Here is a 56,689-nt window from a genome sequence, read left to right as displayed (position 1 = left end):
GAAGTCCGGCGGCTGCGCGGGGCAGGTGCACCAATCAATATCGTTCCTGCGACAGTCTCCCAGACAAGCCGCATTCTGGCCCGGTGGCTTGCCGATCCTGAGTTCACCGATAGCGATGGGCACCCCCGGCCGCTACCCCGCATTGCGGAGCCATCGCAGCCCTCGTTCGAGCGCCTTGTTGATTCGGTCACCCGCGATGTGCGGCCGCGTGCCGTGCTCGACGAGTGGCTCGACCGAAAGCTCGTCGTCATCGACGACCAGGACCGGGCTGTTCTGGTCGAGGCGGCCTACGTGCCGCGTGCCGGGGATGATCAGCAGCTCTATTACTTCGGGCGCAACCTGCACGATCACATCGCCGCCGCAGTTGCGAATGTGGAGGCGCAATCGCCACAATTCCTTGAGCGTGCCGTGCATTACGACGGCCTGACGAAGGATGTGGCTGAGCAACTCCAGCAACGCTCCCGCGAGCTTGCGATGCAAGCTCTTCAGAAGTTGAACCGCGAAGCACACGCTGCCAGCAATGGAGTGACACCCGGCGCGTGGCGGTGGAACTTCGGCGTCTATGTGTATTGCGAAGAGGTTGCACCGCCGACGGTCGCGCGTACCTCCACGACCAGCAACGACGAGGAGCCCAGGACGTGAGGGATCGTGCCACTTGGATAGCACGCACCCCTGCGTGCTGGCTGGCCGCGCTAGCACTGCTCCTTTTCCCCTTGGAAGTGGCGCGGAGTCAGAACCCACAGGATCGCGGTATCGGTGGCACGGGAGTGGTTCCGAGCGAACCCGAAAGCGATCGAGGTATCGGCGGCACCGGCGTGATCGGCACGATCCGTGGGTTCGGAAGCATCATCGTCAACGGCATGCATGTGACCTACGCGCCGGACGTGCCGGTACGGATTGACGGGCAAATCCGGAAGGTCTCCGACCTCAAGATCGGTCAGGTGGTGCAGGTTGTCGCCGAAACTCAGAACGGTGTGCTGCGAACAAAGCAAATCGACGTGACCAGTGAGGTCGTGGGTACGATCGAAGCGACGGCCGGCAAGACATTGCGTGTGCTCGGCCAAACTGTTTCCGTCGAGAAGCTCAACGGCAGGCAGTTGTGGGGGCGCGGAGAGCGTGTTGCGGTGTTCGGTCTGCGGCGGCCGGACGGAACTATCGTCGCAAGCCTCATCGAGCCCAGGTCCGGCGGCCCCGATAAGGTCGTCGGCAATGTGACCAAGCTTCGTAATGGTAGCCTCATGATCGGGCGGTTGAGGCTCAACAGAGCAGCCCCGGCGCTCGCTGGCACCCGGTCTATCCTGGAGGGCACATATAAGAAAGAAGTTCTCGACGTGGCCAGAGCTGTCAGGGAGCGCGATCTCTTGGGCACCGAGGTCCGGCGCTTCTCCATCGAGGCATACGTCGAGCGGACACGGAGCGGACTGCGCCTTAGTTCAGGCATTGAGGTGGCTGGAAGAGTATCTGCGGCGCTTCCGGCCGGATCCTATGCGGCTGCCGTGGTGACCGTCGTGACCGATCTGAGAGGACGTCTGGGCCTTGCGCGAGTCTCGCTCGAGGGCCGGCCATTGAGGTCGAACACGTCCTCACAAGCCCCGGACACCGGCACTGATCCCGGCACAGCCGCGGGCGCACAAAAACGGAACCCCTCACCGCCTGGCCAGGATCTCGGTCCTGCCCAGTCCCCATCAAGCGGCTCTCGGCCTGACCGGGCTCGCGGGCGCAGTGATCGTGGCGGGGCAAACGGTAATGCCGGACATTCGCAGGCCGGCTCAACCGGTGGAGGCAGCGAAAACAACGGTGGCGGCGGAAATTCTGGCGGCAATGGCGGCGGAAACGGCGGCGGAAACGGTGGAGGCAGCGGCGGCGGAAACGGTGGTGGTAACGGTGGCGGAAATGGTGGCGGCCATGGCGGTGGCAATGGTGGAGGCAACGGTGGTGGGAACTCCGGCGGCGGAAACGGAGGTGGGAACTCCGGCGGCAACGGTGGTGGCAACGGCGGCGGCGAGGGAAGGCGTTAACGGCGATCGTCTATTCTGAGAAGGAGTTGCCACGAGGCAGCTTGAGGGAGAGGGAAGTTGGCTCGCTGCGAACCCGCTCTCCTGAGTAAGCGCCAAATGGAAAGTCAGCTTGTGGCAGATAGTATTGATTTGGTCGGGCGTTGATTGAGCCGCGTTGGCCTGATTCCATTCTCCTGTCGCTTTGCGGAGGGCAGGACGATGATGGGCATGCAAGTGGCTCCGGCGCAGCTCTTCTACGACTTCTGCCTTGATGATCATGTGCCTACGGATCATCTGCTGCGCCGCATCGACCGCTTCCTTGACCTGGAGAGCGTCCGCACGGCCCTGAAGCCGTTCTACAGCCCCATCGGCCGGCCCTCTGTCGATCCCGAGCTGATGATGCGCATGCTGATCGTCGGCTACTGCATGGGCTTGCGCTCCGAGCGGCGCCCGTGCGAGGAAGTCCACCTCAACCTGGCCTACCGCTGGTTCTGCCGTCTCGGGTTGGAGGGCAAGGTGCCGGACCACTCCACCTTCTCACGCAACCGTCACGGCCGCTTCCGCCAGAGCGACATCCTGCGCCACCTGTTCGAGACCGTCGTCGAGCGCTGCCTGGCGGAGGGGCTGGTGGGAGGCGAAGGCTTTGCGGTCGATGCCACCTGATTGCGGCTGGTGTCAACAAGCAGCGTTCTATCCCAGGAGTTCTTCCACGAGCGCGGCGAGGTCCGGGATCGATCGTTCGAGAGTCAGGCGTTCCGGGCCTCCGGACTGAACCTGGTCGTGAGCGCCATTGTTCACTGGAATACAGTCTATCTTGGACGGGCTGTGGATCACCTTCGCCATCAGGGGCGGAATATCCGCGTGAGGTGCTCAAACACGTGTCGCCTCCGGGTTGGGAGCATATCAACCTCACCAGCACCTATGCTTGGGGCGAGCAGCCTGTGCTCGTGGACGGCTTGCCGCCCTTTCGGCCGCCCAAGCCACTGGCACGCGCAGCATAACCGCTCGTAAAACACCATCACACAGTAGGCAGTAAGTTCCCTTTTGGTTCTAGCTTAGCGCTCAATCAGGAACACATCTTGCGCTGACCCCAAGAAGCACTGGCGATCGGCACCAAGGATCTCGACCGCCTGATCCTCGCCCGCGAGCTGATGCAGCGGGTGACCAAGGAGTGCCGCTCCAACTCCAGGCTGCCGGAGCTGGTCGACCTGTTTCTGTCGCGTCCGCTGGTGACGGTGCCGCTCGGCGCCAAGCTGCTGAAGGTCACCCCCAAGGCCATTGATCTGATGCTGACGCAGCTCGGCGGCGCCCGCCCACGCGAGCTCACCGGCCGCACCCGGTACAGAGCGTGGGGCATCGTCTGCGGGCTGTCAGGGGAAAGAGTGGTCGCAGCCGCCGACCAAAGGGCAAGTCATGGGCGAAAAGCCGACATTCCGTCGCTGAGTGTAACATTGCTCTGTTCGCCTTGTATTTTAGCTTTCGCCACTTTTCTGGGCAGACCCGTTATTCACTTCCGCCTTCTATCGGCCACCCTCCTCAGGCCGGTGTCTCTCCGCCAACTCTGGCACGGTTCTTGCGTAGGAACCCCACGTTGCACCTGAAACGGGCATGCAGGGAGAGGGACCTATGTCGATTTTGAACATGACGCGCAGAAATCTGCTGGCACTTACGGCGGCGGCTCTGGTTTCCGGCGCCACGGCAGGAGCCGCAAGAGCAGAGGAAACGATCAAGGTTGGGATTCTCCATTCACTGTCGGGCACCATGGCAATCAGCGAGACCACGCTGAAAGATGCCATGCTGATGCTCATCGAGGAGCAGAACAAAAAGGGCGGTCTTCTAGGCAAGAAGCTCGAAGCTGTTGTGGTCGATCCAGCTTCGAACTGGCCGCTCTTCGCAGAAAAAGCCCGCGAGCTGATCAGCAAGGACAAGGTCGCGGCTGTGTTCGGATGCTGGACATCCGTGTCGCGCAAGTCCGTTCTTCCCGTGTTCAAGGAGCTGAACAGCATCCTGTTCTACCCCGTCCAATATGAGGGCGAGGAGAGCGAGCGGAACGTGTTCTACACAGGCGCTGCGCCCAACCAGCAGGCGATCCCGGCTGTCGATTACCTCACCAAGGAAGAGAAGGTCGAGCGTTGGGTGCTTGCCGGCACCGACTACGTCTATCCGCGCACGACCAACAAGATTCTTGAGGCTTACCTGAAGTCCAAGGGCGTGAAGTCCGAGGACATCATGATTAACTACACGCCCTTCGGGCATTCCGACTGGCAGACTATTGTGGCCGACATCAAGAAGTTCGGATCCACCGGCAAGAAGACAGCTGTCGTCTCCACGATCAACGGCGATGCCAACGTGCCGTTCTATAAGGAGCTCGCGAACCAGGGCGTGAAGGCCACGGATATTCCGGTTGTCGCCTTCTCGGTGGGTGAAGAGGAGCTGGCCGGCATCGACACGAAACCTCTCGTTGGCCACCTGGCCGCTTGGAACTACTTCCAGTCCGTCGATACACCTGACAACAAGGCTTTCATCGAGAAGTGGAAGGCTTTTACCAAGAACGACAAGCGCGTCACCAACGACCCGATGGAAGCGCACGTGATCGGTTTCAACATGTGGGTGAAAGCGGTCGAGAAGGCCGGCACGACCGATCCTGACAAGGTAATCGACTCCATCGTCGGCGTGCAGGTCCCGAACCTTACCGGCGGCGTGTCCGAGATGCTACCGAACCACCACATTACGAAGCCGGTGCTCATCGGCGAGATCAAGGAGGACGGCCAGTTCGAGACCGTTTCGCAAACCGATGCTCTCGTTCCAGGTGATGCCTGGTCCAAGTATCTCGATGGCTCGAAGGACCTAATTGCCGACTGGAAGACCCTCAAGTGCGGCAATTACAACACCGTCACCAAGAAGTGCGGCGCCTGAGCGATTGATCGATGAGGGCAGCCGCTGCGGTTGCCCTCGACCTCTCTCCAAGCGGCGTTTTTCATGACCACTTTGCGCACGATTTTCTGGGCTCTCGTCCTGCTGGCGGGCATGACCTCGGTTGCAATGGCCGGACCTTACGAGGACGCATTGCCGAGATTTGCAGCCGACAGCTATGCCGATACTGAAGCGGCTATTGCGGCTGTCACGAGCAGCGGCCATTCCTTGTCTCTTCGCGTTATCGAGGCGTTGAGGGATGGGCAGCTTCTCGTGGGGGCAGGGCAGGTTGTTATCCGTGATATATCCGGCCCCCTTGTCGATGCAGCGAAGGGGCAGCCGTCGGGCGCGAATGCGGGCAGCCTCAAGCCGGTCCGGGTCAACAACCGGGTCCGCCGCGCCATCGAAGCCGCGCTCGGGAATCTGACGCTCCTCAGCACGGATCCTGGAACGCGGCTCGAAGCGGCGCGTGCCGTTTTCCGCTCTCGCGATGCTGCTGCCTTGCCGACGCTCGACAAGGCGATTGCGCAGGAGACTTCCCCGAATGTGAGAAAAGCCCTCCGGACGGCGCGGGCGGCCATTCTACTGAACAAGGCCGATGCATCCTCCGCCGACCGCCTTGGCGCCGTTGCAACCTTGAAGGAGCGCGGCGATCAGGAGGCGCTCGCTCTTCTGTCCAGCCTGCCGTCGGGAACACCGTCGGATATTGCAGAGGCTGCCGGAAAGGCGACAGACAGCATTCGCGCCCGGCTGGCGCTTTGGAGTGCCGTTCAGAACATCTGGTACGGGATCTCCCTCGGGTCGGTTCTGCTTCTCGCTGCCATCGGGCTCGCCATCACGTTCGGCACGATGGGCGTCATCAACATGGCCCATGGCGAGATGGTCATGCTTGGAGCCTACACGACATTCGTGGTGCAGGAGCTCATTCGCACCTATGCGCCCGGCCTGTTCGAGGCTTCGCTTTTCATCGCGCTGCCGCTCGCTTTCCTCGTTGCAGGCGTGACAGGTATCCTGATCGAGCGGCTTGTCATCCGCTTCCTCTATGGCCGGTCCTTGGAAACCCTGTTGGCGACCTGGGGCTTGTCCCTCATCCTGCAGCAGGCCGTTCGCACACTGTTCGGGCCGACGAACCGCGAGGTGGGAACTCCGGCCTGGATGAGCGGGGCGCTGGAGATCGGTGGCTTAAGTCTTACCTACAACCGCATCGCTATCGTGGTCTTCGCCATTTTGGTCTTCGCCGTCCTGCAACTTGTGTTGCGATATACTTCCCTGGGGCTCCATGTCCGAGCCGTCACGCAGAATCGGCGCATGGCGGGATCGATGGGCATCAAGACCAGCCGCGTCGACGCGTTGGCCTTCGGCCTTGGATCAGGTGTGGCGGGCATTGCGGGAGTCGCGCTTTCCCAGATCGACAATGTCAGCCCGAATCTCGGGCAGGGCTACATCATCGACAGCTTCATGGTCGTCGTGTTCGGCGGTGTTGGAAATCTCTGGGGCACACTCGTCGGCGCGATGACGCTGGGCATCGCAAACAAGCTCCTCGAACCCTATGCGGGCGCGGTGCTCGGCAAAATCGTCCTTCTCGTCGGCATCATCTTTTTCATTCAACGTCGTCCGCGCGGCCTCTTCGCGCTGAAAGGCAGAGCGGTCGAGGCATGAAGACACAAACCCTGCTTGATCGGCAAAGCACTGTCGTCCTGTCGCTTCTCACCGTAGCCGCCATCGTGGTGCCTGCTATGAACGGACTGGCGGCGCCAGGATCGGCTCTGCATTTGTCGGACCATCTTGTGCCTCTGCTCGGCAAATACGTGTGCTTTGCCCTGCTGGCTCTCTCCGTCGATCTGATCTGGGGCTTCTGCGGCATTCTCTCTCTCGGCCACGGAGCCTTCTTCGCACTCGGAGGCTATGCCATGGGCATGTACCTTATGCGTCAGATCGGCCCGCGCGGAGTCTACGCCGATCCGGTCCTGCCCGACTTCATGGTGTTCCTGAACTGGAAGGAGCTGCCCTGGTTCTGGCACGGCTTCGAGTGGTTTCCGTTTGCGGCCCTGATGGCGCTGATCGTGCCGGGCGCTCTCTCATTTATCTTCGGATGGCTCGCGTTCCGCTCCCGTGTGACCGGCGTCTACCTTTCCATCATCACGCAAGCCATGACTTTTGCTTTGATGCTGGCGTTCTTTCGCAACGACATGGGCTTTGGCGGCAATAACGGGCTGACCGACTTCAAGGACATTCTGGGATTTCCGCTTCAATCGGCTTCGACCCGCATCGTCCTGTTCGTGCTCTCCGTGGTCGCGCTGGCCTGCGGCTATCTGCTGTGTCGTTGGGTCGTGAATTCGAAGTTCGGCAAGGTGCTCGTGGCCGTGCGGGATGCTGAAAGCCGCACAAGGTTCCTCGGCTATCGGGTCGAGCACTACAAGCTCGCCGTTTTCACGCTTTCGGCCATGCTGGCAGGCATTGCCGGTGCGCTCTACGTACCGCAGGTCGGGATCATCAATCCGGGCGAGTTCGCTCCGGCTAACTCCATCGAAGTCGTGATCTGGGTGGCCGTCGGTGGACGCGGGACGCTCGCCGGAGCCATTCTCGGAGCGCTGCTGGTCAATGCCGGAAAGACCTGGTTCACGGGTGTCCTGCCAGAGTTCTGGCTCTTCGCCCTCGGTGGTCTTTTCGTCTTCGTAACGCTCTTCATGCCCCACGGCATCTTTGGGGCTGCGAGGGATCTTGGGAAGCAAGTGAGCCGGCGGCTCGCCTCCCGCCGGCCCCCTGAATCTCTCTCACAGGCGGCGGAGTGAGCCATGGCAGCACCCATAACCCCAGCGCTTCTCTATCTCGATAACGTTACGGTCTCGTTCGATGGTTTCCGGGCCCTGAATGCACTGTCGCTCGCTATCGATCACACGGAGATGCGCGCCATCATCGGCCCAAATGGGGCCGGTAAGACGACCATGATGGACGTGATCACCGGCAAGACGAGACCCAATGAAGGAACAGCCCTTTTCAATGGATCCCATGACCTGACCTACCTCGATGAGGCCGCCATCGCGGAACTCGGCATTGGCCGGAAGTTCCAGACGCCGACCGTGTTCGAGATGCACAGCGTGGAGGATAATCTGCTTCTGGCTCTCAAGCAGAAACGTAGCCCCCTCGCCACCTTGCTGTCGCGCCGCACGGCGCAGGAGCGGGAGAGAATTGATGCCCTTCTGGAGCGCGTGCGCCTCACGCACCAGCGGCATCGCAGGGCCGGGGAGCTGTCCCACGGCCAGAAGCAATGGCTGGAGATCGGCATGCTGCTGGCGCAACAGCCCAAGCTCCTGCTGATCGACGAACCGGCCGCCGGGATGACGGATCAGGAAACGGCCGACACGGCCGATCTCCTGCGAGATATCGCAAAAACGCAGGCCGTGGTCGTGGTGGAGCACGACATGACCTTCGTGCGGGATCTCGGTGTGAAGGTTACATGCCTGCATGAAGGGTCCGTTTTGGCCGAGGGGTCTTTGGATGCGGTGAGCGCCAACGAGCGCGTGATCGAGGTTTACCTGGGCCGATGACGATGCTCACAGTCGAAAACCTGTCCTTGCACTATGGCGCGGCTCAAGCCTTGCACGGTGTCTCCCTGACAGCCTCTGTCGGCGAGGTGACCTGCGTGCTCGGCCGCAATGGCGTGGGGAAGACATCGCTTCTCCGTGCCATTACGGGGCAGAGGCCGATTTCCGGTGGGGTGATCCGCCTCGAGGGACAGGATGTCTCGCGCCTGAAGCCGTTCGAGCGCGCGACGCGCGGGATCGCGTATGTCCCTCAGGGAAGGGAGATCTTTCCCCTGCTCACCGTGAAGGAAAATCTGGAGACCGGCTTTGCACCGCTCAAGCGCGGCGAGAAAACGATACCGGACGAGGTCTTTGAACTCTTTCCAGTTCTCAAGTCCATGCTGGGGCGGTGCGGAGGCGACCTCTCCGGTGGTCAGCAGCAGCAGCTCGCGATTGGGCGGGCGCTGGTGATGCGTCCGCGCCTTCTCGTGCTCGACGAGCCCACCGAAGGCATCCAGCCCTCGATCATCAAGGATATCGGACGCGCCATCCATTACCTGCGCAAGAGAAAGGACATGGCCATCCTGCTCGTCGAGCAATATTTTGATTTCGCCCGCGACTTGGCAGATCGCTTCGTCGTTATGGAGCGGGGCGAGATTGTCCAGCACGGCAGCCGCGCGGCACTCGAGGGAGACGATGTACGTCAACGCCTGGCCATTTGATGGCGACTCCCGGGCCGGCAATCTCCAGCGACAGCGCGCCGATGGGCGGGTGGCGTTCAGCGCCGCGCTGCTGGACCGGCGCACCCGGCCGATGCGCATTCAGGAAAGCGGCTCCATGAGGATCAGGCTGCCGAAGGCGCAAGGTCCCAGCATCGAGGCCGTTCTCGTCAATACAGCCGGCGGTATTGCTTGTGGAGATCATTTCGCTGTGGCAATCGAGGCGCAGGCGGGAGCTGCCGTCACGGTTGCAACGCCGGCCGCCGAGAAAGTCTATCGCTCCGACGGTCCGGTTGCAGACCTGTCCGTCAATCTCTCGGCGAACGCAGGCTCGCACCTGGAATGGCTACCGCAGGAAACTATCCTGTTCGATCAGGCGCGGCTCATTCGACGGCTTGACGCCGATATAGCGCGTGACGCTCACCTGACCCTGTTCGAAGCAGTGGTCTTTGGCCGCGAGGCGCATGCGGAGCGGATCGAAAACGGCCTCTTCGAAGATCGCTGGCGCATTCGGCGGGACGGGCGCTTGGTTTACGCTGATACACTAAGGCTTGAGGGTTCGATTGCCGATCTGCTGCAGAAGCCAAGCGTGGCGAAGGGGGCTCGCGCCCTGGCGACGCTGGTCCATCTGGCGCCGGATGCCGAGGCCCGCCTTGAGGCCACGCGCAAAATTCTCCCCTCCGACAATGGTTGCGATGCCGCTGCAAGCGCCTGGAACGGCATTCTCGCCGTGCGCTTCTGCGCCGTGACAGTGGAGGCTCTGCGCGCCTCCGTCCTCCCATTTCTTCTTGCCTTTCGCGGCGGACCCTTGCCGCGCGTCTGGCTCAGCTAGGGTTGAAGGATGCAGCTCACACCTCGTGAAAAAGACAAGCTCCTGATTGCCATGGCCGCCATGGTAGCCCGGCGCCGCTTGGAGCGCGGCGTGAAGCTCAACCATCCGGAGGCCATCGCTCTCATCACTGACACGGTAGTGGAGGGCGCGCGTGATGGCCGCTCCGTCTCCGAGCTGATGGAGGCAGGCGCGCATGTGCTCACCGCCGATCAGGTCATGGAAGGCGTGGCCGAAATGATTCATGACATCCAGGTCGAGGCAACCTTTCCGGATGGAACCAAGCTAGTCACGGTTCATCACCCCATCAGGGGCGTGGCCTCCGCGGACATTCCAGGCAAGGTCCTGACGCCGGAGGGCGAGATCGTCTTCAACGAAAGCATAGAGCGAATCGTGCTGACTGTCGCAAACACGGGCGACCGGCCGATTCAGGTCGGCAGCCATTATCATTTCTTCGAGACTAATCCGGCGTTGTCCTTCGACCGCGAGACGGCACGTGGCATGCGCCTTGACATCGCGCCTGGCACGGCGGTGCGTTTCGAACCCGGCTCCACCCGCGAAGTCGTCCTGGTGCCGCTCTCCGGCAAGCGTGAGATCTATGGTTTCCGCCAAGGCGTGATGGGGGCGCTCTAATGTCGAATGCAAGAAAGCCTGCTTCTCTTCCCCGCGCAGCCTATGCGGATATGTTTGGCCCTACCAAGGGCGACCGGATCCGGCTGGCGGATACCTCGCTTGTGATCGAGGTGGAGAAGGATTTCACGACCTACGGCGAGGAGGTAAAATTCGGCGGGGGCAAGGTGATCCGCGATGGCATGGGGCAGGGGCAGGCGACTCGGGCCGAGGGCGCGGTCGACACGGTCATCACCAATGCGGTCATTCTCGATCACTGGGGTATCGTGAAGGCCGATATCGGTATCAAGGGTGGTCGAATTGCAGCCATCGGCAAGGCTGGCAATCCGGACGTGCAGCCGAACGTCGATATCGTTATCGGCCCCGGCACGGAGATCATCGCGGGCGAAGGCAAGATCATCACAGCCGGTGGCTTCGACTCCCACATTCATTTCATCTGCCCGCAGCAGATTGAAGAAGCGCTGATGTCCGGCATCACCACCATGCTCGGTGGCGGCACGGGACCTGCGACGGGCACTTTCGCCACCACCAGCACACCCGGTGCCTGGCACATCGCCCGGATGATCGAGGCGGCCGATGCGTTCCCCATGAATTTGGCCTTCACGGGCAAGGGCAATGCGTCGAGGCCAGGCGCCCTGGAGGAGATGATTCAGGCTGGAGCCTGCGCTTTGAAACTGCACGAGGATTGGGGCACGACGCCTGCCGCGATCGATTGCTGCCTTTCCGTTGCCGATGCCTATGACGTGCAGGTGATGATCCACACCGACACCCTCAACGAGTCTGGCTTCGTCGAGGACACGATTGCGGCCTTCAAGGGACGCACGATCCACGCCTTTCACACGGAAGGAGCGGGCGGCGGGCACGCACCGGACATTATCAAGGTGGCGGGGCTTCCCAATGTCCTGCCATCCTCCACCAACCCGACGCGGCCTTACACGGTGAACACCATCGACGAGCATCTCGACATGCTCATGGTCTGCCATCATCTCGATCCCTCGATTCCGGAGGATCTTGCCTTCGCGGAAAGCCGCATCCGCAAGGAGACCATCGCGGCGGAGGACATTCTCCACGACATCGGTGCGCTCTCGATGATGTCTTCCGACAGCCAGGCGATGGGCCGCGTCGGCGAGGTCATCATTCGCACGTGGCAGACGGCGCACAAGATGAAGGTCCAGCGTGGGCCGCTTCCCAGCGAGAGCAGAGACAACGACAATCTCCGCGCCCGCCGCTATGTGGCCAAGTACACGATCAACCCCGCCATCGCCCATGGCGTGTCGAAGCGTATCGGCTCCGTTGAGGTGGGAAAGCTCGCAGACCTCGTGGTCTGGACGCCGGCCTTCTTCGGTGTGAAGCCCGATCTCGTCCTCAAGGGAGGTGCCATCGCGGCGGCCCTCATGGGCGATCCCAACGCCTCGATCCCCACGCCGCAGCCGGTGCATTACCGTCCCATGTTCGGGGCCTATGGCAGGGCCCTGGCTTCGACCTCGCTGACCTTCGTGTCGAAGGCGGCCGTGGAGAACGGGCTTGCCGCAAAGCTCGGAGTTCAGAAACAACTCGTTGCGGTCGAGAATGTCCGTGGCGGCATCGGCAAGAAGGACATGGTGCTCAACGACGCCACGCCCTTTATCGAAGTCGACCCCGAAACCTACGATGTCCGTGCCGACGGTGAATTACTGGTTTGCGAGCCGGCGAAGGTCCTTCCTATGGCTCAACGCTATTTCCTGTTCTGATATGATCCGCGCTACATCCATCATCCGCCGCGAAGCCGTCGACGAGGATCTCATCGTCGATATGATCACCCTCGATCACGGCGACCGCTACCGGCGGCGCATTGTGCTCCATGCCGATGGCGGGACCGCGTTGCTGCTCGATCTCGACAAGCTCGATGTCCTGGAAGACGGAGATGCGATCCGGCTCGACAGCGGCTGGCTTGTGCAGGTGCGGGCCGCGCCCGAGAAACTGATCGAGGTCAGGACTGACGATTCCCTCGATCTGCTGACTCTCGCCTGGCACATCGGCAACCGGCACGTGTCCGCCGAGATTGCACGCGATGCAATCTATCTCGCCTATGACCATGTTCTGCTCGATATGCTGCAGGGGCTAGGGGCAAGGACGGAGATCGTCGAGCGTCCCTTCCGTCCCGTGCGAGGGGCCTATCACCATCATGAGCAGGGCGGGCACTCGCATCACCATTCCCATGGGCATAGCCATGGATGAAACACGAATGAGGCCATCGTCGGCGGGGGAGGGGCAGGCCATCCTGCCGCTCTTCGCCTGGCTGTCACCATCCTATCCGGTCGGCTGTTATGCCTATTCACATACGCTCGAGCGAGCCGTCGAGGCCGGGGATGTGACGAACGAAGAGACGCTCGTCGCGTGGCTGGGCGAGATGCTGACACTCGGTTTCGGCCGCAACGATGCGATCCTGCTAGGCCATGCCTACCGGGCCGTCAAAGAGAGCGATGCACAGGCCCTTGAGGCCGTCAACGAACTGGCGCTGGCACTCTCGCCGTCCGCCGAGCTTTATCTCGAGACGAGCCAGCAGGGACGCAGCTTTCTCGACGCAACTCTCGCCGCATGGCCGTCGCCGCGATTGATGTCTCTCGAATGCGCTGTGGCTTTCCCGGTCGCCATCGGCATGACGGCGGCGGCACACAGCGTTCCTTTGCCGATTACGTCGGAGGCCTATCTCTTCGGGCTTGTCCAGACGCTCGTCTCAGCCGCCATTCGGCTCGCTCCGATCGGTCAGACCGCGGGCATTCGCGTCTGTGCGGCCTTAGCGGCGACAGCACAGGCAGTTGCCCGGGACGCCATGGAGCTATCGCTCGACGATGTCGGCGGTTCGACCTTCCGGTCCGATCTCGGTTCCTTCCATCACGAAAACCAATACACGAGGCTTTTCCGCTCATGATTTCCCATACTGGACCTCTTCGCGTCGGCATCGGCGGGCCGGTCGGCTCCGGCAAGACGGCTCTGATGGAAGCGCTCTGCAAGATTTTCCGCGAACGCTACGACATCTGCGCGATCACCAACGACATCTACACGAAGGAAGATGCGCGCCTCCTGACCGTTGCGGGCGCGCTTCCGGTGGAGCGCATCATGGGCGTCGAGACGGGCGGATGCCCGCACACGGCAATCCGTGAAGATGCGTCCATTAACCTGGCCGCGATTGACACCATGCGCAGCCGGTTTCCTCATCTCGATATCGTGCTGGTTGAATCCGGCGGCGACAATCTATCCGCGACATTCTCACCGGAGCTTGCTGATCTGACCATCTATGTCATCGACGTGGCTGGCGGCGAGAAGATTCCACGGAAAGGCGGCCCTGGTATTACCCGCTCGGATCTGCTGGTGATCAACAAGATCGACCTTGCACCTCACGTGGGTGCGGATCTCACCATCATGGAAGACGACACGAAGCGCATGCGCGGCCAGCGTCCCTACGTCTTCAGCAATATTCGCGGCGGCATCGGCGTGGATTCGATCGCGACATTCATCGAACGGGCCGGCGGCTTGGCCGCGGCTGCATGACAGGAGCAATCCCCATGGCATTGAAACGCTCTCTTCTGACTCTTTCCATGCTGCTGGCTGCCATGCCTGCTGTGGCTCACACGGGCTCCCACGAGCCCTCAGGTTTTGGCGCCGGCTTCCTGCACCCTCTCGGCGGGTTCGATCACACCTTAGCCATGCTGGCCGTCGGCCTCTTCGCCGCCCAGCTCGGCGGGCGGGCTTTCTGGGCCGTTCCGGCAAGTTTCGTCTCCATGATGCTCGTGGGGGGAGCCATGGGCCTTATGGGAATTGAAATCCCCGCCGTCGAGATTGGCATTGCCGCTTCGGTCGTTGTCCTCGGCGCAGTTCTGGCCGTGGGGAATCGCTGTCTCGTCTCCGTAGCCATGACGTTGACCGGAATGTTTGCGGTCTTCCACGGCTACGCCCATGGAGCGGAAATGCCGGTGGGAGCCGCAGCGGCCCTGTATTGCCTTGGCTTTGCCTCGGCGACGGCTCTACTGCATGGAGCGGGCCTTGCAATAGGCCTTGTTCTCGGTCATCGCCAGATGATCCGCGTGGCGGGCGCGTTCGTCAGCGTTGCAGGTCTTGTTCTATCGCTCAGTTAATGGTGCTGAGATCATGGGCATAAGCCATTTCGAGACCGACACTTACGATTAAGTTGTTTGGTGCGAGAAGCGCCGACGCAGAAGAACTATTCTGCGCAGGAAGGTCTGCTTCTGGCACGAGGCGGAAGTAGACCGAACGTCCGTGATGCGGCGAGTACCAGACTTCAGGCAACGTCCAATTGCCTGGGTCCGTCCGCTTCGTGCAGGATGGACCCATGTCTTTTCGTGTCTATTCTCCGCCACGTCCCGTGGAGGCTGCGACACAATGGGGTCGGGACAAGAACTGTTCCCACCCCATGAAGACTAAGGCGTCAATGAGCCGAACGGCTTGCCCCTATGACAACGCTCCGATGGAGTCGCTTTCCATTCCTTGAAGGTCGAGCTGGTCCATCCGCGGAATTGGATGACACGCGAAGAGGCAAGGCGAGATCTGTTCGGCGATATGGGGGCAGCGCAGCTGAGGCTCGGAGCCATTCAAGAACTCCAGGCCTACACATCAGAAGGTAATCCCGCATGCTTTCCGGATTGCCGTCTGCACCGGTGATGGTGGCATTGAAGGGTCAAACTCGCCTTTGGGAAGAAGCGGCGGTTGCGCCATAAAGCGAGGTCGCGTTCCCCGATGCGGTTGCGCTCGATGGACCAGGAACGGGTGGCACAGATGGACAGTGCCCGCCTGACCCGTGGCCAAAGTCTCTTCGCAGCCTTCCGTCGAGGCGAAGCCGTCGGCTGCAAGTTCTCCGAGCGTCAGGCCATTCTCTCCATGAGGCAGCAATTGACGTGCAATATGGGCATGGGAACCTTTGCGGATCACTGTTGGGGCGTCGTCCTGGCCCACATCCGAGAACAAAAAGAGCATCAGCAGCGCGCGACCTCGGCTTTTCACGTTGACCCGCCACTGCATGAAATCGGGGTTTTCAGATCCGAAGCTCACGTCGACATGCCAGCCGCCATCGCCAGGGGCATCCTTCGATGGGAACCGGATCGGAAACGTCCCAAGTCCGGTCGGCTTCAGCCAACGCCCCTCACCAGCAAGCGCATCATAGGCACTGTACAGGCGCGGGGTATTCGCGGCTGCGACGAAGGTCGGCCCTGACATGAAGCCAAGGCGGACGACGGGCCGTGTCCATGTGTGAGGCTCGTCGGGCGAAAGGCCCATAGCTGCCCAGAGCTCATCCCGTCCCTGGCGGGCGAGTTCGGCATCGAAAGCGTGTTCGAGCTTCAGATAGCCATGTTCAATGAAATCGTTGATCTGAGCGCTGCTCAGACCCAAGGAGCCGGTGGTCGGCATGTCCATAATTCTCCGTTCGGCCGCCATTTCTGACCGGCCGTGAAACCTGATTGGCGCTTACTGCGCAGCGACGACGGAGTCGTTCAGATCAGGGGGAAGAATGTGGACATGAACATCATGCAGCCGATTCTAGGCTCGCAGTCCTATGAACGCAAGCCATCAGCGCGCCAGCTCCTGCGGCCACCGGTGAGATCAGAGGTTTGGTGGAAGAATAACCCATCGCCCTCGGCTGCAAACGCCGCAACACCGATGCCTTGCCCGACGACGTATCCGGGTGAATTTTTCCAGCAATGTCAAAGACTACACACCGCAGATTATCGACCGTGCGGCCGGGAGCTTTTCTGCAGCCGGTAGTACGTCCCTGACTCCCCTTTCACACGCGCATAGTAGGATACGCAGGCGAACGGCTGATCCAGGACAAGCAGAGCCATAACGTGAACCGCAACGAAGAGGCTGACGAGGCGCCCGCCGCGGTTGCCCGTGCGATCCGGTCCCTGTCGGAAGGGGACCTGCTTCGCCTTCAAGGCCCTAGCGCGGCCCAGAGCCCGTAGCCTTCCGGCATTGAGTGGACTGAGCGGACACCTGGCTCGACCGGCTCCGGGACGGTGGCAGGCTTATTCTGCCCTTGACCACCGATAAAGGCTTTCGATCGACTGGGCCGGGACCGATCAGCCGCCGCGGGGCCGTCTTCCTCGTTACGCGCCAGGGACCAGATTACCTGGCACGCTGGGTCTCGCCGGTTGCGATCTATCCTTGTGCTGGTATGCGTGACGAGGCCTCGAAACAGGTGCTGGCCGCAGCGTTTGAGAAGGGCGATTGGAGGCGGGTGACACGCTTGCGCCGCAGAGCCAATCTACCGGCAGAGGAGTGCTGGCTAAGGTCCAAGGGCTAGAGCCTCACCTACGAGCAGCCCCCGCGTGAGGGGCTTTGTCGCTCAAGGCGAGATCAGGAATGCAACACTATCACTGACAATCCTTTGCCGCTCAAGGCGAGATCTTGCCTGCAAAATCGAGATTCTTTCCCTCGAAGTGAGACAGCGTTGACAGGGCGTGCGGCTGGCTGCGATGGCGATGGAACGGGACCTGACAGAGGTCGCCCAGGTCGCCTTGCTCCGGGCCTCTCACCAGCAAGCCCGTTCGCTCGCCACCATTGATCGGATCGTGCACCGGATACCGCACCGCGGTCACACGCAAGGATCAAGGAGCAGCGAACAAACCTGATCGGCATCTCGCCTTGAAGGGCAAGGAATGTCGCTTTTCCACATCCAACGCGATGAATCTCAGAGTTGAGGGCAAAGTGACTGCGCCAAAGTCCATGGACCGCCGTTAGACGGGGCTTCGCGCGCTTCCATCAGAACCATCCGGCGAAGGAGTGGCTTCTCAAGCTCATGGAGTTCATGAGCCTTCGTGACGGGGCAAAATCAGTGCGCTGGCGAGAGAAGTTGAGCGGTGGTGTTGCAAGCGTCGCGAAAACCAAGCGCGATGGCGCCATGCTCCATGGTCAGCACAAGCGTATGGGCGTCGTTTTCGAGTGCGAACTGCTTTTCGGAGACACTCCAGGCGGGCAGCAACCAATGCTTGCCAGCGGCTTTCGCCGCATCCGCAATTGCTTTCAGATCGGCAAAATCTGTCTCGCCGCGTTTGTAGGTCCCGCGACCGCGCCGCAGGGAGAGATCGCTCGGGCCAATGAAGACCCCGTCCACGGTGTCGAGCGACAGGATTTGTTCGATTTCTCTCAAGGCGCCCGCATGTTCGATCATCGGGTAACATCTGGTCTTCCGGTCCTGGTCGATGAACCACTGATCATCCGGGCTGCCATAGGCCACAGTGCGGCCTCCGGCAAAACTGCGCTTCCCATGAGGCGGGAACTTCGCAAAGGCACATGTCTTTTCCGCATGGACAGCGTCCAGAATATGGGGAATGACCACGGCATCTGCACCGAAATCCAGTGCCTGCTAGGTGGGACCACACTCAGGCGCCAGCACCTTTGCCAGGACCTCCAGCCCCAAGCCCTTGAGAACCGGGATGAACCGCTCAAGTGTGCCGAGGTCAAAACTGCCGTGCTCGATATCCAGCACGACGGCGGTGTAACCGATGGAAGCAGCGATTTCTGCTGCGGCTATGTTGGGCCCAGAAAGCCAAACTGCCGATTTATGGCGGGAACTTGATGTCATGCTACGATATCCCTGATCTGGAAATGGAGAGGCTGGCGCATTTATCCGAGCACTTGTCTGATGGCGTCGGCGGTGACCGAGACAATCTCTTCGGCCTCTTCGCGTGTCAGGCACAGCGGGGGCGCAAAGCCGATAATGTCGCCCTGCGGCATGGCTCTTGCGATGACGCCGCGCTCCAGCATGGCTGCCACAATGGACGGGCCGATCTTGCGGGATGTGTCGAAGAAGCGGCGGTCGTCGCGGTCTTCCACGAGTTCCATGACTGCCCGAGTCCATGGAGCTCTCCCGACCAAAATAACGACTGATCATACCATAAATGCTGCACTGGTGGGCCAACGCAAGTTGCGACCGTGGGTTGGAACATTCATGCCGGGGCGACAAAAGCCGTGTTTAAGAGTATAATTATGCATTAGGTTGCGGTTACGCGTAACCATTCATGACGATGCGCGAAGACTGCAATCTCAACTGCCAAGGTTCAGTCCTGCAAGGTTTACCCTTGCAGGGTTCAGTCCTGGAGATGTGGATATGGCCCACTTTCATGTCGTTGCCGGCGCAAGCGAGATACCAGCTCATCCAGTCATCCGGAAGATCGGCCCTGCAGACTTGAAAGAGGCTTTGTCGAGAGGCTTCGATGACTTTTGGGCTATGCCGTCCCATCTGGTCTTCCTGGGACTGATTTATCCGATCCTCGGGGCATGTCTTGCCGCGCTCACCTTCACCAACAACGCCCTGCCGCTTCTCTATCCTCTAGCGACGGGCTTCGCACTGGTTGGGCCTCTCGCAGGCGTCGGCCTTTACGAGATCAGTCGGCGGCGGGAACTTGGCTTGCCCACATCCTGGGGAGATGCTTTCGAGGTGCTTAAATCTCCCTCCCTCCCTTCCATCATTGCCCTGGGAGTCTTGCTGATGATGATCTTTCTTGCGTGGCTGACGAGTGCACGCATGCTATATGAATCTCTCTTTGGCTATGCAGCGCCCACCTCCTATCCGCAGTTCATTGATCATGTCCTCGCAAGTCCAGAAGGTATGAGACTGATCGTCTGGGGCAATCTGCTGGGCTTCGCCTTTGCGGTCGTCGTTTTGAGCATCAGCGTGATTTCTTTTCCGCTTCTTCTGGATCGTGATGTCGGCATCGCGGTTGCGGTTTATGCCTCGGTCAAGGCGGTCGTGCTCAATCCGCTCACCATGGCGCTCTGGGGCTTGATCGTCGCGGCAGCGCTTTTCGTGGGCTCCATTCCGCTGTTCGTGGGGCTTGCTATCGTGATGCCGGTGCTGGGGCACGCAACCTGGCATCTCTACCGCCGGGTGGTGGAGCCGCATTCGGACGACGAGGCCCATCCGGCGGATAGGTCCTTCCAGAGCTCGGTCGATCACGGTTGAGGATCCTAGTCGGTCTATTGGCTAGTGGCCGGATGCAAAGAACGTGACCCGTGACAGAAGCGTGTGGTCTGATTCGAGCACCATGATCGCCACAAACACCAGGATAGCGCTCATAGGCACCAGAATGGCATAGACGAGGGACAGGCGCTCCCACGCCATGTGCATGAACACAGCGACGATGAGACCCGCTTTAAGCAGCATGAACAGGATGATAAGAGAATATCTGAGAGCACCTTCGAGTTGGAAGTAATCGACCAGATATGACCCGGTGCTCAGGATGAACAGCCAGGCCCAGACTATGAGATAGAGTTTGAGCGGATGCTGCTGGCCCTGAGCAGATGAGTGCGCTGTTGCCTGTGCCATGACTGGCTCCCTACCAGAGATAGAGGAAGGCGAAGATGAAGACCCAGACCAGATCGACGAAGTGCCAGTAGAGGCCCATGATCTCAACGGCCTCGTAACGGCCCGTACGACTGGTGAAGAAGCCACGCCGTCCTCGATCGAAATCACCACGCCAGACTTTCCGCGCGATTATGAGAAGGAAGACGACGCCGAAGGTTACATGTGTGCCATGAAAGCCTGTGATCATGAAGAAGCTGGAACCGAACTGCGCGGCACCCCAAGGGTTGGCCCAGGGGCGCACTCCTTCATGGATCAGTTTGCTCCACTCGAAAGCCTGCATGCCGAGGAAGGTAGCGCCGAGAAGTGCCGTGAGGAGCATGAAGGTCGCTGTCTTCCGGCGATCGTGGCGATAACCCCAGTTCACCGCCATCGCCATCGTACCGCTGCTGCTGATCAGAACGAATGTCATGATCGCAATCAGGATCAGAGGCAACGACCTGCCTCCGACGGTCAGGGCGAAGACCTCGCTGGAATTCGGCCATGGCACGGTCGTGGACATTCTGGCCGTCATGTAGGAGATCAGGAAGCAGCTGAAGACGAAGGTGTCACTGAGCAGAAAGATCCACATCATCGCCTTGCCCCAGGACACATTCTTGAACACGCTCCGGTCTGAGGAAAAATCGGCCGTGATGCTGTGCGGTCTGGGCTCGCCGACAGGGGCTGTGTCAAGATTGGAAAAGGCTTGCTCCGCCATAACCAGGATTCCTCTCAAGTCAGCAGCTGTCGGCAAATATCAAGTGCAATCCCTACCCAAGCGGTTAGGACGCTGAGCAGAATGAACCAGACTATGAGCAGGAAATGCCAGTATGTCGCGCATAGTCCCACACTGAGCCGTACGCGTTCCGGCTGAGCACCACGCCACGCCAGGGCAATGGTCCTGCTCAAGGCCACGAGGCCGCCTAGAAGATGCAGACCATGAATTCCAGTCAGCATATAGAAGAAGGCATTAGCTGCGTTGGATGTAAGAAAATATCCATCCGCTGTTAGCTGCCGCCAAGCCAATAGCTGCCCGGACAGGAAGGCCAGGGCCGCAACGCCAGCGGCAAAGAGGCCGACCATTAGCGCATCTTCTTCTGCCTTACGGGCTGCGTTCCACGCACTTTGCAGCGCAGCACTGCTCAAGATCAACATTCCGGTGTTCAACCATAAGACCTTCGGCAGAGGGACATCGCGCCAATCCGATACCTGCATCCGTATCGCATAAGCGCTAATGAGGAGAGCAAACAGGGAGCCCACGACGGCAAGGAATACGCCGAGCCCCATCCTTGCTGCAGATGACGTGAAATCTCTGGGGAATGGCGCCTCGGCGACAACGCCTTGTTCCAGCCAAGGCTTTGACATGAGCCCTTGACGCGAAAGCCACCATATTCCGATGGCAAGAAGCGCTGCCAGGAAAATAAGGCTGCTACCCATGAGCCTCCCCCGATACAGCCTGTGCGCTCGGCTGGTTTTGCGGCAGGAAATCCTCTGCAGCACCCGGTACGCTATAATCGTAAGCCCAGCGATAGACGATAGGAGGGGCTTTGCCCCAATTGCCATGAGAAGGTGGTGTTTCGGGCGTCTGCCATTCCAGGGTCGTGGCTCGCCAGGGATTGCTCCCGGCCACTTTTCCATGGCGCAGACTCCAGAACAGGTTGAAGACGAAAGTTAGCTGGGTCGCACCGACGACCAGCGCCACGATAGTGATGAAGGCATTGAGGGTGTGGGCTGACGGGGGAACAAAGCTCATTTCTCCCATTTCGTAATAACGGCGCGGCACGCCCATCAGGCCGAGATAGTGCATGGGAAAGAAGATCGCGTAGGCGCCCAGGAATGTAACCCAGAAATGGAGTTTGCCGAGCGTGTCGTTCAGCATGCGCCCGGTCACCTTCGGATACCAGTGGTAGATCGCACCGAAGATCACGAGGATTGGTGCAACACCCATAACCATATGAAAATGCGCCACGACGAACATCGTGTCGGAGAGCGGAACATCGACAACCACATTGCCGAGAAAAAGGCCCGTGAGCCCGCCATTCACAAAAGTCACAATAAAGGCGAGCGCGAAGAGCATGGGAACGGTGAGATGGATATTCCCGCGCCAGAGAGTCAGGATCCAGTTATAGACCTTGATCGCAGTAGGGATGGCGATAATGAGCGTTGTCGTGGCAAAGAAGAACCCAAAATAGGGATTCATGCCGCTCACATACATGTGGTGCGCCCAGACCACGAAGCTGAGGGCTCCGATCGCCAAAAGTGCCCAGACCATCATGCGGTAACCAAAAATGTTGCGTCGCGCATGGGTGCTGATCAGATCGGAGACTATGCCGAAAGCGGGCAGGGCGACAATATATACCTCCGGATGGCCGAAGAACCAGAACAGATGCTGGAAGAGCAGAGGGCTTCCTCCGCTGCGCTCCAGAGGTTGCCCCATCTCGACAATTGCCGGCAAGAAGAAGCTCGTGCCGAATATCCTGTCGAACATCATCATCACGCAACCGACGAACAGGGCCGGGAAGGCGAGAAGCGCCATGAAGCTGGCTGTGAAAATCCCCCAGACGGTCAGAGGCATGCGCATAAGCGTCATGCCACGCGCCCGCGCCTGCAGTACCGTCACCACATAATTCAAGCCACCCATAGTGAATCCGATGATGAAAACCATCAACGAGGCGAGCATCAAGACAATGCCCCACTCCTGTCCGCCCGGCGTTCCCGACAGGATGGCTTGCGGAGGATAGAGCGTCCAGCCTGCACCGGTCGGGCCGCCCGGCGCGAAGAAGCTGGCGATCAGGATCAGAACGGCCAACAAATAAACCCAAAAGCTCAGCATGTTGACATAAGGAAAGACCATGTCGCGCGCGCCGACCATCAGGGGGATAAGGTAGTTGCCGAAACCTCCCAGGAAGAGAGCGGTCAGCACATAGACCACCATCATCATCCCATGCATGGTGATGAACTGGTAATAGGCATTGGCATCAATGAACGAGAATACGCCGGGAAAACCCAGCTGCAAGCGCATCAGCCATGACAGCACTAGAGCGATCAGGCCGACCGACAGGGCCGTAAGAGAGTATTGGATGGCGATGACCTTCGCATCTTGAGCGAACACGTATTTCGTGATCCAGCTATGAGGATGGTAGAGCTCGACATCCTCGATATCTGCTCCGGGTACCGGGCCGACATGACCAAGTGGGACATCAACCATCAGGATGTTCTCCCTGACCGATTCCTCTGCCCCTTGTCTATCGATGACTTGCTTATTGGGCCGTGGGCGTGAGGCGCGCGAAAGTTCGCGATGCCTGAGCCTGAAGCCATGCTTGATAGTCTTTTTGTTCCTGAACGATCACTGTTCCCCGCATCTGCGGATGGCCGACACCGCAGAGTTCTGCGCAGAGGATCTCGAAGGTTCCGGTTCGCGTCGGTGTGAACCAGATGTAGGATATCTGGCCCGGCACCAGATCCATCTTGGCCCGCATCTCCGGGATATAGAAATCATGAATGACATCGGCAGAGCGCAGAAGCGCCTTGATGGGCCTGCCCACGGGCAAGCGTAACTCGCCGCCCTCGATGACGATGTCGTCCTGGCTGTTCGGATCCTCACGGCTGATTCCTAGAGCATTGTCCGGACCGACGAGGCGTATATCGGACGCTCCGAGCTTGCCGTCAGGGCCGGGCAGTCTGAAGCTCCATTGCCATTGCTGGCCAAGGATCTCTACATCGGTGGCGTCCTGTGGAACTGTGATGAACTGCCTCCAGACGAAGAGACCTGGTGTCAGCATGGCCGCAACGCCGATGCCTGTGACAAGAGTCAACCACAGCTCCAGTCGCTTGCTTTCCGGTTCGTAGTGCGCCTGCCGGCCTGGCTGGTGGCGGAAGCGATAAACGCAATAGGCCATGAAGAGCACAACGGCGACGAAGACCGCCCCAGTGATCCAGAAGGTGATGACGATCGTGGAGTCGATATACGCCCAGTTGGATGCAATAGGCGTCCACCACCAAGGGCTCAGAAGATGGAACGCTACCGACCCGACGACGATCAGAACCAGTATGAGTGCTACGGCCATCCTTGTTCATCCTCGCCCCAAAAGGCCGCTGGCATGAAACAGAAGGCGATAACTTCTTGGCTAAAGCAATCTCATAACTAGATCCGAAACTGCCTTAGTCGACCCGATAGATTGCACGCAACGCTGTGCTCTCAAATGAAACTATCATGTGTTTCACTCGAACAAGATCGATTACTCAACTCACATAAAATTATACCTAGCGGTTGAGTTGGTCAATGAGTGCTAAGCCGCTCCTTGAACACACAAAGGGGATACACATTTTTCAATATTTGATAGATACTGCTCAGGTTACCTATTCCTCGCCCCTCTTGGCCGGTAGGCATTTGGCTGTCAGTTCGTCACACTATATGCGCGAGAGACAGATGACCTCCTTGAGAGGCGATGATGTTCCAGAGCATAAAGTCAGTCGAACTTTGTGTTGCCGTCATAAAAATCCGATTTGGTCTCACTTTATGCGCTCATGGTCTCAGCTTATGCGCGGCCTGACACGTAGGCTATCCTAGCCAGTTTCTGATAGGCCCTGTGTCTATATGACTAAACCTCGTATATTTTCCCAGACCGCCAATGCCAAGCGATTGGACATACTCGGCTATATCCTCCGCTGACGTGTCCTTAACAACAATGTCACACGCTTGCGAGTGCATATGAAGCGAGTTGATCGCAGCTCCTTCCGCCCGAAGCAATTCATTCGGCTCGCCGCTTGCGCGCCCCCATCGATCGGATCGCGTGCCGGATCCGGAACCGCGTTCACAGGCAGCGATCACAGAGCAGCGAACAAACCTGATCGGCCTCTCGCTTTGAAGGGCAAAGAAGGTCGCTTTTCGACACCCAACGTGACGAACCTCAAAGTTAAAGGCAAAGTGCTCGCCGGCCTTGGCCGCCGCGGCCATGGCGTGGACCGCTTGGCTGGATCTCAACCTCTACACCCGCCTGCCGTGGCTCGGCTTGATCATGGCCGCGGCGATCCTGCGGGCGAGAGGACTGACCCTCCATCTGCTGCCGCTCGCCGCCGGCTTCAAGCAATCCAAGTTCCGGCCGCAGGGGAGGGAAGGGGCTCTCGACAAACTCGAGGGCTTCTGCACGGTCGCGGAAGAAGCACTGGCGATCGGCAACAAGGATCTCGGCCGCCTCATCCTGGCCCGCGAGCTGATGCAGCGGGTGACCAAGGACTGCCGCTCGAACTCCAGGCTGCCGGAGCTGGTCGACCTGTTTCTGTCGCGTCCCCTGGTGACAGTACCCCTCGGCGCCAAGCTGCTGAAGGTCACGCCCAAGGCCGTCGACCTGATGCTGGCCCAGCTCGGCCGCACCCGCTACCGCGCCTGGGGCATCGTCTGAGGGTTATCGTCCAAGAGAGGTCATTGCAGCCCATAAGGAGGGGGGCAGGTCGTCATCATTGAGCGGACCGTCAGATGCTTCCGCTCTACGTCTCAGTTTGACCCAAGCCGGACATTGAGCACTTGCATGAAGCGCCAAGTCTCTCTGCGAAGGCGGAGGTGGAGAGCCAAGCATCAGCTCTCGGCGACGTTTTAGCGCGTTGAAGTTGCCATTCAAACCATTCCGCGCATCTCAGACTTGGTGTGACAACGCCTTGAAGGCCGCATACAATTCCGGGCTCGGTTCGCCGAGGCCAGAACGTACTATCTGATGTAATGGCCTGAGTTAGTTCCAAACTTGTCTTCTTGTCGCCTTCGAGTTGCACAGGAGGGCACGATGGATTTCGAGGCGTGGCTGCAGAACCTGGGTCTTGATCGATATATTCAGATATTTCGCAGCCATGACATCGATGCTGATGCCTTACTCGACCTGACCGAGGCCGACCTCGCGGAGCTCGGCGTTTCTCTCGGCCACCGCAAGAGGCTTCTTCGAGCAATCGCCGCATTTAAGTCTCCACAACACCTGGAAACACCAAGTGCCGCCAAGCCAAGCATCCCACGATCAAGGCGGATAGAAGCAGAGCGCCGCCATCTGACCATCCTGTTTTGCGATCTCGTCGGCTCGACCGCGCTGGCAAGCCGCTTGGACCCCGAAGACATGCGCGACGTGCTCCGAGCATACCAGCAGGTCGCTGCAGACAAGATTAGAGGTTTCGAGGGGCACGTAGCCAAATACATGGGCGATGGGATCCTCGCATATTACGGGTGGCCCTGCGCTCACGAGGATGACGCCGAGCGGGCTGTACGCGCCAGCCTCGCGCTCGTGGCTGCGATCGGCGGGCTGACGGCCCCCGATGGCTCCCGGCTTGCCTGCCGAATCGGCATCGCTACCGGACCGGTGATCATTGGTGATCGGGTCGGCGAAGGGGCCGCACAGGAAGAGGCAGTGATTGGCGAAGCGCCTAATCTGGCGGCGCGTCTGCAGGCCCTTGCGGCTCCCGGTGAGATCATCGTCGGCGCAGCGACGCGGCAGCTTCTCGGTGGGCTGTTCGAACTCCACAACGCTGGCAGGCACGAGCTCAAAGGGTTCGCGCTTCCTGTCCCGGCTTGGCGCGTTCTCGGGGAAGGCACTGCAACAAGTCGGTTTGCAGCTCACGCGGCAGGCCACCCGACACCGCTGGTCGGGCGCAAGCGGGAGCTGAGGCGGTTATGCCGTCTCTGGACACAGGCTAAGGCCGGCACCGGCCGGCTTGCCCTGATTGGCGGCGAGCCGGGCATCGGAAAATCGCGCCTGACGCAGGCCCTGCAGGATCGCTTAGCGCAGGAGTCCCACATCTGCTTGAGCTACCAGTGCTCGCCCTTTCATCAACAGAGCGTCCTGCATCCAGTGACGGCGCTATTCGTCCGGCTTGCGGGTTTCAGTCCGAGCGACCCTCCCGAAGTCAAGTTGGACAAGCTCGAACGTATGCTGGCCTGTTCCAAAGGCCAAACTGCAGCGGGCGCTCCCCTGCTGGCCGCTCTGCTTTCCCTACCAACAGATGGGCGCTATCCGCCGTTGAAATCGAGCCCGCAGAGGCAAAAGGAGGCGACACTTGAGGCCCTTGTGGAGCATCTCGCCAGGCTTGCAGCTGTTCGGCCTGTCCTGATGATTGTCGAAGACATTCACTGGGCCGACCCTACGACCCTGGAGTTTCTGGGCCGCGTGGTTCGGCGTCTGCCCGCGCTCCCTGTCCTTGCAGTATACACATTCCGCCCAGAGTTCGTGCCGCCGTGGGGCCGCTCTGACCGAGCGGCAATGCTGGTCCTGAAGCGCCTCAGTCCAATGGAAGGACGTATGCTCGTGGCTCACCTTGCCCATGGCCAGGACCTTCCCGCCCGGACGCTGGAACAGATTGTCGCTAAGACCGACGGGGTGCCGCTGTTTGCCGAGGAGCTGACCATGGCCGTCCTAGAGGCTCACCTTATGGAGCCGACGGCTAGCAGCGCACGGGTGTCCGATCCAGTTCTTGTCCTGCCGGACACCCTCCAGGATTCCTTGATGGCTCGCCTCGATCGCTTGGCGGGCGTCAGGGAGACCGCTCAGATCAGCGCCGTCATCGGGCGGGAATTCTCCTATGGGCTTCTGGCCGCCGTAGTCGGACGCAATGAGGAAGAGCTACAGAGCGCTCTGGCCCGGCTGGTGGCAGCGGAGATCCTGTTCGTGCATGGTCACCCGCCGGACGCGATCTACACGTTCAAGCACGCCCTGGTGCGCGATGCGGCCTACGCTACATTGCTGCGAGCTCGGTGCCGTCAACTTCATGCCCGGGTGGCGCGAGTGCTGGAGAAGCGCTTCCCTAGGCTCGCCGAGAGGGAGCCGGAAATGGTGGCCCAGCATTACGAAGCCGCGGGCTTGGCAATGCAAGCTATCACTTATTGGCAGCGCGCGGGCGAGTTTGCCAACAACCGCTCGGCAAATCAGGAGGCCGAGATCCACCTTCGGAAGGCTCTTAGTCTTGTTGACCGGCTTCCTGCCGAGGCAGGACGCACGCAGGCGGAGCTTCGTGTGCTGACGGTGCTCGGTCGGGTCCTGATTGCCCGGAGTGGTTATTCCAGCCCAGAGGTCAAGAAAGTCTACTCCCGCGCGAGACAGCTCTGTGAGACAGTCGAGCGGCAGGCGGATGCGTTTCCGGTTCTGCTGGGCCTGACGATCTACGCGGCGGTCCGCGTCGACCTCGACTCAGGGCTTGCGTTGAGCCAGCGACTCCTGGAGCTGGCTGGGCGCGCGCGGGATTCCGTCCTAAGAGTTGAAGCGCATTACTCTGCTGGCATCACGCATCACTGGCGCGGCGAGTTCACCGAAGCGCGCCGGCACCTGATGGCGGCGGTCCGAATGTACCGGATCGAGCAGCACAGAGCCCATCTGGCCCTCTATGGGCAGGATCCCGGTCCAATTTGCCTCTGTCGCGACGCCGCAGTGCTGTGGCTTCTCGGCTACCCTAATCAGGCAGAGGCCCGAATGAGGGATGCGCTCGCTCTGGCGGAACAGCTTGGCCACCCGTTCAGTCAAGCCTATGTTCTGACCTGGTCCGCGTGGCTCAGGATCATACAGCGCGACGCGGCCGGGGCAGAAAAGGCGATCGACCACGCGCTCCGGTTTGCTTGGGAACAGCATTATCCCTATTGGACCGCAATGGCGACGGCACAGGAAGGCTGGCTTTTGGCCCAGCAGGGGCACCCCGCCGAGGCTATTGTCCGGATCAATGAGGGTTTGGCGCGCATGGACGCCATCGGCACGCGGGTGACACATGCCTATGCGAGGGGCCTACTCGGCGAGGCGCTCGCGGGGACCGGCAGAGTCTCCGACGGTGTGCGCCTCGTTAATCAGGCCATCGCCGACGTCCGGCAGTGCCATGAGGGATGGTGCGAAGCCGAGTTGCTCCACCTCCGTGGCCTGGTCCTGCGGGCCGCCGACCCGACCGCGCGCCGTACCGCTGAAAGATCCCTGCTGCTCGCGATTGAAAAGGCTCGGGAGCAGAGGGCGAAAGCATGGGAGTTGCGCGCCGCCGCCAGCCTTGCCCGGATTTGGAGTGATCAGGGTCGGCGCATCGAAGCCCGCGATCTTCTTGCTCCCGTCTGCAACTGGTTTACGGAGGGATTCGACACCGCCGACCTGCGAGATGCCCGATTCCTGCTCGACGCACTCGCATGATGCTTCCATCAGGCAGCATGCTCGACCGTGACCCGAGATCGTGATGGGATGCACGAGGCAATATTGGTCGCCTGGGTCTGTCCGGCTCGTTGTAGAGCAATCCCTGATCCGGGAACGCGAGACGCTAGACAAGCCGTCCCGTTCGAATTGTCGGCTAGACCCGCACCATCTGACGCACCACGTTCTTCAGCGTGTTATCCGCCGTCTCGAAAAAACCAGAGGATGTTCCTTGCGGCCTGACGGATTCGCTGCTCGTTCTCGAAAGGCGATGCAAACATAGTCGGGGCCAGCGCAAGATCTGTTCCTGATTGCCACTTTGCCCCTCAAGGGGAGATGAGAACCTCAACACCATCAATGGCAATCCTTTATCGCTCGAAGTGAGACAGCGTTTCCAGGGGCGTGCGGCTGGCTGCGATGGCGATGGAACGGGACCTGACAGAGCTCGCCACGGTCGCCTTGCTCCCGACCGATCACCAGCAAGCCCGCTTGCTCGCCACGGTCGATCGGATCGCGTGCCGGATCCGGCACCGCGTTCACAGGCAGGGCTCAAAGAACAGCGAACAAACCTGATCGGCATCTCGCCTTGAAGGGCAAAGAAGGCCGCTTTTCGACACCCAATGCGACAAAGCTCAAAACTAAGGGCAAAGTGACAGTAGGTCATGGGCGATAAGCCGGCCTTCAGACGTTCCCACCATACGGCTCAGTCTGGCCCCAAGCCGACTTGCCAAGTCCGGATTGCTCTTGAGAAGATCGGTTCAAGACCCAAATGAACAGGGCAACCGCGCTGAACACGGCGCCAAGCCCGCAGACGCCATTCCATCCGGCTTGATCGTAGGTCATGGTCGCGCCGATGGCGCCAATGGCACTGCCGACCGAATAGAACACCATATAGCCGCCGACGAGCCGGCTGCTGGCGTTCGGGTAGCGGGCCAGGATGATGCTCTGGTTGGTGACGTGGACGGCCTGTACCGCAAGGTCGAGCAGGATCACACCGGCGAGTAGAAACGGGACTGAGCGCGGAAGGAAGGCGATAAGCCCCCATGATGCCGCAAGAAGCGTGAGCGACAACCCTGTCGTCCATTGACCGAGCCCTCGGTCGGCAAGCCGGCCAGCTCCCGACGCCGCCAGGGCGCCCGCTATCCCAACGAGGCCGAACAGGCCGATCTGCGCATGGGAATAGGAGAAAGGTTCCTGGCTCAGCGGCAGCACCAGCGCCGTCCAGAAGGTGCTGAAGGCCGCGAAGATCAAAAGCGCCAGAAGGCCGCGAACGAGGAGAACTCGGTCGCGCAGAAACAGGGTGGGACTTGATCGGAGCGCAATTCCATAGCTCTCGCGGCTTGCCGGAGGGAGCCCTCGCGGCAGAACCCGCAGAAGCAGGCCGGCCATGCAGAGCGTCAGGACGGCGGAGGTCAGGTAAACAGCCCGCCAGCCGCCGAGATCGGCGAGAACCCCTGCGGCGAACCGGGCTCCCAGAATGCCGATCACCACACCACTCGTTACGGTTCCGACCGCCTTCCCACGCCCACTCGGTGTTGCCAGCGTCGCGGCAAAGGCCACCAGCACCTGGACCACCACTGCCAGGAGGCCGATCACCGCCATGCCGGCGAAAACGATCGAAGCCGTTGCGGCCGTCGCCACAAGGATGAGCGCGAGCGCCGACAAAGAGGCTTGACCGACGATGAGGCGACGCCGGTCGACGAGGTCGCCGAGCGGCACGATGAAGACCAGCCCCAGCGCGTAGCCGACTTGCGTCAGCGTGACGACGAGGCCGGTGGCAGCGGGCGCGATCCCTAAGTCTTGTGCCATCGCGTCGAGAAGGGGTTGGGCATAATAGATGTTTGCGACGCTGAGCCCCGCCGCGACGGCAAAGAGCAATGTGGTGGCTCGCATCAGACGGCCGCCGATCTGATGATGATTTTCGCTTCTGATATCCTTCGGCACGATCACTCCCCATGAAAAGTAAGTCAGTTCTATCTTGAGACCACTTGCGCCGCGGCAGATCTAGTTCTAAAATAGAACCAGATTGTACGTGTCAGAGAGGCGGTTTCGTGATGGTCAAACGGGTCAGCTTCGGCCATGCACCGTGCCCAGTGGCTCGTGCGCTGGACGTAATCGGCGACTGGTGGTCGCTTTTGATCATCCGCGACGCCTTCGACGGCGTGCGGCGCTTCAGCGAATTCGAGGCCAGTCTCGGCATCGCCAAGGGGATCCTGGCGTCCCGCCTGCGCAACCTGACGGAGCACGGCATCCTAGAAACCGCCCCCGCTTCCGACCGCAGCGCCTATCGGGAATATCTGCTGACCGAGAAGGGGCGCGGTTTATTTCTCGTCATTGTCGCACTTCGGCAATGGGGCGAAGACCATCTTTATCGCCCCGGCGAGCCCCGGTCCTCGCTCATCAACACCGAAACGAACGAGCCCATTTCCCGCCTAGAACTGCGTACCGGCGACGGTCTCCCGCTCAGCTGGGCGGGAACGCGGGTGAAGAAGGTGGACGCTGCCTGAATGACGGCCTGCGCAGAAGGATAACAACGATGCAAGAACTCGACCTGCTTGCGGACGCGGATGCGCGGGCCTGAACCTATCTGGCGATGCTGGACACGCGCCCACCCTTTCCAGACAAGGCCGCGCGACGGCCTCGCTGCCTTTGCCGAGCGCCTTCTCGAGCACGGTCATATGGGCCTGACCGCTTTCCCTGATACTGGCGTACCCTTTTCTCGATCTCTGGGGCGCAACGTCGGACCCAACGGAAGATGGCGCCCGGGTCAACGGCGACGCCACGCTCCTTCATCATCTCGGCCGGATCACAGTAGCCGATGCCATACTTGCAGTACCAGCGGACGCACAGAAGGATGATCTCGACCGGAAAATGACGGCGCTTGAAGATCGACGACAGGACGGCTCCTATGAACCGTCCTTCGTTATATGGTCGGGGCTAATGCAACGGTGGCGGACCGGATTGCGCAGCGGTAAGGCGGGCCTTTCGATGCTGGATGGTGCCAAAGAGGCCAGTAAGCCAACACATCGGGCATCCTCGCAGCAGGAGGATAGCGCCCACAAGCGGGGCAACTGCAACAGCAATGGCGGGTAGGTTTGAAAAGGATAGCAGCCAAAGGGAAAGCACGATCAGCGCCACCGCGCCTGCGCCCCGCGCGATGTGCTCGGTCAAGGTCCTGCTTGAGAAGATGGGCAATTCGCTCATTGAAGAAGGTACTCCCTGAGTAGGATGCGGGCGCGATGGAGACGCGCTTTCACGGCCTCGCGGGTCTCGCCGAGAGCATGGCCAATTTCGTTGATCGTCCGTTGCTCGACGTCGCGCATCAGAACAATGACACGATAGTGTTCTGGTAGTGATTGAATGGCCTTCGCTATATCAAGGCGCAGTTCGGCGTCTGATTGGACCAGTACTGCCTTTTCGTCAGCGACCCCATCGCTGGATATGAGACCGAGGTTGCGGGTCAGGCGCAGGCATTCGCGGCGAACGACCGCAAACAGCCAGGCCGAGAAGGACGCGGCAGCTCGCAATGTGCCGACGCGCCGGTACAGCACCCACAAGGTTTCCTGCACTGCATCGTCCACGTCGGCCGCGCGGCATGTAGAACGAGCGTACCGACGAATATCCGGCTGAGCCGTTTCCAGCAGCTTGAGCAAGGCCGCGTGATCGCCAGCGATGGCGGAGTGCACCAGGGGTGAAGAGAAGACGGTCATGGCGCGACTAGTCCCGCGATGCTTGTTCAACGGGCCGGCGACCAATCATCGCGCAGGCGGGGCAGAAGCCGAAAATTCCCGTCACTGCGAACATGACGCCGCAAGCTGCAACGGCATAGCCCACCACGGAGCCGGGCCACATCCAAATGCCTCCCGCGGCGGCCGCCAGCCCGACGATAACCCGTAGCACCTGCTCCCAGGAGTAGAGATTCTTCCGATAGATCACGACGCCACCTTTCTCACGTCTGTTTATCCTCATCGCTGTAGAGAGTGGTGAAAGATCCAAAACGGTTCGCGGCGACGGAAATTTTTTCTGCCGGTCCGTGCCGCTTTACGCCTTGGACCGTTGGCTTGCCCGCTAGGATTCCTTTTTGGCGTCGGTCTGCTGATCAAAGAGCCGCAGCGCAAGGAACGCATGCGCGAGCGATCCACCGGCTCTCACCGCGCCTGCGATCATTGCCATTTCAGCCAGTTCCTCCTGTGTCACCCTGGCCTTGGCGGCAGCGCGGGTGTGAACGTCCAAGCAATAGGCGCACTGCGTCGTCAGCGCGACAGCGAGGGAAATCAATTCACGGTACTTTCGAGGAATTGACCCGTCTTCACGTTCGCAGGCATGGTTAAAAACAAGAAATGCTTTTGCTTCCACTGGTGCGAGGGCAACGAGTTTCTCCACGTATTTGAGATCATCAGGCTTTTGATAGTCGGTCATTGCTCACCTATCCGATGTTTGGGCTCTCACCTAGGGTCAGATATAAAGTCCAGGCCAGACGCCCCACGCTCTTAGAGGGGCATTAAGCGGAAAGAGGTTCGTGGGAGGATGCATTTTTTGCTTGCTATGTTTCGTGCGTCCAAGCGCCCGACTGGCGCTGCCGCGCCAGCCCAAACCTCGGCCAGCAAGCCGCATTAGGTGCGAAGCGTCAGATACACACATCAACGCTCTGGCTACGCTGCATCGTGGCAATCGCATCTCGCAATTGCTCTACCGTCGCAGAATCGAAGCGGGACCGGGCAAACTCGATTCCCTGTTGCGCCCGGTCGATGAAGCTTTTCGCGAAGCCCACGGGTCTACTTCTGGGCTCACGTTCCTGCTCCGTACTCTGTTAGCGCCCCAAAGGGCACAGCTCTTGTTCCGGTCCCTCTCTCGTGAAAACATGGATCTACGGAATATTCACCTTTAAGAAGCAAGGTGCGGGCAGGGCGTGTTGCGTACCAGCCCTTCATCGACTCTCCCAGTCGGATAGCTCCGGCCGCGCAGCGCTCAGGCGCGCGGCTGGAGCTATACTATCTGCCGTCAGAGCGGCGGAAACCTCACTCCTTGGCTGGGACGTTTATATCCCGAAGCTGATCTTCATCATGGATGTCACGCATTAACTCAATCGCTTCCTTGGCAAGGAATTCCACTTTGGTGCCTCAACACAGGATTGCAGGCACTCTTCTGCTGAGGGGCGAGACTCCAATGAAAGAGCTATGATAGCCCTGCAGGATGAGGCCGGAACAGTTCTTGTTCTGAGTCCTAATTATACGAATGGCCTATATGCATTATTGGGAACGTTCCCATAAACAGTGGGAACGTTCCCAGTGGATTGCCAGATGGCTGCTACGATCATTGATGTCGCTAATCGTGCCGGGTGCTCGAAATCGACCGTGAGTCGGTTCCTGAACGGTTCTACAGTCATCGCGGAGGGCACTCGCGCTCGGATTGCTCAGGCTATCGACGAGATGGGTTTTCGACCAAGCGAGATTGGCCGCAGTCTCAAACGCCGGCTAACTCAAACCGTTGGGGTCCTTGTCCCGAGTCTCACCAATCCCGTGTTCGCGTCGTCGGTTGCTGGTATCCAAGCTCAAGCCCGAAGTGCAGGGCGCAGCATCATCCTAGCGACAAGTGACTACGATCCAGACATTGAAAAAGAGGCTGTCGCTAACCTTCTAGGCCACAATGTCTCGGGCCTTATACTGACTCTGTGCAATGGAGTGTCATCAGCTGCCCTGGACCTCATCGAGAGCGCGGGTTGCCCGTTTGTCCTGCTCTTCAATGATGCGGTTGGCTCGAATGGTCCTGCAATCAGTGTCGATAATGAAGGCTCGGCGCGAGAACTGACCGAGGCCGTCATATCGGCTGGGCATCGCCGCATCGCTTTTGTCGCCGCCCACTTCGCTTCATCGGATCGTTCGCGGCTGCGCTACTGTGGATATACGACGGCACTTGAAGCTGCCGCTCTCCCGGTTCTTCCGCCTCTGGAAGTCCATTTTGAAGGCGGGGACACAAGTGCTGTCATAGCGGAGCTATTCACTCAGCCCGATCCGCCCACAGCTCTCCTCTGCTCGACGGACATTCTTGCCCTTACTGCCATGGCAACGCTTCGCGACCTAGGTCTCACAGTTCCTAATGACGTTTCCGTTGCTGGTTTCGACGGGATCGGCCTAGGTGCCATGCTGTCTCCGCCTCTCGCGACCGTCGCCCAACCCACATGGGATATGGGCTTCGAGGCTATGCGCCTCCTTTCTGAGCAATTGGCTGGACGAATGATCTCTGCACCGGCCTATCTGCCCCACGCACTCCGGCTTGGCGGCACCCTCGCAGTTCCAAAAAGATCGATTGCCACGTCGATGAACAACAACAAAGCAGGAAGGAAATCCGATGAACTTTAAGTTAGCTGCCCTTTCGACAACACTCCTGTTAGGCCTATCCGTGATAAGCTCGGCTAAAGCTGCCGACGCAATTTGCTACAACTGTCCGCCGCAATGGGCCGACTGGGGCAACATGCTTAAGACCATCAAGTCCGACCTCGGCTTAGACGTGCCGCTCGATAACAAGAACTCTGGTCAGGCATTGTCCCAATTGATTGCTGAAAAAGCGAATCCTGTGGCGGACTTTGGCTACTTTGGTGTGACGTTCGGCATCAAGGCCAAGTCCGATGGCGTCACCCAGGCTTACAAGCCGAAGGGCTTTGACGACATTGATGCCGGCCTAAAGGACCCCGAGGGCCATTGGGTGTCGATCCACTCAGGCACGTTCGGGTTATTCGTTAACAAGGATGCCCTTGGAGGCGCCCCTGTCCCAGCATGCTGGGCTGATCTGCAGAAGCCTGAGTATAAGGGAATGGTCGCGTATCTTGACCCAGCGACCGCCTTCGTCGGTTATGTTGGCGCAGTCGCCATCAACCAAGCGCTCGGTGGAAGTTTAGACAACTTCGATCCTGCCATCGGCTATTTCAAAAAGCTTCTTGAGAACGACCCGATAGTTCCCAAACAAACATCGTATGCCCGCGTTGTATCCGGTGAGATACCGATCTTGCTCGACTACGACTTCAACGCGTACCGGGCCAAGTATACCGAGAGTGGCAATTTCGAATTCGTGATCCCTTGCGAGGGTACTGTCACCGTGCCTTATGTGGTCAGCCTGGTCAAAAATGCCCCACATGAAAATAACGCCAAAAAGATCATCGACTTCTTGCTCTCTGACAAAGGACAGACAATTTGGGCCAACGCGTACCTGAGGCCTGTGCGTAACGTCCCCTTGCCCTCCGAGGTCAAATCCCGCTACCTGCCGGATTCCGAGTATTCCAGGGCTAAGCCAGTAGACTACGGCAAAATGGAAGCCGTTCAAAAAAGCTTCTCTGATCGATATCTCGACGCCGTAAGATAGGCCGCCTCTGGTGTGCCGTTGTGAAACGACGGCACACCACATCCTGACGTATCCATCTCTCTAAAACCGGAAGCTCTAGAATGTCACGGACCTCTTTCGTGGGCCTGTGTTTGCTCCCGCTCCTGATCACCGTTGGATTGTTCTTTGTCCTTCCGGTCTTTCAGCTGCTGATCGTGGGTGCGAACAGCCCATCCGGCCTCTCCGCATATAGCGCGATCGTGACAGAACCTCGCTACAGACAAAGCCTTATTGCCACGCTCGTCCTTTCTGTTGCTACTACTCTGGTGACCGTGGCTGTAGCTACGATCGCGGGTCTGTTCCTTCAGCGGAACGTGTTTCCTGGACGAGCAATCCTCATTTCAATCCTAACATTGCCCCTGGCGTTTCCTGGCGTCGTGGTAGGCTTTATGATCATCATTCTTGGAGGGCGACAGGGTATTGTTGGCGACCTTTCTCGTGCAATGACAGGTCAGAAAGTTATTTTCGCCTACTCGATCGCTGGCTTGTTCCTGGGATATCTCTACTTCTCGATCCCCCGTGTCATCCTCACGATTATGGCTTCCATCGAGAAGCTCGACCCGCAGCTCGAAGAGGCGGCTCGTTCGCTCGGCGCAGGAACGTGGGCCGTTCATCGGGACGTGGTCCTTCCCGCACTCGTCCCAGCCTTCATCGCATCAGGAGCGATCTGTTTTGCCACAGCAATGGGAGCATTCGGCACAGCCTTCACGTTGGCAGCCAGGATCGATGTTCTTGCCATGGTGATCTACACGGAATTCACACTCAACGCCAATATCGCGATGGCCGCGAGCTTATCAGTTGGTCTCGGTCTGATCACGTGGATCGCGTTAGCCCTGGCCCGCTCTCTGGCCGGATCTTCAGTCGCGGCAGCAGGGTGATAGTCATGCCCCGTAAACTATCCTTCACCCTTCAGTTCAGCTTTACCATCCTCGTGGCCCTCTTCCTGATCTTACCTGCCATCATGTCCATGCTAGCAGGCATCACGACAAATTATGCCAGAGGGGTCTCGTCCGGGCTCACAGCTAGCTGGATCATAGAAGTCTGGAACCTTTACGCCGACACGATCGTGCGCTCGCTTGTGCTCGCATTCACAACGCTTGTGTGTACGCTTCTCGTCGGCGTGCCCGCCGCATACGCCCTCCACACCATAGGTGGGCGCATCGCTCGGCTGATCGAGGAAGTCATCACGTTACCATTGGCCATTCCCGGCCTCGCTATCGCGCTGGCGCTGATCATAACCTATGGCGGGTCAGGTTCCTTCCGGCAATCTTCAGCGTTCATTCTTGTTGGACATGTCGTCTTTACAATGCCCTTCATGGTCCGTTCCGTCATGGCGGTTCTTGGATCGATCGACGTCAGCACCCTCGAGGAAGGCGCTGCCAGCCTCGGAGCTTCCCGGTGGCAGCGCTTCATCACCGTTGTCGTGCCCAACGTGAGGCCAGGAATCCTCGCGGGCTCGTTGATGGTCGTGACGCTATCCTTAGGGGAGTTCAACCTCACCTGGATGCTTCACACCCCTCTGACGAAGACCCTGCCGGTCGGCCTTGCGGACAGCTATGCCTCTATGAGGCTTGAGATCGCGAGCGCATACACACTCGTCTTTTTTGTTATGATCGTCCCGCTCCTTGTCGCGATGCAGATTATGGGTCAGAAGCAATCCCGGAGTTCCAAGTCATGAAGAAGCACGTTGAGGGTGCTGCTATTCGCCTCGAAAATTGCAGCAAGACCTATGGTTCTTCCGCACGGGCCCTTGAACCGGTCACGCTGAACATCGCACGCGGCGAAACTGTCGTCCTCCTGGGGCCATCCGGCTGTGGCAAGACAACGACGCTCCGAATGATCGCGGGCTTGGTTGCCCCTGACAAGGGTGGACGGATCCTGTTTGATGATCAGGACGTGACAGATCAGCCAATTGAAAAGCGCAATGTAGGAATGGTGTTCCAATCCTATGCGCTTTTCCCCAATATGACCGTAGCCGAGAATGTCGGATACGGGCTGAAGATTCGGGGTGTCCCACGGGCCGACGTTAAGATCCGAGTCAACGAAATGCTTGCGATGGCAGGCCTTGAAACTTTCGCCAATCGCAGCATAGATCAGCTCTCAGGTGGGCAACGCCAGCGGGTTGCCCTCGCTCGTGCGGTTGCCGCCCGGCCTCGTGTCCTGCTGCTTGACGAGCCCTTAACGGCGCTTGACGCAGCCCTTCGAGAGCGTTTGAGAACCGATCTGGATAGACTTCTCCGGTCCCTCGGTATTACCGCGATCTACGTGACTCATGACCAGCAGGAGGCAATGGCTCTTGGAGATCGAATTGTTGTCATGTCCAACGGCTCCATCGCACAGATCGGACGCCCGAATGAAATCTACTTCCAGCCAGCCAACCGCTTCGTCGCCGAGTTTGTAGGGGCGGCCAATATCGTTGAGGCGTCGCTTAAAGACGGGTTCCTGGAATTGCCTGGTGGCCGAGTTCAGGTGGGATCTGAAGCATCCTCTCGCCGGGAAGCTATCGCGATGGTGCGACCCGAAGCCATCTCTGTCGTCCCCCCTGAGCAGTCGAGCTGGATCGGCCGAGTCGAGTCAACGAGCTTTTTAGGGGATCGGGTGCGCATCTCTGTGGGCGAGGCGGCTTCGACACCTATCATTATCGATGCTCCAAACTCACTCTCGGTTGAAATCGGAGATCGGGTCGGGCTTGTCATTCCACCATCCTCCGTCCGACTGCTTCCTGCTTAGAGGCTTTTTGTCTTGCTGCGCTGTGTCGACGAGACGAGCCGCCTATTCCTTAAACCTGCCAGAAGTTATCTCCATGGATCAAAATTCAGTCCCGACTGTCATTGCTCAGATCTCTGATCTTCACATCAAGCCGGGAGGAGCAGCCGCATACGGGGTGGTAGACACAGCCGCATATCTCCGCTCTTGCGTCGCCTTCCTTAACGAGTATCCTATCCGCCCCGATGCCATCGTTATTTCTGGAGATCTCGTCGACGTCGGATCCGACGAGGAATACGCATTTCTCCGCAATATCCTTAAGCCGCTCCAGATTCCATTCTATGTTATCCCGGGCAACCATGATGAGAGGGATTCGCTGAGGCGGTCGTTTCCAGATCATTCTTACCTGAGTGCACATGGGCCGTTGAATGCTCTCGTCAGAGTCCGTGACGTCGACCTCATACTTCTCGACTCCAGCGTGCCGGGTAAGCCTCACGGTTTTCTTGAGAAGGAAAGCCTTGAATTTCTGGATACGTCGCTCGCCTCCCAACGAGGTCGCCCGGCACTTGTGTTCTTACACCATCCACCATTTCTGACCGGCATCCGGCATATGGACTGTCAAAATCTGCTTAATGCGGACGAGTTGGCCATCATCCTTCGACAGCATCAACGCACGAAGATAATAGCAGCCGGCCATGTGCACCGGACAGCGCTGACCTTATTCGCAGGCATCCCCGCCACGATCTGTCCAAGCCCCGCTCATGCGGTTGCCCTCGACATCACTCCTGAGGGACCCTCTGCCTTCAAAATTGAGCCCCCGGGCATGCACCTCCACATCTGGACACCAGCCTCCAAGTCCTCACCGGTCCACTCAGGTGAGCTCGTAACCCACCTTGTGCCAATAGGCGATTTTCCCGGACCCTACCCGTTCTTCGACGAAAACGGCAATCTTCTCTGACGTTCGACATTATGTAGCGATTACGCCCTGTGAGGCTCGGCTATGTCCACTAGGTCCCAGCGGCATGAGACTAGGTCCGCGAAGTCCGCTCCGCAGGCACCGTCAGGTCAATCAGTGGATGACCGGATACCAATCCAGCTGACCGCAAGTAGTCCTCCAACCTCTGAATGTCGCGCGACGATACGATCGCGCCGACATAGCCATCAGGACGCACGAGCACCCAGTCGCCGGGCGAGACTGCATAAGCCTTCCGGACATGGCCGCCGTCATCGACGACGTCGCCACGCGGACCGATGGTGTGAATGCGAAGCCCTCCGCGGGGCGCGACCACGTTGCGCTCGACCTCGAAGCCGAGCAGGGTCCAGTGCGTCCCCTTGAACAACTCGAAGAGACGGGTGGACTGGCCACCGGCGCCGCGGATCGGCGCATCGGGCGCACGCTCACCTGCGAGCAGGCCGTGAACCCGCTCCGGCGCTTCGAAAGCGAGCGACGACTTTGAGTAGGCAAGGTCGAGCTGCTGGACTTCGCGGCCCCGCCGCACCTCGCCCTGCTTGAGAGCCTCGAGCAGTTTGGTGGAAAGGCCTAGCACGCTGGCTGCGATCGGGCGACGCTCCTCCTCGTAGGTCTCAAGCAGCGTATCTGGTGCGCCGCGGAGAACCGCCGCCAGCTTCCAGCCGAGATTGTAGGCGTCCTGTACGCTCGTGTTGAGACCTTGCCCGCCGGTCGGCGGATGAATGTGCGCGGCATCGCCTGCCAGGAGCACGCGCCCAGCGCGGTAGGAATCGGCGAGACGCGCGTTCATGGTGTAGGCCGATGCCCAGGATACGGATTGAATACAAATGTCATCACGCCCCGTGCGATCGGCCACCATTCCGTTAAGCCCTGCGGCCGAGAGGTCGACGTCGCCGTCGAATGGGATCGGCGCCTGCAGCTGGAACAGCGCAGTTCCGGCGAGCGGACACAGCGAGATCTGCCGCTCCATTGAATCCTGGTTGAAGCGGTGCCATGCATCGCGCCCTAGGCCCGTCAGCGCGACATCCGCCACCAGGGCCCGGATGCCGAGCGTCTTGCCTGGAAAGTCGATGCCAAGCGCGTGACGCACGAAACTGCGACCCCCATCCGCACCCACGAGATAACGGGCACGGAAACAGCGGGTGAAATCGGCCCCTTGGCGGGTTTTGCCCCCAAGCCACACGGTAACACCGGCCTCGTCCTGCTCGAAACCGACCAACTCGCAGCCGAACTCGACACAATGCCCGAATTCGGCAAGGCGCTCGCGCATGACGGTTTCGGTCAGGAACTGCGGCACCATTAATGGGATGTGATAGGGCTCCGCAGGGCTGGGGTCCAGGGGCGCCACGGCGGACTCGGAGAAGCTACCGTCCCCGCAATATTGCCGCTGCAAGGGATACAGGCCCCCGACGGCTACGATCCGGTCGATGATACCAAGATCCTCGAAGATCTCCTGCGTTCGTGGTTGGATGCCCTTGCCGCGTGAGCCCTGGAAGGGTTCGTTCATCTTCTCGATCAGGCGGAAGGATATGCCGCGTCGCGCCAAATCGATTGCGAGCGTGAGGCCCGCCGCGCCGGCCCCGCAAATCAGCACGTCGGCTGTACGATACTCTGTCATTTTTATCTCCATATGTGTATCATGCACATAAATGGAGGATGGCATGCCGTCAACAAATAAAGTGCAAAATACACATATCTCGGCGCAGATCAGGACTTTGCATGGGGCATTGATCGATATCGTCAGCGTCATGAACCGCCCGGATCGCGACGAGGCTCTGATCCAGGCGGCAGGCATCCGGCTCGACCGAGCGCTCTTTCCGTTGCTCATCGGAATCGAGCGGCGAGGCCCGATCGGCGTCGTGGAATTAGCCGATGGCGTCGGGCGCGACTACACCACTGTCAGCCGCCAAGTCGCGAAGCTTGAGAGCCTCGGCCTCGTTGAACGCCGGGGAAGTGCTGCGGACCGGCGGGTGCGCGAAGCTGTCGTGACTCAGACGGGGAAAGCGATGACGGATCTCATTGACGCAGCACGCGACAAGATGGGTCGTGCCATCTTCGAGACGTGGGATCGGCATGACATCGATGAACTGGTGCGCCTGATGCGCAAGTTCGCGGACGCTATCAAGGGTGCCCCCTGAAGACCACATCAAACACGAAATCTTGCGCTTTCGCGATGCCCCCGTTTCTGCGGCGGCATCTTCCGCTCTTTCTGCGTCTGCCTCAAGACCAGGAGTAACAGCTTGAACGCGCTCTCGTCGGTGGGACAGTGGCCCCGCGCCCGCACGGCCCGGCGCAGTTCGGTATCAAGAACCTCAATGGCGTTGGTAACCGGCGTGAAGATGCCGGTGCATGTAACCTGCGGCCTGTCTGTGGCTCCTGTCGTTGTCGTTCGCCATACCCAGGTACCAGTGTTGGAATGGGTTGTGTCGCAAATTCGGAGAGGGGACGCGAAAGGGCCAGTCGCACTTGGGCGGCAAGCAGCTCGATCCGCTCGGCAAGCGATGGCTGCGGATTATCGATATACTTCCCTTGCTGTTTACTCATCATGTGAACCATCACAATCCCGCCCAGGATCACAGGAACATTCTTCGTAGACTTGAACCCAAGCATCGGACGAATGCACCTCTTGATAGCACGCTGATCGTACTCAATCCGATTGTTGAGGTAGGCGCTTTGGCGGATGCGAATGGGTTTCAGATCACGTCGTATTCTATCCTGGATCCGATCGGCAGTATCGCAAGACAGGGTTGCCTCCTTGTCAGTCTGACCACCATCGATGACGATCCGTTCAGGACGGCCGTGCCGTTTGACGGCCCTGTGCGGCAACCGTTTGGAAGCCGTAAGATTGCGCCGATCGCTGAAGCAGAATTCCACCGTATCACCGTTGCTGTCGATGGCGCGGTAGAGACACCGCCACTGCCCACGGACCTTGATATAGGTTTCATCAACATGCCATTTGCTGGAAACTGCTCGTTTGAGCTGATTGAACCGCTCCGGAAATTCGGGCATTTACCGGATGACCCACCTTTGGATCGTGGCGTGATCGACGCAGACACGACGTTCTGCCATCATCGCCTCCAGATTACGCAAACTGAGATTGTAGGCGAGATACCACCGGACGCAGAGCAGAATCACAGTTCGATCAAAATGCCTGCCCTCGAACACCACGCTCCACTACTGTGACCGAGGTCTCAGTAGCTGAAACTCTGAAACAAAATGTTTGCGACGGGTCCGGCCAGAAGTCTCCCATAATTCCTTTTCATATGCCGGGTATACCTTTTGGCGACGGCAGACTGATTCCCTTGCAGGGTCTTCAGCAAACTTGCTGTCTAACTCGGGTTAGGTAATATCGCACTCCTGATCTGTCACTCAGGAGAACACAATGCTCTGTCGCACGTCAGCTGCCAGCTTCGCACTCCTTGCCATGATGAGCGTCGCCTCCGCTGAGACCCTAGTGGTCTGTACTGAAGCTAGCCCGGATTTCCTCAATCCGCAGTTCTCCACCGCCAACACGTCATTCGATGTCGCGGCCCAAATCTATGACAGGCTCGTGGGCGTCGAGCGTGGAGGTTCCAAGATCATCCCGGGCCTTGCCGCGTCGTGGACCGTCTCGGATGATGGCCTCACGTATACCTTCAAACTTCGGGCGGGTGTGGTTTGGCACTCGAACCGGGCGTTTACACCAACTCGCCCGTTCAATGCCGATGATGTAGTCTTCACGTTCCAGCGGATGATCGACAAGAACCATCCCTTCCACGGTGTAGGAAGGGGGAGCTACGAGTATTATGAAGGTCTGGTCGCCCCTTTTTTAAACTCCGTCGAAAAGGTTGATGACCACACCATACGGTTCGTGCTCAAGGAGCCTCAGGCTGCACTACTTGGTGCGCTTTCCGTCGAGCCAATGTCCATTCTTTCGGCTGAATACGCAGATGCTATGCAAAAGGCCGGTACCCCAGATCAGGTCAACCAGGTTCCAATTGGAACGGGTCCGTTCAGCTTCGTTGCCTATCAGAAGGATGCCACCGTACGCTTCAAGCGCTTCCCACAATACTGGGGCGAGGCCGCGGGTCTGTCTGATCGGACTGCTCAGGTGAGCGATCTCGTCTTTGTTATTACGCCTGATCCCAGTATTCGCTACGCAAAGGTGAAGGCAGGCGAATGCCACATCACACGCTATCCGAATCCCGGCGATCTCGCTGCAATGAAGGCTGATCCCAACCTGAATGTGCAGTCGGGTACGATTGCGGACATGAGCTACTTGGCCTTCAACAACCAGAAAAAGCCATTTGACGATCGCCGTGTGCGTGAGGCCCTGATCCATGCGGTCAACCTGCCTGCACTCGTCGAGACCGTGTACCAGGGCACCGGCACTCCAACTGCCGCCCTCATTCCCCCGACCCTTTGGGGCCACAGTGGCGAACTCAAACTACGCGAGTATAATCCTGAGAAGGCCAAGAAGCTTCTCGCCGAGGCTGGATTCCCCAATGGTTTCAAGACAACCTTGTGGGCCATCCCAGTGGTCAGGGCATATATGCCAAATGGACGCCGAGCTGCTGAGTTGATCCAGGCAGACTGGGCGAAGGTTGGTGTTCAGGCAGAGATTATGACGTATGAGTGGGGCGAGTACCTAAAGCGGACTCGCCAGGGTGAGCACAACGTCGCCATGAGTGGCAGCACGTGGGATTATCCGGATCCGAGCCAAATCCTGTCGTTGAGCTGGAGCTGTGATGCAGTCAACACTGGAGGCAATCGAGCCCGCTGGTGCAACAAGGAGTTCTCGGACAAACTGGCTCGGGCGAACTCCGTCAGCAACCAAGAGGAGCGCACCAAGCTCTACCTGGAAGTTCAGAAGATCTTCCATGACGATGCGGCCTCACTTCTCTTCGCCAACGCTCAGGCTTTCACGCCTGTTCGCAAAGAGGTCTCCGGCTACAAGATGCACTTCTTCGGCGGACAGCCTTTCTATGGAGTGTCCCTCAAGCGATAGGGCATGCGCGACGCGGCTCGAAACTCCCACGAGCCGGCGATGTCTCGAAATAGTCCCGGGATGCCGGCAGCTCGCGTAAATCCGCTGGGCCGCTTAGGCCCGGGACACCATCAAGAACAACGGCAGGAACGCTATGACGATTGAGGTAGAATGGGCCCGGATGACCGCACCAGAGCTGAGGGCCCTGGCGGCACGTGCAAACACATTGGCAGTGCTTCCGGTAGGCTCTCTTGAGCAGCATGGGCCTCATCTGCCCGTAATCACTGATACGGCCAGCGCCAGCGCAGCCGCGATCCGTGCGGCACAGCTGGTGGCTGACGAGATCCCGGTGGCCGTTCTGCCAGGCCTCTGGCTCGGCATGAGCGAGCACCACCTTCCGTTCGGCGGCACGATCAGTCTCGACTACGACGCATACCACGGCATCCTCCGTAGCATCGTGCGCTCGTTGAAGGCCCTCGGGTTCAAGCGTCTTCTCATCGTCAACGGCCACGGTGGCAACATTGACCCATTGGCGGTTGCCGTACGGGAGTTGGCAGTGACGTATGCCATGCCGATTGTCGCGACCACACCATGGATGCTCGCGCCCGACGAGATCGCGGCAGTCGCCGAATCCGAGACACCGCGGCATGCCTGTGAGGGCGAAACCTCAGTGATGATGGCGATTGCCGGCGACATCGTGCGTACGGACAAATTTGACGAGGCCGTGCAGCAGGCTCCAAAGCGTGTTGAAGCACCTCATGGCTTCTCCCGCTTCTATTCGTTCTCGGAGCGGGCTCCTGTGACTGGCACTTGGGGCGACCCACGTCCTGCGACACCGGAGAAAGGCGAACGCTTTCTGGCCATCCAGGCGAAGGCATTGGCGCAAGGCATGCGCGATGAGCGCCTCTGGTCCACACCGGACCCAGTCTGGCAGCAGGATCGGGGCTTGGGAGACACCTCTGGAAAAGCCGACTGACGGGGATGCACAACATCCAAGCGGTCGTGTCGCAAACCTGGAGAGAGGGCAATAATATGACAATTACTCTGTAGCGCATTCAGTCTGCGAGTAGCTCGAACTGCTCCGCAAGCGATAGCTGCTGATTGCAGGCATACTTCGCCTGTTGTTTGCGCATCATGTGGATCATCTCGATCCCGCCAACGATCACATGGGCGGTGGTGATTGCCTTGAACCCGAGCAGCGGTCGGATCCGCCGCCGAATTGCGCGATGATCCTGCTCGATCCGGTGATTGAGATAAGCGCTTTTCCACATCCGGATTGGCTTCAGCTCGCGTCTCGACCAATCCTGAAGTCGGTCCGCAATATCACATAGTAGAATCGCTTCTCGGTTGGTCCGGCTGCTGTCAATCACGATCCTATCGTGTCGGCCGTGCCGCTTGAGTGCCTTGCACAGAAACTGCTTGGCCGCTGTGAGGTTGCGCCGCTCACTGAACCAGAACTCGACTGTGCCGCCGGTGCTGTCGATGGCCCGGTAGAGATACATCCAACGCCTGCAGACTTTGATATACGTCTCATCGACATGCCATTTGCGGCCGACGGAACCCTTGCGCCGATCGAACCGCTCGAGGAGCTGTGCTGTGTACCGGATGACCCATCTGGGAATGGTCGCGTGATCGACAGAGATCCCGCACTCAGCCATCATCTCTTCGAGATTTCGAGTGCTCAAGCCATAAGCGAGATACCACCGGACACAGAGCAGGATCACCGAGCGATCGAAGTGACGGCCCTTGAATATTGTACGCCTCCGGAGCGCGCCGAAGGCATAAACCGGACCGAGTTACTGCTGGCTTTGCGACAGTTCCCTTCGAAAGGCTAGGGAACACACTTGGAGCCACTCAGGCTCTCATCATTATGACAGATGCTGCAGAAGCAAAAATTCGGCAAGCTCACGCGGAGATTCGCAGGGCCAATTCAGAAGTTGATCGCTTGTCAAGCATCATCGCTGATCTCAAAACCAAGCTTGCGGTTGAAGTCATGCATGCAGTCGGTTTGCTTGCTCAAGTGCGGGCGGTGAAGGTGCTGCTCGTCAAGGTGGCGCCCAGCAACCCGCTCTTCGCGAGAACAGGTAAAGCGTACTTCGCCGGTTCCCAGACGGAGTTTGGAGCAAGCTACGATGAGGCCTTTGACGCGAAGGGGGGAGAGTTCGGAATCCCAGACCCCGCGAGGTTTCGTAAGGCTGCAAAGTAGGCGTCTTCTCAAGAGATCAGTTACGGACGTCGTCTGGAATTCCGAGTAGTGCCTGACGTTATTCCAGACTTAGAAGCTTTCGATGTGGCGTCATTCATTCCGAACTTTTTGCCGGTCGTTCTCGCGGCTTTGAGCAAAGATGCGGCATGAGCCTGCTCGGTACGGCTGTCGCCCGGACTAACCACGCGCAACGTTTTGGATAGCGTTGCCGGGACCGTCCGAGCGAACTGGCCGGTCTTGGCTCGTCAGGAGGGGAGGGGAAGATTCTGGCTCAGCGTGTTTTTAGGAGCAGTTCTTGTTCTCAACCCATAATGGTCGATTCCTCCGGACTGATGAGGCGACCAGGGAAATAGTGGCCAAGTATGGCGCTGAATCGCGGCGCCGGGATGTCGGCTTGGATGAGCGCAGAATGGCAGTGTTTCGACATTGTCGTACCATTGAAGGGATTGGCGTCCAGCCAGTCGTGATGGTCGACCAGACTACAAAATGAACCCGTGGCAGGCTTAGATAGCCAGGATTCCAGCGAGATAACGCTGGACTCACATGCACTCTTCCTGCATTTTTGTCGCAGATTGCTGGCGTGCGATTTCACCTGCGGCCGATACACCGACATTGGCAGCGATATTTGCGGCGCCAGACGCGGATCCGCCAAATGGCAGGAGACCGATAACGCTTGAAAGCACCGCCGCACCCGTCGCCGTTGCTTGGGCATTCCTCGCCGCTTCGTCGCATCGCTGTCCGTCGCGCTGTGCTTGCTGCACATTCTGTCCTTGCGGCTTTTGTTGCTTCTGAGCACCTCGGCCACCACGCGGCGTATCTACCAGCCCCTTCGCTTTGCGTTCATTGTAAGCCTTGATATTTGCTGCTCTTTGCTCAGCGGACATGTCGACATTGTCGGCCATCGTCGCGGATATCGGAATGACCATGGTAAGGATGGATGAACATACGATGAGGCGTTTCAGCATGACCGTTTCCTAGCTGTTAAGTAAAAGTCATGCCTATTGGCGCCAGTTTTGAAGATCAAATCGAATCGATTGCAATTTGAGGGCTATTGTTCTGCGGTGCCTCGTAACGGATCGAAGACAAAACCATGCTTACGGGCGATTTCCTTGCGTGCCTCAAGAAAAATGCGCCCGATCTCGAAAAGTCGCTGGGTCGGCATCAGAAGCAACCGGCGACGATCCTTGGAATCTGGCTTACGGACGAGCGTGCCTGAGGCCACCATGTCATCGATGTGCCGTGTAATGGTGACTTCACTGGTGAACGCTTCGAAATAAGTCGCGACCTGCTTCACCGTCAGTACTTCGCCTTCCAGCCATTTATGACCAATCAAAGTGAAGATCATGTCGGCTTCGAATATGCTGCGCCAAGGGTGGTTGAGGAAGCCATCCTTGATCATTTGACGGCGGAACTCCGCTCGGTATTCAAGCCAAGATACATCTGAGGCGAGCAGCGCACGCTGCGCCTTGTCCAGATCGACTTGAGCGCGATCTTCAATCAAAAGCACGTCGTTGAGTGCTCGTTGTGGAGTATTTTCTCCCTCGTCGTTCTTCATAAGGCTGAGTCCAATCGTGGCGAAACAACGTAGCTTATAGGCTATATGCCGATTATCGCAACGAACTGAAGCACTTTGTCGGCCGCTCAAGTCTTTTTCCCAACTAATCAGAGAGCTACTGATCGGACGTAGCTGCTGTCGAGATCTGTCAGTCTCTTGACCCGCCTCTTGCTCGCGACAGCCTGGGGCACTCTAGCTCAGAAATTAGCACACAAATTGAAACTAATTGGCCCTTCGGGCTGACGAACGGCATCGCTATAGCTCACAAAAATCACGAGCGAAGCTGTCTTAGTGGCCTCAAGAGGGCCTTTTGCGGCTGGATTCGGGAATTTGCACTCGCACTCGTGACAGGAGCGGGGCGCAACACAAAACAATGAGTTTATTCGCCGGACGCCCCGCGTCCGACGCTGGCGAAGCTTTGTCGGCGTTCGGCATAGTCAAGGAGCATGGAATTGCAGGGTGGAGCTTTCAATCTATTGAGGACTACGAACGTCTCGCGTCTTCGGCAGATACATTCACTCCTCGCTAGCGCCTCCCTTGCCGTGCTTGCACTGGCCGCGCCCGCCCGGGCGGGAACGATCACCTATACCGACGGTCAGGTCGCAACGACACCGGTCGCCATGACGAGTGACACTGAGTTGAGTATCGCTGCCGGGACTGCCCGACAGGACGGTATTATCAGCGGCGATTACCATGTGACCAAGACCGGGACGGGCTCGCTATATCTGTATGGTGCAAACACCTATTCGGGAGGGACCACGATCACGGATGGGGCGCTCACATTGGGTACGGCAACGGCTCTGGGAACCGGAGCGGTCGAGATTACCAATAGCGCCAGGCTATGGACTATGGGTGGCGTCGGCACGCTAGCTAACGACCTGATCATCAATGGCGAGGGGGGGATTGGGTCAGCATATGAAACGAGGTTCACAGGAGTAATCAGCGGTAATGGAAGGCTTCTCCTTACCAGCAGTGGAAATGTCCTTCGCATTGCGGGAGAGAATACGTACACCGGGGGCACGCTGATCCTTTCTGGCCAAGTGCTGGCTGAGAACGACCACGCCTTCGGAACTGGAGTCTTCCGGACCAATAACGGTCTTCTTGGTTACGCGAATGGAGTGACCATCGCCAACGACCTTGTGGTGGCTGGATCCGTCCTGTCGGTGGATGCCGGCTCGGCCGTCCAGTCCGGCAGCATCGGCGAGGATAAGGCCGGCTCCGGATTGAGCAAGCGGGGCGCCGGCGAACTCGTTCTGAAAGGAGCTAGCACCTATTCAGGGACTACGATGGTTGAAGAGGGGACCTTGACCGGCGGTGTTGACTACGCGTTCTCAGATCGCTCGCACTATACAGTCCTGTCCGGTGGCGCCAAAGGCGGCACGCTCAGGCTGCTCGCCGATCAGCGCATTGGAAATATCTCTGGCAACGGGGTGCTTGATTTAGGTGACTACAATCTGGAAACCGGCAGTCGAAATGTTGCTGCGACTTTCAACGGATCGCTGACAGGCTCAGCGAATTCATCGATCACCAAGAAGGGAACGAGCTCTCTGACATTCGAAGGCAACAGCGCCGCCTATGGTGGTTCGCTGTACGTCGATAACGGCAGTGCTTTTGTCGACGGAGACTACAGAAACATGCGCGCCACTGTATCCAATGGCGTGTTAGGCGGTACCGGGCGCATTGGTGCTGTTACCATGAATGGCGGTACGCTTTATGGTTCCGATAGCCAGCAGCTCACCATGACGACACTCGCGTTGAGCGATGAGACGAGGGTCCTCGTACGCCTCGGGACGGTTTCGAGCCAAGCGCTCTTCAATGTTCAAGGCGACCTGACACTCGATGGTGTGCTCGATGTGGATGATGCCGGAGGATTCGGTCCTGGAATCTATCGCCTGTTCAATTATGGTGGAGTCCTTGCCAATCATGGACTGGCAATCGGCGCTGCACCGACCGGCTATAGTAGCGCGAACCTGAGCGTCCAGACTGCCATGGCCGGTCAGGTCAATCTGGTCGCCGTGGCCGGCGATCGAGGGCCTGTATTGTTCTGGGACGGCGATAGCCCAACGAACTGGGACAACGGCAAGGTCGATGGCGGCGACGGTCGCTGGCGAACCGGTGGCCCAGCCTTCACCGATGCAAATGGCATCGAGAACGGCCCCATGGCTCCCCGTCCCGGTTTCGCAGTGTTCGGCGGCAAGGCCGGCAGGGTTACTGTGTATACCGGCACCGGGCAGGTGCAGGCAACAGGGATGCAATTCGCAACGAGCGGCTACACCCTTACTGGCGACATGCTCGAGCTCGTCGCTGGTGATGCGATCATTCGTGTCGGCGACGGAACCACGGCAAGTAAGGACTACACCGCTACAATCACCAATAAACTAGACGGCGCCGGGCGCCTGATCAAAACCGACCTGGGTACTTTGATCCTCGCCGGCGACAGCACATACTGGGGCGGGACAGAGATACGCGAAGGCACTCTCCAGATCGGAGACGGCGGCACTCAGGGAACCATCACCGGTGACGTCGTCAACAACGGAGTGCTGGCCTTCAATCGGTCTGACGTGACGACCTTCGACGGAGCAATATCCGGCTCGGGCACAGTGCGTATCATCGACGGAGATGTGACCCTTACGAACCTCAACAGCTATGCGGGTGGTACGATTGTCGATGGCGGATCCCTGAGGGCTGGAGGGGCTGGCGCCTTCGTCGCAAACACTGCGTATACCGTGAATGGCGGGGCTTTGGATCTGAACAGCTTCGACCTCACGATGACGTCGTTGTCCGGCATGGGCGGTACCGTGACACACGGTACAGCGACGCTGACCCTCAATCAGGCAGAGGACACCAGCTTCGCAGGTGCGCTCGCCGGTTCGGGTCGCTTCATCAAGTCTGGCGCGGGTACGCTCTCATTATTGGGCGACAGTAGCGGCTTCATAGGCGCGACGAGGATTGAGAGCGGCACGCTTGCGGTTCACAGCAAGCTGGGCGGTACGGTGGATCTTGGGGCCACCGGCCGCCTGCAAGGCACAGGAACCGTGGGAAGCACGATCGTCTCAGGCACGATTGCACCAGGCAATTCGATCGGCACGCTCAATGTCGCCGGCAACGTCCTCTTCAACCCCGGTTCGATCTATGAAGTCGAGGTCGACGCAGCGGGACAGGGTGACAGGATCCTCGCTTCGGGTACGGCCACCATCAATGGTGGGTCGGTCGAGGTCCTGGCGGGGATGGGCAACTATGCCCCGGCCACGACCTATACGATTCTCACCGCTGAGAACGGTCGCTCCGGCACCTTTGATGGCGTCACGTCGAACCTCGCGTTCCTTGATCCTTCGCTTAGCTATGACGCCAATAGCGTCTTTTTGACGATGACCCGTAACGTCACCAGCTTTGAGAACGTCGGCGTAACGCGAAACCAGATCGCTACCGGCGGCGGTGTCGAGGGTCTCGGCTTTGGCAATCCAGTCTACAATGCGGTGCTGAATCTCTCGGCAACACAGGCGCGTCGCGCGTTCGACCAGCTATCGGGCGAGATTCATGCTTCGGTGCGAACGGCAATGGTCGAGGACAGCCGGTTTGTCCGTAATGCCGTCACCGATCGCATCCGTGCGGCTTTCGATGGCGTTGGAGCTTCCGGCGCCGTCATGACCTATGTCGACGGTAAGCCGGTGACGACTTCGGGCAACACCGGCCGCTTCGCCATCTGGGGCCAGGGGTTCGGCTCCTGGGGTCATACTGAGGGCAATGGCAACGCTGGACGTCTCAATCGTTCAACCGGCGGCTTTCTTATCGGCGCGGACGCCGGAGTATTCGAGACATGGCGTCTTGGTGCGGTCGCAGGCTATAGCAGCACCAACTTTGACGTGAAGAACCGCGGCTCGTCAGGCTCAAGCGATAGCTACCATGTCGGCTTGTATGGTGGCTCACAGTGGAACAAGCTCGCCCTACGATCCGGCGCAGCCTATACGTGGCATGACGTCTCAACATCCCGGAATATCTCTTTCCCCGGTTTCAGCGATAGCCTGAAGGGAGACTACGATGCCGGCACGGCGCAGATCTTCGGCGAGCTGGCCTACGGCCTAAGCGCTGGCAGTGCCCGGTTCGAGCCCTTCGCCAACCTAGCCTATGTCAGCGTCCATACGGACGGCTTTGCTGAGCAGAGAGATGCAGCGGCCCTGACGAGCCGAAGTGCGACAACAGATGCGACCTTCACAACGCTTGGCCTGCGTGCCTCAGCCGGCTTCGAGGTCAATGGCGCGCCCTTAACGGCGAAAGGAATGATCGGCTGGCGGCACGCCTTCGGAGACTCGGAACCGCTCGCGACGATGCGCTTTGCCGGCGGCGGTAACGGCTTCTCCATCGCGGGTGTGCCAGTGGCACGAGACGCCGCAGTAATCGAAGCCGGGCTCGACTTTGCAATCACGCCGGCCGCAACGCTCGGCATCACCTATGGTGGACAGTTTGGCTCAGGCATGGCTGATCAATCCGTAAAGGCCGATTTCAACGTCAAATTCTGACTTGAGCTAACGCTGGAGCTTGCTGCCTCTGGCAGAGACGTCCTTGGTACCGCCTCCACTCAAGCCTGCTACGACGGTTCTGTGCCTGATGGGTAAAGACACGGCGGAAAAGGGCCGATGCAATCAGGACGATGAGTTAGCTTTATATCGTCGGGGTTTGCTTACTGACCATGAGTTGCAATAGCAGTGATGCCCAATTGAATGCGCTGCGTCTCGACATGGCGAACCGAAAAGCAGCCGCCGAAACGGCGGCCAGCCAACCACGAATGGAAAGCGTTCGCATGATGAGCCGCAAGCGCCGTTTGATTGGCTATTTCTGCCTCAGTGCCTGTGCTGTTGCCAGCGGTGTATTTATATGGCTGGCCACGGAGGGTGCAATTTCAACTCCTAGCCTAGCCGCCTCAGTTATCGATGGCCAAACTGGTCCGGTGCCGCATCGCTTCGAGGTCTCTCAGTCTCAGATTGCTGCTAGCGCCAACGCATCAAGCCTACCGGGAGGGGCTTCCTCGCTCAGCGAGACCTACAAGGACTGGCGCGTTGCCTGTACGCATGAGGGCACAGCGAAGCGCTGCGTACTGTCGCAGGCTCAGGCGCAGCAGAATGGACAGCGCGTCCTTGCGATCGAACTCAGCGCTCCGAGCGGCAATGCCGTCTCGGGTATGCTCGTTCTTCCGTTTGGGCTGGCTCTCGATTCCGGTGTTAGCTACCAAATAGACGAGAAACCCGTGATCCCACCAATGCGCTTCCGCACCTGCTTGCCCATCGGGTGCCTTGTTCCTGTATCCTTCGACGCATCGACTCTGGCTGCCCTTCGCACCGGAACGGCGCTCAAGCTCAAGGCGACGGCCGATAGCGGCGCAGCCGCTCCGTTCTCGATCTCCTTGCAGGGATTTGCGACCACACTCGATCGTGTAGGGACGCTATCGCGCTGAGACTCGGGACATAATATTACGCGGCGCTGCTCCTCGAACCTGACCAGTCTTCATGAGCGTCGACCATCGCAAGATGGCTGCCGGTCATGGGACGACTGGCACCAGGGGTGAACGAAACGTGGATGGCAATCCGCTGCATGGCCCGCACGGCCAACAATGTAAAGCACTCCGTCACCACGGCATCGCTGCGCCAGCCCACCGCTCCTGCCAAGAACAGCTCGTCACGCGGGCCTGAATAGCCTTGATCAGCATCAGTTTCTTCCGCCCGCTGCCCCACACAGCAAGTGGGATATGGTGTGCGGCTCGTAGTCGTCCTATGATATCGCGGGCGAAGTTCTAGGGGCTCCCATGGAGAATAGGACGACGATGGCGGTCGGGCTTCGCAGCCTTGGCGTCCAGGGCGGTGACGTGCTGATGGTGCATGCATCGCTGAAGAAAATCGGTCCAGTAATTGGTGGAGCGCGGGCTATCGTCGGCGCGCTTCGCGACGCAGTGGCCCCAGACGGCACCCTGATAGGCTACGCCTCTTGGGATCGCTCCCCCTATGGCGAGACCCTTAATGGGGCACAGCTCGATGCAGAGACGCGTCGCAATTGGCCGCCGTTCAGGCCTGATACTGCGAACGTCTATTGTGGTTTCGGTCTGCTCAACCAGTTCCTTGCTGACACGCCGGGAGCGCTGAGAAGCGCCCATCCCGACGCATCTATGGTTGCTCTCGGTCCGCTCGCCCACGAGCTCATCGAGCCGCACAGGCTCGGCCAAGCATTCGGGCCTGGATCGCCCCTTGAGCGGTTCGTTACACGGAACGGGAAAGTCCTCCTGCTCGGTGCCCCGCTCGACGCCGTCACAGTCCTTCATTACGCTGAAGCCATCGCGGACATTCCCGGAAAACGGCGGGTGACCTACGAAATGCCGATCCTCGGTCCGAACGGTGAGACGGCTTGGGAGCGGGCGGAGGACTTCGACTCGAACGGCATCCTCGACTGCTTCGCCATCGATGGCGCGATGGATGCGGTCGAGACGATCGCAAGAGCTTACGTCGCATTGGGAAGACATCGAGAGGGCCAAGTGGCCAACGCACATTGCTACTTGCTTGACGCGCAGGACATCGTCTCATTCGGCGTCAGCTATCTTGAGCAGCGGTTCGCCCGGCGGATCAGCACACCTGCTAAGGGGCCTTGAATGATCATCTGGCTGAATGGCCCGTTTGGCGCAGGAAAAACCGCGCTTGCGCAGAAGCTCCGCGAGCGGAAACCGGACCTGCTATTGTTCGATCCTGAGGAAATCGGTTTCATCGTCAAGACGATCGTCCCTCCGGCGCCGAGCGGGGATTATCAAGACTTGCCGTTATGGCGAGGCATGACCGCCGCGGCGCTGGCTGAGATACGGAAGCATTATCGCCAGGACATCATCGTGCCCATGACGCTCGTCCGGCCCGATTATCTCGACGAGTTGCTTGGTGGTCTCAGGCAACGAGGAGAGGATGTCCTTCATGTCTTCCTCACAGTCGATGAAAGGACTCTGCGGCAGCGCATTGAACGCCAAACCATGTCCCCCGATCACACGCGGAACGAGCAAATCCGAGACTGGCGCTTGGCCCAGGTCGATCGTTGCTTGGCAGCACGGGAAGCCATGCCAGACCGCACCCGCTTCCTGGACACGGGGCTCCACAATCCCGACATTCTAGCCGACACGGTTCTTGAATGGCTCGGAGCTACGCGGAGTCGCCTGTCAAGATGAGCCACCCTCGTCGAGCCAGGCGCGTTGGCGAAGGCGAGCCAGGATGCCGCCAACTGCGTTCATAATCTTCACGCACCAACCCGTCCTGTCCACGCCTCGGAGCGGCACACTACCCCAAGAGGGGAGTCGTCAATGGCGTAATCGGTCAACATTGCGTCTCTATTGTCGCCTTGTCCCTCAAAGCGAGATGAGGAACTCAACACCATCAATGGCAATCTTTTATCGCTCGAAGTGAGACAGCGTTTCCAGGGGCGTGCGGCTGGCTGCGATGGCGATGGAACGGGACCTGACAGAGCTCGCCACGGTCGCCTTGCTCCGGACCTCTCACCAGCAAGCCCCCTTGCTCGCCACGGTCGATCGGATCGCGTGCCGGATCCGGCACCGCGTTCACAGGCAGGGATCACAGAGCAGCGAGCAAACCTGATCGGCATCTCGCCTTGAAGGGCAAAGAAGGTCGCTTTTCGACACCCAACGCGACGAACCTCAAAGTTAAATGCAAAGTGCTCACCGGCCTTGGCCGCTGCAGCCATGGCGTGGACTGCTTGGCTGGATCTCAACCTCTACACCCGCCTGCCGTGGCTCGGCTTGATCATGGCCGCGGCCATCCTGCGGGCCAGAGGGCTGACCGCCCATCTGCTGCCGCTCGCCG

General features: G+C 59.4%; 51 protein-coding genes and 8 pseudogenes (1 of these 59 cut by a window edge). 37 read left to right on the top strand and 22 right to left on the bottom strand.

Features of this window, described 5'->3' with window-relative positions; all coding sequences use genetic code 11:
- The 18 genes and pseudogenes from LJD17_RS20190 to LJD17_RS20105 all read left to right on the top strand — a co-directional run.
- Positions 1-642 carry the 3' portion of a DUF6502 family protein gene (locus tag LJD17_RS20190; RefSeq protein WP_227385995.1) on the top strand. Its footprint begins 228 nt before the window's first position, so only the last 642 of its 870 coding nucleotides appear in the window; its start codon lies off the left edge, out of view; its stop codon occupies positions 640-642.
- A gap of 125 nt (positions 643-767) precedes the next feature.
- A complete protein-coding gene (locus LJD17_RS20185; protein WP_227385994.1) occupies positions 768-2,018 on the top strand; it encodes a DUF5666 domain-containing protein in 1,251 nt (416 codons plus the stop codon).
- A 198-nt stretch (positions 2,019-2,216) separates the two neighbouring features.
- Positions 2,217-2,698, top strand: a pseudogene (locus LJD17_RS20180) (transposase); the annotation flags it as partial.
- A 1-nt stretch (position 2,699) separates the two neighbouring features.
- A pseudogene (locus LJD17_RS20175) lies at positions 2,700-2,998 on the top strand (Tn3 family transposase); the annotation flags it as partial.
- A gap of 159 nt (positions 2,999-3,157) precedes the next feature.
- A complete protein-coding gene (locus tag LJD17_RS20170; protein WP_227385993.1) occupies positions 3,158-3,598 on the top strand; it encodes a helix-turn-helix domain-containing protein in 441 nt (146 codons plus the stop codon).
- Between the two features lie 25 nt (positions 3,599-3,623).
- The gene (gene urtA, locus LJD17_RS20165; RefSeq protein ID WP_406600855.1) at positions 3,624-4,913 is read left to right on the top strand and encodes an urea ABC transporter substrate-binding protein; all 1,290 of its coding nucleotides are present in this window, start codon (positions 3,624-3,626) and stop codon (positions 4,911-4,913) included.
- A 63-nt stretch (positions 4,914-4,976) separates the two neighbouring features.
- Entirely contained in the window at positions 4,977-6,569 is a 1,593-nt protein-coding gene (urtB, locus tag LJD17_RS20160) for an urea ABC transporter permease subunit UrtB (protein WP_227385992.1), read from the top strand.
- The gene (urtC, locus tag LJD17_RS20155) at positions 6,566-7,702 is read left to right on the top strand and encodes an urea ABC transporter permease subunit UrtC (RefSeq protein WP_227385991.1); all 1,137 of its coding nucleotides are present in this window, start codon (positions 6,566-6,568) and stop codon (positions 7,700-7,702) included. The genes urtB and urtC overlap by 4 nt, the downstream gene beginning before the upstream one ends.
- Before the next feature lie 3 nt (positions 7,703-7,705).
- Positions 7,706-8,458, top strand: coding sequence for an urea ABC transporter ATP-binding protein UrtD (gene urtD / locus LJD17_RS20150; RefSeq protein WP_227385990.1), 753 nt, complete (start codon positions 7,706-7,708; stop codon positions 8,456-8,458).
- A 2-nt stretch (positions 8,459-8,460) separates the two neighbouring features.
- Positions 8,461-9,156 carry an urea ABC transporter ATP-binding subunit UrtE gene (gene urtE / locus LJD17_RS20145; RefSeq protein WP_227386023.1) on the top strand — a complete coding sequence of 232 codons (696 nt, stop codon included), beginning with the start codon at positions 8,461-8,463 and terminating at the stop codon, positions 9,154-9,156.
- Positions 9,131-9,985 (top strand): urease accessory protein UreD, encoded by an 855-nt coding sequence (locus tag LJD17_RS20140; protein ID WP_227385989.1) that lies wholly within the window; start codon positions 9,131-9,133, stop codon positions 9,983-9,985. Before urtE ends, LJD17_RS20140 begins: the two co-directional genes overlap by 26 nt.
- 9 nt (positions 9,986-9,994) lie before the next feature.
- A complete protein-coding gene (locus LJD17_RS20135) occupies positions 9,995-10,615 on the top strand; it encodes an urease subunit gamma (protein ID WP_227385988.1) in 621 nt (206 codons plus the stop codon).
- Positions 10,615-12,342, top strand: coding sequence for an urease subunit alpha (gene ureC, locus LJD17_RS20130; protein ID WP_227385987.1), 1,728 nt, complete (start codon positions 10,615-10,617; stop codon positions 12,340-12,342). The genes LJD17_RS20135 and ureC overlap by 1 nt, the downstream gene beginning before the upstream one ends.
- A gap of 1 nt (position 12,343) precedes the next feature.
- Positions 12,344-12,829: an urease accessory protein UreE gene (locus tag LJD17_RS20125; protein WP_227385986.1), complete on the top strand. Its 486-nt coding sequence runs from the start codon at positions 12,344-12,346 to the stop codon at positions 12,827-12,829.
- 7 nt (positions 12,830-12,836) lie between these two features.
- On the top strand, positions 12,837-13,523 hold the full coding sequence (locus LJD17_RS20120; protein ID WP_227385985.1) for an urease accessory protein UreF: 687 nt from the start codon (positions 12,837-12,839) through the stop codon (positions 13,521-13,523).
- Entirely contained in the window at positions 13,520-14,143 is a 624-nt protein-coding gene (ureG, locus tag LJD17_RS20115) for an urease accessory protein UreG (RefSeq protein ID WP_227385984.1), read from the top strand. The genes LJD17_RS20120 and ureG overlap by 4 nt, the downstream gene beginning before the upstream one ends.
- Before the next feature lie 14 nt (positions 14,144-14,157).
- Positions 14,158-14,727 (top strand): HupE/UreJ family protein, encoded by a 570-nt coding sequence (locus LJD17_RS20110; protein WP_227385983.1) that lies wholly within the window; start codon positions 14,158-14,160, stop codon positions 14,725-14,727.
- A 296-nt stretch (positions 14,728-15,023) separates the two neighbouring features.
- Positions 15,024-15,163: pseudogene (locus tag LJD17_RS20105) on the top strand (IS3 family transposase); the annotation flags it as partial.
- A gap of 60 nt (positions 15,164-15,223) precedes the next feature.
- On the opposite strand, the gene LJD17_RS20100 reads toward LJD17_RS20105, so the two are convergent.
- The 4 genes and pseudogenes from LJD17_RS20100 to LJD17_RS20085 form a co-directional block, all read right to left on the bottom strand.
- On the bottom strand, positions 15,224-16,015 hold the full coding sequence (locus LJD17_RS20100; protein ID WP_227385982.1) for a phytanoyl-CoA dioxygenase family protein: 792 nt from the start codon (positions 16,013-16,015) through the stop codon (positions 15,224-15,226).
- Between the two features lie 1,420 nt (positions 16,016-17,435).
- Positions 17,436-17,942, bottom strand: coding sequence for an aldolase/citrate lyase family protein (locus LJD17_RS20095; protein WP_319799708.1), 507 nt, complete (start codon positions 17,940-17,942; stop codon positions 17,436-17,438).
- 27 nt (positions 17,943-17,969) lie between these two features.
- Positions 17,970-18,188, bottom strand: a complete 219-nt coding sequence (locus tag LJD17_RS20090) for a hypothetical protein (protein ID WP_227385981.1) — start codon at positions 18,186-18,188, stop codon at positions 17,970-17,972.
- 41 nt (positions 18,189-18,229) lie between these two features.
- A pseudogene (locus LJD17_RS20085) lies at positions 18,230-18,454 on the bottom strand (aspartate aminotransferase family protein); the annotation flags it as partial.
- A gap of 259 nt (positions 18,455-18,713) precedes the next feature.
- Between LJD17_RS20085 and LJD17_RS20080 the strand changes: the two are divergent.
- A complete protein-coding gene (locus LJD17_RS20080) occupies positions 18,714-19,568 on the top strand; it encodes a DUF2189 domain-containing protein (RefSeq protein WP_227385980.1) in 855 nt (284 codons plus the stop codon).
- A 21-nt stretch (positions 19,569-19,589) separates the two neighbouring features.
- Here LJD17_RS20080 and LJD17_RS20075 read toward each other — a convergent pair whose 3' ends face one another.
- The 6 genes from LJD17_RS20075 to LJD17_RS24420 form a co-directional block, all read right to left on the bottom strand.
- A complete protein-coding gene (locus LJD17_RS20075) occupies positions 19,590-19,931 on the bottom strand; it encodes a cytochrome C oxidase subunit IV family protein (RefSeq protein WP_227385979.1) in 342 nt (113 codons plus the stop codon).
- A 10-nt stretch (positions 19,932-19,941) separates the two neighbouring features.
- Entirely contained in the window at positions 19,942-20,664 is a 723-nt protein-coding gene (locus tag LJD17_RS20070; RefSeq protein ID WP_227385978.1) for a heme-copper oxidase subunit III family protein, read from the bottom strand.
- A gap of 14 nt (positions 20,665-20,678) precedes the next feature.
- Entirely contained in the window at positions 20,679-21,383 is a 705-nt protein-coding gene (locus LJD17_RS20065; protein ID WP_227385977.1) for a cytochrome c oxidase subunit 3, read from the bottom strand.
- A complete protein-coding gene (gene ctaD / locus LJD17_RS20060; RefSeq protein ID WP_227385976.1) occupies positions 21,376-23,154 on the bottom strand; it encodes a cytochrome c oxidase subunit I in 1,779 nt (592 codons plus the stop codon). Before ctaD ends, LJD17_RS20065 begins: the two co-directional genes overlap by 8 nt.
- A gap of 52 nt (positions 23,155-23,206) precedes the next feature.
- On the bottom strand, positions 23,207-24,013 hold the full coding sequence (locus LJD17_RS20055) for a cytochrome c oxidase subunit II (RefSeq protein WP_227385975.1): 807 nt from the start codon (positions 24,011-24,013) through the stop codon (positions 23,207-23,209).
- 494 nt (positions 24,014-24,507) lie between these two features.
- Positions 24,508-24,903, bottom strand: coding sequence for a YcbK family protein (locus tag LJD17_RS24420; protein ID WP_227385974.1), 396 nt, complete (start codon positions 24,901-24,903; stop codon positions 24,508-24,510).
- On the opposite strand from LJD17_RS24420, the gene LJD17_RS20045 reads away from it, so the two are divergent.
- Together LJD17_RS20045 and LJD17_RS20040 are read left to right on the top strand one after the other, a co-directional pair.
- Positions 24,887-25,348, top strand: coding sequence for a DUF1612 domain-containing protein (locus LJD17_RS20045; protein WP_227385973.1), 462 nt, complete (start codon positions 24,887-24,889; stop codon positions 25,346-25,348). The two genes, LJD17_RS24420 and LJD17_RS20045, sit on opposite strands and share 17 nt — an antisense overlap.
- 375 nt (positions 25,349-25,723) lie before the next feature.
- Positions 25,724-29,077, top strand: a complete 3,354-nt coding sequence (locus tag LJD17_RS20040) for an adenylate/guanylate cyclase domain-containing protein (RefSeq protein WP_227385972.1) — start codon at positions 25,724-25,726, stop codon at positions 29,075-29,077.
- Positions 29,078-29,755: 678 nt separating this feature from the next.
- Here the strand turns inward: LJD17_RS20040 and LJD17_RS20035 are convergent.
- Positions 29,756-30,967 (bottom strand): MFS transporter, encoded by a 1,212-nt coding sequence (locus LJD17_RS20035; protein ID WP_227386021.1) that lies wholly within the window; start codon positions 30,965-30,967, stop codon positions 29,756-29,758.
- A gap of 161 nt (positions 30,968-31,128) precedes the next feature.
- On the opposite strand from LJD17_RS20035, the gene LJD17_RS20030 reads away from it, so the two are divergent.
- Positions 31,129-31,581, top strand: a complete 453-nt coding sequence (locus LJD17_RS20030) for a winged helix-turn-helix transcriptional regulator (protein ID WP_227386020.1) — start codon at positions 31,129-31,131, stop codon at positions 31,579-31,581.
- Between the two features lie 193 nt (positions 31,582-31,774).
- On the opposite strand, the pseudogene LJD17_RS20025 reads toward LJD17_RS20030, so the two are convergent.
- From LJD17_RS20025 to LJD17_RS20010, 4 genes and pseudogenes are all read right to left on the bottom strand, one after another.
- Positions 31,775-31,963: pseudogene (locus tag LJD17_RS20025) on the bottom strand (IS6 family transposase); the annotation flags it as partial.
- A gap of 311 nt (positions 31,964-32,274) precedes the next feature.
- Complete coding sequence (locus LJD17_RS20020; RefSeq protein ID WP_227385971.1) at positions 32,275-32,784, bottom strand: RNA polymerase sigma factor; 510 nt, start codon at positions 32,782-32,784, stop codon at positions 32,275-32,277.
- Between the two features lie 7 nt (positions 32,785-32,791).
- A complete protein-coding gene (locus tag LJD17_RS20015) occupies positions 32,792-33,010 on the bottom strand; it encodes a YgaP family membrane protein (RefSeq protein WP_227385970.1) in 219 nt (72 codons plus the stop codon).
- Between the two features lie 132 nt (positions 33,011-33,142).
- Positions 33,143-33,493: a carboxymuconolactone decarboxylase family protein gene (locus tag LJD17_RS20010; protein ID WP_227385969.1), complete on the bottom strand. Its 351-nt coding sequence runs from the start codon at positions 33,491-33,493 to the stop codon at positions 33,143-33,145.
- A gap of 881 nt (positions 33,494-34,374) precedes the next feature.
- Here LJD17_RS20010 and LJD17_RS20005 point away from each other — a divergent pair.
- The 6 genes from LJD17_RS20005 (at position 34,375) to LJD17_RS19975 (ending at position 40,112) form a co-directional block, all read left to right on the top strand.
- Positions 34,375-35,433: a LacI family DNA-binding transcriptional regulator gene (locus LJD17_RS20005; RefSeq protein WP_227385968.1), complete on the top strand. Its 1,059-nt coding sequence runs from the start codon at positions 34,375-34,377 to the stop codon at positions 35,431-35,433.
- Positions 35,423-36,430 (top strand): ABC transporter substrate-binding protein, encoded by a 1,008-nt coding sequence (locus tag LJD17_RS20000; protein ID WP_227385967.1) that lies wholly within the window; start codon positions 35,423-35,425, stop codon positions 36,428-36,430. Before LJD17_RS20005 ends, LJD17_RS20000 begins: the two co-directional genes overlap by 11 nt.
- 80 nt (positions 36,431-36,510) lie before the next feature.
- Positions 36,511-37,326, top strand: coding sequence for an ABC transporter permease (locus LJD17_RS19995; RefSeq protein ID WP_227385966.1), 816 nt, complete (start codon positions 36,511-36,513; stop codon positions 37,324-37,326).
- A 5-nt stretch (positions 37,327-37,331) separates the two neighbouring features.
- Positions 37,332-38,126 (top strand): ABC transporter permease, encoded by a 795-nt coding sequence (locus tag LJD17_RS19990; protein WP_227385965.1) that lies wholly within the window; start codon positions 37,332-37,334, stop codon positions 38,124-38,126.
- Entirely contained in the window at positions 38,123-39,178 is a 1,056-nt protein-coding gene (locus tag LJD17_RS24415) for an ABC transporter ATP-binding protein (RefSeq protein ID WP_406600854.1), read from the top strand. The genes LJD17_RS19990 and LJD17_RS24415 overlap by 4 nt, the downstream gene beginning before the upstream one ends.
- Positions 39,179-39,251: 73 nt before the next feature.
- Positions 39,252-40,112, top strand: coding sequence for a phosphodiesterase (locus LJD17_RS19975; protein ID WP_227385964.1), 861 nt, complete (start codon positions 39,252-39,254; stop codon positions 40,110-40,112).
- A gap of 70 nt (positions 40,113-40,182) precedes the next feature.
- Here the strand turns inward: LJD17_RS19975 and LJD17_RS19970 are convergent, their stop codons facing one another.
- Positions 40,183-41,742, bottom strand: a complete 1,560-nt coding sequence (locus LJD17_RS19970; RefSeq protein WP_227385963.1) for an FAD-dependent oxidoreductase — start codon at positions 41,740-41,742, stop codon at positions 40,183-40,185.
- A 43-nt stretch (positions 41,743-41,785) separates the two neighbouring features.
- Between LJD17_RS19970 and LJD17_RS19965 the strand changes: the two genes are divergently transcribed.
- Positions 41,786-42,262 (top strand): MarR family winged helix-turn-helix transcriptional regulator, encoded by a 477-nt coding sequence (locus tag LJD17_RS19965; RefSeq protein WP_227385962.1) that lies wholly within the window; start codon positions 41,786-41,788, stop codon positions 42,260-42,262.
- 44 nt (positions 42,263-42,306) lie between these two features.
- On the opposite strand, the pseudogene LJD17_RS19960 reads toward LJD17_RS19965, so the two are convergent.
- Together LJD17_RS19960 and LJD17_RS19955 are read right to left on the bottom strand one after the other, a co-directional pair.
- A pseudogene (locus tag LJD17_RS19960) lies at positions 42,307-42,450 on the bottom strand (transposase); the annotation flags it as partial.
- Positions 42,451-42,593: 143 nt separating this feature from the next.
- Positions 42,594-43,289, bottom strand: a pseudogene (locus tag LJD17_RS19955) (IS6 family transposase); the annotation flags it as partial.
- Between the two features lie 217 nt (positions 43,290-43,506).
- Here LJD17_RS19955 and LJD17_RS19950 point away from each other — a divergent pair.
- Both LJD17_RS19950 and LJD17_RS19945 read left to right on the top strand, forming a co-directional pair.
- Positions 43,507-45,111, top strand: a complete 1,605-nt coding sequence (locus LJD17_RS19950; RefSeq protein ID WP_227385961.1) for an ABC transporter substrate-binding protein — start codon at positions 43,507-43,509, stop codon at positions 45,109-45,111.
- A gap of 160 nt (positions 45,112-45,271) precedes the next feature.
- Positions 45,272-46,066 (top strand): creatininase family protein, encoded by a 795-nt coding sequence (locus tag LJD17_RS19945; protein WP_319799707.1) that lies wholly within the window; start codon positions 45,272-45,274, stop codon positions 46,064-46,066.
- Between the two features lie 79 nt (positions 46,067-46,145).
- On the opposite strand, the gene LJD17_RS19940 is transcribed toward LJD17_RS19945, so the two are convergent.
- Complete coding sequence (locus tag LJD17_RS19940) at positions 46,146-46,844, bottom strand: IS6 family transposase (RefSeq protein WP_227386018.1); 699 nt, start codon at positions 46,842-46,844, stop codon at positions 46,146-46,148.
- 116 nt (positions 46,845-46,960) lie between these two features.
- Between LJD17_RS19940 and LJD17_RS19935 the strand changes: the two genes are divergently transcribed.
- Complete coding sequence (locus LJD17_RS19935) at positions 46,961-47,296, top strand: hypothetical protein (RefSeq protein ID WP_227385959.1); 336 nt, start codon at positions 46,961-46,963, stop codon at positions 47,294-47,296.
- Positions 47,297-47,835: 539 nt separating this feature from the next.
- Here LJD17_RS19935 and LJD17_RS19930 read toward each other — a convergent pair.
- Entirely contained in the window at positions 47,836-48,261 is a 426-nt protein-coding gene (locus LJD17_RS19930) for a hypothetical protein (protein ID WP_227385958.1), read from the bottom strand.
- An 83-nt stretch (positions 48,262-48,344) separates the two neighbouring features.
- The gene (locus tag LJD17_RS19925) at positions 48,345-48,851 is read right to left on the bottom strand and encodes a helix-turn-helix domain-containing protein (RefSeq protein ID WP_227385957.1); all 507 of its coding nucleotides are present in this window, start codon (positions 48,849-48,851) and stop codon (positions 48,345-48,347) included.
- A 542-nt stretch (positions 48,852-49,393) separates the two neighbouring features.
- Here LJD17_RS19925 and LJD17_RS19920 point away from each other — a divergent pair.
- The gene (locus LJD17_RS19920) at positions 49,394-53,368 is read left to right on the top strand and encodes an autotransporter outer membrane beta-barrel domain-containing protein (RefSeq protein WP_227385956.1); all 3,975 of its coding nucleotides are present in this window, start codon (positions 49,394-49,396) and stop codon (positions 53,366-53,368) included.
- Between the two features lie 575 nt (positions 53,369-53,943).
- Positions 53,944-54,300, top strand: a complete 357-nt coding sequence (locus tag LJD17_RS24410) for an invasion associated locus B family protein (protein ID WP_406600856.1) — start codon at positions 53,944-53,946, stop codon at positions 54,298-54,300.
- 16 nt (positions 54,301-54,316) lie between these two features.
- Here the strand turns inward: LJD17_RS24410 and LJD17_RS19910 are convergent, their stop codons facing one another.
- Entirely contained in the window at positions 54,317-54,511 is a 195-nt protein-coding gene (locus LJD17_RS19910) for a hypothetical protein (RefSeq protein WP_227385954.1), read from the bottom strand.
- 137 nt (positions 54,512-54,648) lie between these two features.
- Here LJD17_RS19910 and aac(3) point away from each other — a divergent pair, with 137 nt between their 5' ends.
- The 3 genes and pseudogenes from aac(3) to LJD17_RS19895 all read left to right on the top strand — a co-directional run.
- Positions 54,649-55,482, top strand: a complete 834-nt coding sequence (aac(3), locus tag LJD17_RS19905) for an aminoglycoside 3-N-acetyltransferase (protein ID WP_227385953.1) — start codon at positions 54,649-54,651, stop codon at positions 55,480-55,482.
- Positions 55,483-56,040 (top strand): AAA family ATPase, encoded by a 558-nt coding sequence (locus LJD17_RS19900; protein ID WP_227385952.1) that lies wholly within the window; start codon positions 55,483-55,485, stop codon positions 56,038-56,040.
- Between the two features lie 510 nt (positions 56,041-56,550).
- Positions 56,551-56,689: pseudogene (locus tag LJD17_RS19895) on the top strand (DUF1612 domain-containing protein); the annotation flags it as partial.

This window comes from Microvirga rosea (assembly GCF_020595095.1).
Taxonomy (GTDB): Bacteria; Pseudomonadota; Alphaproteobacteria; order Rhizobiales; family Beijerinckiaceae; genus Microvirga; species Microvirga rosea.
This window is presented reverse-complemented; position numbering and strand designations above follow the sequence as displayed.

What these genes read in the sequence shown, in the direction of transcription:
- urtA (WP_406600855.1), top strand. Translation starts at nt 3,624, where the DNA reads ATGTCGATTTTGAACATGACGCGCAGAAATCTGCTGGCACTTACGGCG.
- urtB (WP_227385992.1), top strand. Translation starts at nt 4,977, where the DNA reads ATGACCACTTTGCGCACGATTTTCTGGGCTCTCGTCCTGCTGGCGGGC.
- urtC (WP_227385991.1), top strand. Translation starts at nt 6,566, where the DNA reads ATGAAGACACAAACCCTGCTTGATCGGCAAAGCACTGTCGTCCTGTCG.
- urtD (WP_227385990.1), top strand. Translation starts at nt 7,706, where the DNA reads ATGGCAGCACCCATAACCCCAGCGCTTCTCTATCTCGATAACGTTACG.
- urtE (WP_227386023.1), top strand. Translation starts at nt 8,461, where the DNA reads ATGCTCACAGTCGAAAACCTGTCCTTGCACTATGGCGCGGCTCAAGCC.
- LJD17_RS20140 (WP_227385989.1), top strand. Translation starts at nt 9,131, where the DNA reads ATGTACGTCAACGCCTGGCCATTTGATGGCGACTCCCGGGCCGGCAAT.
- LJD17_RS20135 (WP_227385988.1), top strand. Translation starts at nt 9,995, where the DNA reads ATGCAGCTCACACCTCGTGAAAAAGACAAGCTCCTGATTGCCATGGCC.
- ureC (WP_227385987.1), top strand. Translation starts at nt 10,615, where the DNA reads ATGTCGAATGCAAGAAAGCCTGCTTCTCTTCCCCGCGCAGCCTATGCG.
- LJD17_RS20125 (WP_227385986.1), top strand. Translation starts at nt 12,344, where the DNA reads ATGATCCGCGCTACATCCATCATCCGCCGCGAAGCCGTCGACGAGGAT.
- LJD17_RS20120 (WP_227385985.1), top strand. Translation starts at nt 12,837, where the DNA reads ATGAGGCCATCGTCGGCGGGGGAGGGGCAGGCCATCCTGCCGCTCTTC.
- ureG (WP_227385984.1), top strand. Translation starts at nt 13,520, where the DNA reads ATGATTTCCCATACTGGACCTCTTCGCGTCGGCATCGGCGGGCCGGTC.
- LJD17_RS20110 (WP_227385983.1), top strand. Translation starts at nt 14,158, where the DNA reads ATGGCATTGAAACGCTCTCTTCTGACTCTTTCCATGCTGCTGGCTGCC.
- LJD17_RS20100 (WP_227385982.1), bottom strand. Translation starts at nt 16,015, where the DNA reads ATGCCGACCACCGGCTCCTTGGGTCTGAGCAGCGCTCAGATCAACGAT.
- LJD17_RS20090 (WP_227385981.1), bottom strand. Translation starts at nt 18,188, where the DNA reads ATGACATCAAGTTCCCGCCATAAATCGGCAGTTTGGCTTTCTGGGCCC.
- LJD17_RS20080 (WP_227385980.1), top strand. Translation starts at nt 18,714, where the DNA reads ATGGCCCACTTTCATGTCGTTGCCGGCGCAAGCGAGATACCAGCTCAT.
- LJD17_RS20075 (WP_227385979.1), bottom strand. Translation starts at nt 19,931, where the DNA reads ATGGCACAGGCAACAGCGCACTCATCTGCTCAGGGCCAGCAGCATCCG.
- LJD17_RS20070 (WP_227385978.1), bottom strand. Translation starts at nt 20,664, where the DNA reads ATGGCGGAGCAAGCCTTTTCCAATCTTGACACAGCCCCTGTCGGCGAG.
- LJD17_RS20065 (WP_227385977.1), bottom strand. Translation starts at nt 21,383, where the DNA reads ATGGGTAGCAGCCTTATTTTCCTGGCAGCGCTTCTTGCCATCGGAATA.
- ctaD (WP_227385976.1), bottom strand. Translation starts at nt 23,154, where the DNA reads ATGGTTGATGTCCCACTTGGTCATGTCGGCCCGGTACCCGGAGCAGAT.
- LJD17_RS20055 (WP_227385975.1), bottom strand. Translation starts at nt 24,013, where the DNA reads ATGGCCGTAGCACTCATACTGGTTCTGATCGTCGTCGGGTCGGTAGCG.
- LJD17_RS24420 (WP_227385974.1), bottom strand. Translation starts at nt 24,903, where the DNA reads ATGGCCGCGGCGGCCAAGGCCGGCGAGCACTTTGCCTTTAACTTTGAG.
- LJD17_RS20040 (WP_227385972.1), top strand. Translation starts at nt 25,724, where the DNA reads ATGGATTTCGAGGCGTGGCTGCAGAACCTGGGTCTTGATCGATATATT.
- LJD17_RS20035 (WP_227386021.1), bottom strand. Translation starts at nt 30,967, where the DNA reads ATGCGAGCCACCACATTGCTCTTTGCCGTCGCGGCGGGGCTCAGCGTC.
- LJD17_RS20030 (WP_227386020.1), top strand. Translation starts at nt 31,129, where the DNA reads ATGGTCAAACGGGTCAGCTTCGGCCATGCACCGTGCCCAGTGGCTCGT.
- LJD17_RS20020 (WP_227385971.1), bottom strand. Translation starts at nt 32,784, where the DNA reads ATGACCGTCTTCTCTTCACCCCTGGTGCACTCCGCCATCGCTGGCGAT.
- LJD17_RS20010 (WP_227385969.1), bottom strand. Translation starts at nt 33,493, where the DNA reads ATGACCGACTATCAAAAGCCTGATGATCTCAAATACGTGGAGAAACTC.
- LJD17_RS20005 (WP_227385968.1), top strand. Translation starts at nt 34,375, where the DNA reads ATGGCTGCTACGATCATTGATGTCGCTAATCGTGCCGGGTGCTCGAAA.
- LJD17_RS20000 (WP_227385967.1), top strand. Translation starts at nt 35,423, where the DNA reads ATGAACTTTAAGTTAGCTGCCCTTTCGACAACACTCCTGTTAGGCCTA.
- LJD17_RS19995 (WP_227385966.1), top strand. Translation starts at nt 36,511, where the DNA reads ATGTCACGGACCTCTTTCGTGGGCCTGTGTTTGCTCCCGCTCCTGATC.
- LJD17_RS19990 (WP_227385965.1), top strand. Translation starts at nt 37,332, where the DNA reads ATGCCCCGTAAACTATCCTTCACCCTTCAGTTCAGCTTTACCATCCTC.
- LJD17_RS24415 (WP_406600854.1), top strand. Translation starts at nt 38,123, where the DNA reads ATGAAGAAGCACGTTGAGGGTGCTGCTATTCGCCTCGAAAATTGCAGC.
- LJD17_RS19975 (WP_227385964.1), top strand. Translation starts at nt 39,252, where the DNA reads ATGGATCAAAATTCAGTCCCGACTGTCATTGCTCAGATCTCTGATCTT.
- LJD17_RS19970 (WP_227385963.1), bottom strand. Translation starts at nt 41,742, where the DNA reads ATGACAGAGTATCGTACAGCCGACGTGCTGATTTGCGGGGCCGGCGCG.
- LJD17_RS19965 (WP_227385962.1), top strand. Translation starts at nt 41,786, where the DNA reads ATGCCGTCAACAAATAAAGTGCAAAATACACATATCTCGGCGCAGATC.
- LJD17_RS19950 (WP_227385961.1), top strand. Translation starts at nt 43,507, where the DNA reads ATGCTCTGTCGCACGTCAGCTGCCAGCTTCGCACTCCTTGCCATGATG.
- LJD17_RS19945 (WP_319799707.1), top strand. Translation starts at nt 45,272, where the DNA reads ATGACCGCACCAGAGCTGAGGGCCCTGGCGGCACGTGCAAACACATTG.
- LJD17_RS19935 (WP_227385959.1), top strand. Translation starts at nt 46,961, where the DNA reads ATGACAGATGCTGCAGAAGCAAAAATTCGGCAAGCTCACGCGGAGATT.
- LJD17_RS19930 (WP_227385958.1), bottom strand. Translation starts at nt 48,261, where the DNA reads ATGCTGAAACGCCTCATCGTATGTTCATCCATCCTTACCATGGTCATT.
- LJD17_RS19925 (WP_227385957.1), bottom strand. Translation starts at nt 48,851, where the DNA reads ATGAAGAACGACGAGGGAGAAAATACTCCACAACGAGCACTCAACGAC.
- LJD17_RS19900 (WP_227385952.1), top strand. Translation starts at nt 55,483, where the DNA reads ATGATCATCTGGCTGAATGGCCCGTTTGGCGCAGGAAAAACCGCGCTT.